The organism is Algoriphagus winogradskyi, assembly GCF_900182815.1.
Taxonomy (GTDB): Bacteria; Bacteroidota; Bacteroidia; order Cytophagales; family Cyclobacteriaceae; genus Algoriphagus; species Algoriphagus winogradskyi.
On sequence record NZ_FXUA01000002.1, the window covers coordinates 807,400 to 865,070 of the forward strand.

Genomic DNA, 57,671 nt, shown 5'->3' on the forward strand with positions numbered 1-57,671 from the left:
GGTAAACAGATCCATGTTTTCCCTTTGTTAGTTGTTAATGAGAAGGTTTTTCAAACAGCATTATTTGCAGATGTTTTTAGTGATCGATTTGAAGAATTAACTAAGGGCTTGATTAACAAAAAGGTATGTGTTAAAAGGATGTTGTTAACTCATGTTTCGGATTGGGAAAATTCAGAAGCCTATCTAACTGAATCACCAAGAAGGATCTGGGGAATGTTTGATAGTCATTTCCGGGATAAAAAATTTGTCCCTGCATTCTCAAACACGATAAACAAACTTATTCCTGTTCAGAAGCGTATTCCCAACGGTTTTGCGGAACGATTCTTAAAGTTTCTTCGATGATATGCTAGAATATGGGAGATAAAGTAGATCCTTTATTAGAATTAGCTGTCTGGGGCAATTTGGACAGATTTTCCGACTATTCCTTAATACTATTAAATGGTCATATTTTTCTTGAAAAGATAATTGAGATAGCCTTAAAGAGAATGGGAGACCCTGATCCAGAGAAGTTGTCCTTTTACTCAAAAGTAATAAGATTGAAACACCTGTTGGGGCAATCACCACATTCAGATTCTATAATTTATTCTTTGACAGAGCTAAATAGACTGAGAAACAAATTAGCTCATGAATTTAAATACGATGCAAAAAATGGCGAGTTCCACAGCTGGTCAGAGCAAGTCCATCTTAATTTTGAAGGTGAAAAATACACCAAGTTTACTCCAAGAACTAAAATTGTCCATGCATTCTCTTTTTTGGCTATAAATATTTTGGAGGCATCAAATCAAGAATAATAGTGACAATTTAAACTAGCAAGTTCCTCCCTATATGAGGGCAGTTCCCGAAAATTTTATTGCTGACCAGATAATTAGATAATTTGATTGATTTTCAGAGTTGTTTTTAAAAAAAAGTAAAAGAGTAAAGATGTACTTATATAATTAATACTCTCAGATTGTTGCCCTTTTTAATTCTCCAAAATTCATCTAGCTATATCAAAAGTATAGGCTATCTAATATACTGTTTCAAGATAGCGGTAAATAAAGGTAGTCTGATATAGAAGCTCTAATAAGCCATATTCCTTTTTCAGAAAAGTAGTAAATTTGAGTTGCTCCTAAAAAGGGAAATATGGAGTTTGATGCAATGAAAAATGATTATTTTCATGCTGAAAACAATCTGGAAACTATTTATTAAGACTTTAATTTGAAGCCATAACCCTGATTAAAATGAAAATATTTACACAAAAGGTCAAAAAATTGATTGAGAGAAAAGATTTTCAGGTGCTGGCTAAATTACTTTCAGAAAATCCTAATCTGGCAAACGAAGGAATTACGATTCCTTTCGAATTTTTTTGTAGACAAAAAGAACACCCACTTCATAGGATTTGCGATGCTATTTTTGCGAGAAAAATTTCGGATGATGATGGAATCATATTTGCAAAGATTTTCTTGGAAAATGGAGCAAAAATAGATGGCAACAAAATTAATGGTGGTGGAACTCCCATTCTTGCTGCAGCCAGTCTTCACGCTTAAAAACTCGGAATATTTTATATTGAAAGAGGTGCTGACATTCATTATACGTATCAGAACAATGGTGAAACTGCATTGCACTGGGCAGCATTTTGTGGTAGGGATAAATTAGTCGACCGGCTAATAAGGTCTGGGACCAAAATTGATGGACAAGACAAGACTTATAACAGCACCCCACTTGGCTGGGCAATCCATTCATTACAATCAAACGATACAGTAAATAAATTCCACCAAGTCGATTGCATAAAACTGCTCTTACAACACGGTGCAGAGGCAAAAAAGCTGGATAAAGGGAAAAATGACTACTTGCAATTGTTGGCTAAAAATGATTTAGAATTGCAAACCCTAATGAATTGAAAAATTTGTAACGCCAGATATTACTCTATGAAGATAAATAGGGGCTATCAATATTTATATTTTTTCAATGTTTAAGAACAACAAGGCTTGTTATCTTGAATAGGAGGACAAGGCACTGTTCCATAGGAGCAATAAACACAGCAATCTCCCTTCTTAGGTTTTAATATCACTTTACAATTCTCACATTCATAAAAGAATTGACAGGCGTCTGTCGGCATGGTTTCTTCTTTTTGATTTCCGCACTCAGGGCAGGTGATTATTGATTTAAGTAGGGCATTCATGCTAATTACTTTTCCTTTCTTTCTGTTACTTTGTATCCTGTGCTATTTATTGCTGTTTCAATTTCAGAAACATTCGTTTTTAAGCTGTCAAACTGTATAACAGCATTGCCGTTATCATATGATGTGGTCGAGCTGATTATTCCAGAAAGTTTATTCACTTCATGGTTTACATGTTCTTCACAACTTGTGCATGTCATCCCATTGATAGAAAACTCTACGGTCTGAAGATTTTCATTGTCAACCAGTTCCGTCTGGCTTCCTGTCTTGGGGTAGAAGATGTGCGAGTAACTTGGAAAGGCAAGCATGAGCATAGCAAATGCAGTCAAAATACCCAAAAATGTTTTAGTTTCAATCAACTTCGGTTTAGCCGGCGTTTCGCAATGGCAATCCGCTTCTCTTTTAGGTTTCAAAATCTGATACCAAGCAAAACCAAGAGTCAAAATTGTAAAAGCAATAAAGTAAGGTCTTGCTGATTCAAGCCAGGAAAAAGTGGATGCGATCCCGCTTGTTCCCGCGACAAGAGCAAAAACAGGAGTAATGCAACATATGGAAGCCGTAAAGGATGATAGAACTCCTGCGCCGATTAGTGTATTATCTTTCTTCATACAGTTTCGAAAACTTTATTTTCCTCAATTAATGTGAATATCGGTTTAAGCAGGATTTTATACTCTTCAGCTAAGGAGTAGAAAATAGTTTGCGCTTGTCTTTCAGCTTCGATGACCTTCTGATTTTTGAGTTTCCTGAGATGTTGAGAAATTGCCGATATGGTCATTCCTAGAATATCACTCAAATCACATACACATAGTTGTTTCTCTTCATAAAGCAGGAAAAGAATTTTCAACCTGACCTTATTCCCAGCCAGCTCAAGTCCCTTTGATAAATAGTCGAAGGATTCGTGAAGCTCAAAAACTCGGCTTTTGCAGCGGTTTAGTTGTTCAACGTCCGCTTGTTGCCTAATACAAGAAATGATATCCATGAATACAAAAATAAGAAAACTTCTTATTTAAGCAAATGCTTAAATACATTTTTACTTTTGTTTTAAAAATCCAATACTCTGCAACGTCAATATCCTAAAATCAAATATTTTTACTTAGTCTGAAATTATCCTTACCTACCGTTATTTCGAATAAAATCACTTCATGTTTTTCTATTTGCTCACTTTTAAAATTCTAAATGCCCCTTGAACAACCAAGACAAAAACAATTGTTCCTATAACCAGATCTGGCGTACTGGATTCTAGCCAATGAACTAATAGGCCTGCGGCAATTACACCTAAATTAATAATCACATCATTTGAAGTAAAAATCATACTTGCTTTCATATGAGCCTCTTCTTTGCTTTTCGATTTTTGCAACAGATAAAGACAAATTCCATTCGCCATGAGGGCAAGAATTGAGACAATAATCATTGTTGAAAAATCCGGAAGCTTCTCGACTCCAAAAAATCTTCTTAATACCTCTACAAATCCGATGATCGCAAGTATGATCTGAAAATATCCAGCCCATTTAGCAATCCGCTTTTTCCTATATATTGTTCCCCCCACTGCAAATAAACTTATCCCATACACAAAGCTATCCGCAAGCATATCCAAGCTGTCGGCAACCAGCCCCATAGATTTGGAAATAATTCCTGTGGTCATTTCGATTAGAAAAAACGCAAAATTTATTGCAAGGACAGACCATAGTAACTTTTTTTGGTGAGTGTGTTCTTTAAAGACCGATTGGTCAGTCTTCTCGGTGGAAATTTTCCTCCCTCCTAAATTTAAGTCCACAACAGACTTTTCGATGGCTTCAATTTCCCCTTGATGAAAAACTGTCAGTTTCCGGTTTGGGATATCAAATTCCAAATTTTCAATACTGGAAATACCGTCCAAATTCATCCTGATAAGGTTCTCCTCCGAAGGGCAGTCCATTTTGGTTATCTCAAAGATTGTTTTTTGCATGTTGACTAGCTTATCTTTTGACAGCAAGATTTTTAAGATTTAAATATATATTATCAATCAGAACTCTTCAGATCAATGTTGATATGTTCGGTATCTATATCGCTTAAAATTGCATGAATCTTCTCTTTTATAGCACTTGAATCCGATAATAATCGAATGTCTGAAACTATAACATGTGCAGTGACCACAGCTTTTTCCTCTGTTAGCGACCATATATGTAAATGCTCAACCTCTTTAACTTTGTCCAAGCAAAGTATTTTTTGACGAAGTTCAGGGAGATTGATGTTCTTCGGAACTTTTTGAAGCAGTATTTTTAGTGCCTGTACCAGTTTATGCATAGCAAATACAAGAACAGTAAGGTTAATAACAATGGCCAGAATAGGATCCAATATTGGAACATCAAATAGCAACATGACAATGCTCCCAACAAGAACAGCAACCCATCCAAGAGCATCCTCTAAAAGATGAATCATCATAACCTGTTTGTTCATCGATTTACCGGATTTCAACTTCCAAACACCGATTCCATTTAAGGCTATACCCAAAAATGAAATGCCAAGCATCCAATATGCATCAGGGTTCTGTGGATTTATTATTCGCTCAACAGATGCATAAACTATATAGATTGATCCGAGTAATAATGTCACCGCGTTTATCATCGCACCCAATAAAGAAAACCGGGCATATCCATAAGAATATTTATCCGTACTTCCTTTCCTGGATTTCTTTTCGAAGTACCAGCCTGCACCCAGTGAAAGGCTGTCAGCAAAATCATGGAGTGAGTCTGCTAAAATAGCGATACTGCCTGAAATCAAACCACCTGTGACTTCTAACACGGTAAAGGCTAAATTCAGGAAAAAGGCTGTCCTGATATTGTTATCTTTTTTTGCCACTGACTAGCTGTTATTTTTTAATCCACTTGAATGCAGTTTCTTTTTCTGAAATATCAAAGTATTTAACTTCACCTGAACTGAAAAAACCCATTAGGTCAGACATTTTTTCTTCCCACTTTTTTTCGCCTACCATGGCCACTTTATCAAAGTCATTGGCATGTTTTGTATCAAATTTCACATCTTCCCAAAAGGCTTTCAGTTCCCATCCCTCAAAATCAACCATTTCAAAATACCATCGAATCTTAGAATGTTTGCCGAGCGCGTTCTTCAATAATGGTAATAGCTTTTTGTAATCAACTTCAGTTAATTTTCCTGAGGCTTTTGTTGCTATGATATTGTTTTCCGTTTGCTCTAGTATCTGTAGCATACTATTGTTTTTAAGTTAAAATATCCTCTCTGTATAAGTATTTATTCTATTTCATTACTGTGGCTTATTCATTTTCGCTGGTATGCCAACAGCCTTAAAGCATTTACTACAACGACTATTGTTGAACCTTCATGAATTAGCACTGCAATGCCTATAGAGGCGAATCCAAAGATCGTAGCAGGAATCAATACGCCGACTACACCTAAACTGATCCATAGGTTTTGCTTGATAATCCCCTTGGCTTTTCTACTTAGCCCAATTGCAAAAGGCAATACTTCAAGTTTATCAGCCATCAACGCAATATCGGCAGTTTCCAAAGCGACATCAGACCCTGCTGCTCCCATGGCAATACCTACGGTACTTGCAGCCATAGCCGGAGCATCATTTACCCCGTCACCCACCATGGCGATTTTGGATTCTGACTGCTTTAATTGTTTGATAGCTTCCACTTTTTCTTCAGGCAGTAAGCTTCCTCTTGCACCAGTCAGTCCGACTTCATTGGCAATTGCATCGGCGACTTTCTGGTTATCTCCGCTGAGCATGATCATTTTTTCAATCCCAATCGCCTTCAGTTCACTTAAGGTAGCTTTGGCTGATTCCCTAGGAGTGTCCATCAGCCCAATGATTCCAAGATAGTTCTCATTTTTTCTGATAAGGATAGTAGTGTTGCCGTTGGACTCCAACTCTTCAATTTTTTTGACTATCTCATCAGAAGGTTTTTTATCATCCAGAGCTTCATACAAATCCAGGTTTCCGATATAGATTTTATCCGAACCCACATTGGCCTTAATTCCTTTACCCAACACTGCTTCCAATGAATCCGCTTTGGGAATTTCTTTGCCATCCATTCGCTCTTTGCCGTCTCTAACTACCGCTTTGGCAAGTGGGTGATCGCTCAGCTCTTCCACCGCTATAGCATCTGCAAGTAATTCTTCGTTGGAAATTCCTTCCAGGGCAATCACCTCTGTGATTTTGGGTTTTCCTTCAGTGAGTGTTCCTGTTTTATCAAAAGCGATTGCAGTCAAAACGCCTAAATCTTCCAAGGGTCTCCCCCCTTTGATCAACACTCCTTTTTTGGCAGCACGGGCTATACCGCTTAATACAGCACTGGGTGTAGCAATGGCCAATGCACATGGACTCGCAGCTACCAAAACTGCCATCGCTCTATAAAAGCTTTGGCTAAAAGACTCATCAATGACCAAAAAGGCAAAGCATAGTATCACCACCAAAACCAACACTGAAGGGACAAAATACTTTTCGAACTTATCAGTGAGTAACTGAGTAGGAGACTTTTGTGCCTTTGCTTCGTTGACTAAAGTGATCAATCTTGATACGGTGGAGTCCGTGGCTAATTTTAACACCTTTATTTCCAAGGTTCCATTTCCATTTATAGTCCCTGAAAATGCACGGCTTTCCTCAGGAACATCTTTAAGAGATAATTCATTTGAATCAGCATTTTGCATAGCAACTTTGTCCACCGGAATACTCTCACCTGTGATGGGTGCCTGATTAACGGCGCTACTACCTTTGATTACTACTCCATCGGCTGCAATGCGGGTGTTGGGCTTGACTAAAATAATATCCCCAATTTTCAATTCTTCAATACCAACTTCTGTGGTAGTATTCTCATCTTTTTTCAAGGCGGTTTTGGGAGCCAGAGTAGCTAGGGACTCAATCGATTTATGTGCTTTTCCCATAGCGTAGTGCTCCAATGAATGCCCTAGGCTAAATAAAAACAACAGCAACGCACCTTCTGCCCATTCCCCAAGGATCGCAGCACCAATGGCTGCGACCAACATGAGGAAATCAATTTCAAACCCTCCTTTAAGAATAGTCTCAATTGCTTCCTTGGCAGTATAGAAGCCTCCAAAAAAATAGGCTCCTATATAAAACCCAAGACTAACCCACTGAGGAACGGACTCCATAAAACTGAGACCAAACCCGATTCCCAACAAAACACCGCAGCAAATAGAGAAAATCAATTCACTGTTTTTTCCGAATATCCCTGAATGTTCTACTTTTTCCTTTTCCATGATTTCATATACCAGTTAGCGTATTTTTCCTTTGTTTTTCAATGATGCCCACCTTCTTCTTCGCTGTTTTTAGCTTTTGAAAGCAGCGTAAAAGCTCCTTCAGTCACCAGCTTGATATCTTCATAGTTTCTAGCGGAATCCAATAATGTTACCTGAGTGAACCCATCTTCTTTATTTCCCATCATTACCTCTATCATCTCATAATCATAAGCTGGCTGTCCATTTTCATCCCGCTCCCCCAAGTAGGAAAAAATAAAATGCTTCTCACCAAAACGTACTACAGCATCATCTGGTGCTACCAACGCTTTTTCCGTAGCGATTTCTATTTTGGCAGTCACATACATTCCTGGGAGCAAATCAGTATTCTTGCTGTCAAAATGACCATGAACCGTCACTGATCTATCTTTTCTCACTCCCTTACCTACCAAAAACACATGCGCCTCTCTCCATTCTTCATCCGTATTGGCAATGTTGAATTTGATGCGTTGATCCTTCTTAATTTTAGGAATATCATTTTCATAGACAGAAAGCTCCACATGCAAATCATCTGAATTGGTTAAATCCATGATTACATCCTGCGGACTAACGTATTTGCCAATATTGGTAAAAACATCCAATACCGATCCGGATACAGGGGAATAGATGTTTACCACGGATTTAATCTCTCCTGTTTCCACTTTCTCGGGATCAAATCCGATCATTTTTAATTTTGCCCTGGATGTCTTTATCCTGGCTTCATTGGCCAGAAAATTACTTCTTGATTCTTCAAAGGTTTTTCCGGAAGCCACTTGTTCACCATACAATTTCTCCTGACGCTCGTACTCAGACTTTAAATAGGAGCTGTTAGCCAGGCTCTCTAAATAGTCCTGCTGAAACTGAATGAATTCAGGGTTTTCAATGGATACAAGCAGTTGCCCTTTTTTGACAGCATCGCCCGGAAGAAGTGTGGTGTTTTTCACAAAACCTCCATAAGGCATGGTAATGGAAATGTTATTTTGCGGTGGGACATCAATCACCCCATTCACCATAAGTTCACTTCCAATTTCCTTGAATTCCAATTTACCCAGCTCGATCCCTGTCACCTCATATTGCGTTTGAGACAGTTCTACCCTGGATTCATTTTCTTCGTGCTCTCCCTGAATTTCAACACTTTCAACTTTTGAATTACAGGAAGCTATAAAGCCTGCTATTGTTAAGGCAAATAGGCTGTTTATGATATATTTTTTCATTTTATAAGATTTTTAGAAATGGTATTATGGAATCGTGAAAGGTTAAACTCATTCTTCTATGTGACTTTTTAGTCATGCTCGATTTCATATTTTTCATTTTAATTGATACCAGATATGAATTCAATCTGAATAAGTGTCTGATTGGATTTGTCGAGCAAATCCAGATAATCAAAACTTACTGATAAACTTCTGTTTAACCCTTGAGTATATTCCACATAACCGATTGCACCGCTTTGGAAGCCTCTTTGAGATTGATTTAGAATGAGTTCGGCCTGGGGCAGAGCATTGGCTTCATAAAAAGCCAAACTTGTCTGGTATTTTTCGTAATCCAGAAGTAAAGAGGCCAAGTGATTTTCAAGCTCGTTGGTAAATGCCGCTTCCTCCTGTTCAGCTTCAGCTATCCTTATGGATTTGGATTTAATGGTTGCGGACTGCGATTTCAGGCTGAAAATCGGAATTGCCAACCCAACCTGAAAACCATCGAATCGATCTTTAGAGGTGAAAAATTCCGGATTACCGGCCATAGTTTCACCCGGGCCATTAAAGGATTGATTGAAATACCCCAGTTTAATATCAGGCATCAACCGTGATTTTTCCACTGACTTTTCCTTTTCTGCAATTGCAATCTGTTGCTGAACCCAGGTTAGTGTTGGATTACCATCCACGCTTAATGAAGTTAAGGACACCTCAGAAAGCTTTTGCTCAAGCTTACCCAAATTAGGTTCGATAGCAGCATCTGAGTTTAAAAGCATTTTCAGCCTTCTCAAGTTGATCTCAACATCTGCCTGATTCTGTGCCAATAATGCTTCAATTTCAGCCACCTGTGCTTCAGCAGTTGCCTTTTCAAGCAGGTTGGTTTCCCCTGCCTCAAAGCGTAAGGTGGCAGCTGATGCAAACCGGGAATAAATACTATCCTGTCTAAGGAGCAGAATTCCCTTTTCCTTTGCTGCCCATAACGCATACCAAGTTGACTTTACAGCTCTGATGAGTTCATTTTTACTCATTTCAACGGCCAATTCACCTGAAGTTACTTTGGCCTCAGCCAGTCCATTTTGTCTGCTATAAGTAGTCGGAAATTCAAAGGTTTGTGAAACTGAAAAGCGGGAATCGTTGGTAAATGCACTGTTAGTCTGACCATACTCTATATCCACAGCAGTTTTGCCAATATTCCAGCTAGCGCCCTTTAAAGCCCGCTTCTGCTCCAGCCTTAGTGCTTCTGCTTTTACGTTGGGATTATTTTCAAGCGCCAGATCTATTGCCTGATCCAGGGAAGAAACCTGTTGGATTTCCTGTGCTAAAGTTGGGATACTTATAAAAGCTAGCAAGGTGATAGTGAGCAATCCTATCTTTCGGGTGGATTTCCTGAATCCTTTTTCAAAATAGTAATACAAAACAGGCAGAACCACCAAAGTCAGAATCGTGGCAGTGATCAGTCCTCCGATAACTACTGTAGCCAATGGTTTCTGAACCTCTGCCCCACTTGAAGAAGAGAGCGCCATAGGCAAAAAGCCTAAGGATGCTACAGAAGCAGTCATAATCACGGGTCTCAGTCTGGTGCGTGTACCTGAATAGATCCGCTCAAATACGTCCGTGATGCCTTCTTTTTTCAGATGGTTAAACTCAGCTATCAGCACAATACCATTGAGTACCGCTACACCGAAAAGTGCGATAAATCCTATTCCTGCTGAAATACTAAAAGGCATCCCTCGCAACGTCAAAGCAAAAATTCCCCCAATGGCAGAAAGCGGTATCGCAGTAAAAATCAGAATACTTTGCTTTATTGACCCGAAGGTGAAAAATAACAATACAAAGATCAGCAATAGTGCCAGTGGAACCGCAACCCCCAACCGCTCTTTCGCTTCAATCAGATTCTCAAACTGCCCACCGAACGTCACAAAATAACCAGATTCAAAAGTAACAGCATTTGCTATTTTGCTTTCAATTTCGTCGACGATACTTTCCACATCCCTATTTCTCACATTGAATGCCACCACAATTCTCCGCTGGGTATCGTCCCGCTGAATCTGGTAAGGTCCTTCTTTCACGGAGACTTCTGCAACTTGATATAACGGGATCTGATCCCCATTTGCCCGGGCTATAAATAGGTTCCGGACATCCTCCAGTTCATTTCTTTTGTTCTGGTCAAGTCTGATCACTAAATCAAATCTCTTTTCGCCTTCGTAAACTTTCCCAGCGGAAGCCCCGGCAAAAGCTGCCTGGATCGAGCGGTTTACTTCTTTGATGCTTAAGCCATATTTTGCCAATTGTGCCCGTTTATAGTCGATGACAATCTGGGGCACACCTGTCACTTCCTCTATGTAAATATCTTCTGCTCCTTCCACTCCTCTGGCTATCTGACCTATCTGATTGGCATATTGAGAAAGCTGGTCTAATTCCTCCCCATAAATTTTTATGGCAACATCTTGCCGGACACCGGACATCAATTCATTGAACCGCATTTGTATTGGCTGTTGAAACCCAAAGTTCACTCCCGGCAAAACAGCTAATGCTTCAGACATTTTATTCGCCAGATCTTCCCGGTTCGTGGCAGATGTCCATTCGCCTTTATCTTTTAGGATAATCATCATATCAGCTGCCTCTACAGGCATTGGATCTGTTGGAATTTCACCAGCTCCTATTTTGGAGACTACCTCTACTACTTCAGGAAACTGATCCAAAAGTATCTTTTCAGCCTGGGTGGTTGCCTTAATGGTATTCTGAAGGGAGGAACCGGTAACCACACGGGTTTCCACTGCAAAATCCCCTTCTTCCAGGGTAGGAATAAACTCACCTCCCAATCTTGAAAAAACCCAACCTGATACCACCAATAATACCAGTGCCACACTTAGTACAACCCCTCTATGATGCATAGCCCAACGGATAGAAGGATCATAAAAACCATGGAAAAAACTCATGATTTTGTCAGAAATATTCGGCTTGTTACTCAGCTTTTTACTCAGAAAAAGAGCTGAGATCATCGGTACATAGGTAAGAGACAGAATAAAAGCACCCAATATAGCAAAGGCTACTGTCTGCGCCATAGGCCTGAACATTTTTCCTTCTGTGCCAACTAATGCCAAGATGGGCAAGTAAACAATGAGGATGATGATCTCCCCAAAAGCGGCAGAATTTCGGATCTTGCTGGCCGAAAGAAATACCTCATCGTCCATCTCTAACTGTGTCAGTTTTCTTTCCTTTTTGACTAACCCAAGATGATGCATCGTCGCCTCAACAATGATAACAGCCCCATCCACAATCAGCCCGAAATCTATAGCACCCAGACTCATTAAGTTTCCTGAAACCCCAAACAAATTCATCAGGGTGAAAGCAAATAATAAGGCTAAAGGAATTACTGAAGCCACAATCAAACCCGCCCTCAGATTGCCCAGTAACAGCAAAAGGACAAAAATAACGATCAGTGCCCCTTCGATGAGGTTCTTGCTCACAGTACCTATTGCGTTAATAACCAGCTTGGAACGGTCTAGGAAAGGCTCAATGGTAACCCCCTCAGGAAGTGTTTTTCTGATCTCATCAATTTTAGCTTTAACATTATCAATGACTTCTGCAGAATTTTCACCTTTCAGCATCATTACTATGGCACTGACTACTTCACCTTCACCATTTCTGGTAGTCGCTCCATAGCGGACAGCATTCCCTAGCTGTACTTTAGCTACATCTTTTATCAGGACGGGAATACCGTTTTCGTTCACTCGCACTGGGATATTATTGATATCTTCAAAAGATCCAACAAGGCCTTCACTTCGTATGAATAGGGCTGTTAGGTTTTTCTCAATGTATGCACCTCCGGTATTTTCATTGTTATCTTCAAGCGCCTTAAAAATATCAGCTATCGAGACATTCAAAGATTTCAATCTATCAGGTTCAATCGCTATTTCGTATTGCTTGAGGTATCCCCCGAAACTGCTCACATCTGCAACACCAGGTGTCCCAAGCAGCTGTCTTCTTACTATCCAATCCTGAATAGTCCGGAGCTCTCTTGCATCGTACTTATCCTCATAGCCAGGTTCTACACCGACTACGTATTGATAAATCTCACCAAGACCTGTAGTGATAGGAGCCATCCCGGGAGCTCCAATATCCGGAGGAATCTGCTCTTTGACTTCGGACATTCGTTCATTGACCTGTTGTCTTGCCCAATAGACATCCACATTTTCCTCAAATACGATAGTAACTACAGAAAGCCCGAAACGGGAAAAGCTTCGGATCTCTTCGATATCAGGAATTGTGGCCATCGTGATTTCAATGGGGAAGGTAATTAAACGCTCTACCTCCTCAGCAGCCAGTGAGGGAGAGGTGGTGATTACCTGTACTTGATTATTGGTAATATCAGGAACTGCATCGATGGGAAGCTTGGTGAGTGAATACACTCCCACAATGACCAATCCTATGGTAAGTAGCCCGATAATCAGTTTATTTTTAACTGAAAACCGGATTATATTATCCAGCATAAGGAATTAATTTTTATGTAATAAAATGGAAATGGGCTCAGGGGCCCTTAGAAAAAACCGCGCACAACAGACCTAATCAGTTTAGTGAAAAGAGCTGAACGAAAAGGGTAAATATGGTGTAAAGCGGGAAATTTAGCTCCGAGGAGGTTGAAAGAGTTCACCTAAAACTGGTGAAGTAAAAAGAAAGGTATAGTAAGTTTCTGGCTCTACTTTCTCATTAAAAGTCCGGACTACAGAAAAATCATTTATTGAAGAGAAATAGATGGGAGCGTGTGAACAGGTATGATTGCCATGAAAAGGTAAATTTTCATGACTTTCTTCATCATGGCTGGTATTGTTTGATCCATGATCAATATAATCTTCTACTACGAATTCAAATACGGAGTCGTCATGCAAAACTTTATGCTCTCCAAAATGTGAAAGCAAAAACGGGATTTTCTGAATCTGACAACATAGATCGAAATTCATCGATAGCATCCCCAAAAGGAGCAAAGCAATAAAAGATCTGTTTCTTATCAGTTTCATATTCTGCAAATCTATGAAATAAAGTAGTGCAAGGCTATTGCACAAAATCGCTAATCCCAGATTCAAGTGATGAGGTATAGCTACGACCCAATCTGAGCAAGGGAGGAATTTTTTTTGTCTTTTTTTATAAGCGGTAACCTTATCTGGATTATTACGTGTCCTAGAATTCAATTGGATTTATTTTCATTCTCATGTGAAAAGCCTATAATTGTAATAGTGAAGAAATCATTTTCCATAGTTTTAGCATTCTTACTTCTTTTCGCAAACATCGGTTTGGCGAAGAGCAGCCATATATGCATGGGATCTGAGATGTTAAATGCAATTGGCCTTTCAGCAAAAAATTTGGATTGCGGAATGAAACATCAATCGGAATCTCCTTCGAGTGATCAAGGAGATTTAAGCAATGCTGATGAATGCTGCCAAAATAGTTTTGAACTCATTCACAATGACAGTGATCAGAATCTTAAAGTAATAAACCTCGACGCTGCCCAACTTATTTTTGTAGCAGCTTTCACACAAACATTCATTTTTGGAATAGATCCAGTTCCTACAACTGAATATTCCAACGTATTTATTTCTCCCCCTGCGATTGATAAGGACTATACTGTTTTTTTTCAATCTTTCTTGATTTAATCCGGATAGGTAAACTTAGGTCTTACAGACCGCCTTTTTCTATGAGCTCAATTGCTTGTAGCAAAGTTTATCCAGTATTCCATTTTCTTAGGATTATTTCATGCTTAACTCAATTATCAAGTATTTTCTTGAAAACAAATTAGTTACAGTTCTTTTGCTTATCGCTTTGATAGCTTGGGGAATTGTGACAGCTCCCTTCGGTTGGAAAGTAGGTTCTCTTCCATCAGATCCTGTCCCCGTTGATGCCATTCCTGACATTGGCGAAAACCAACAAATTGTTTTCACCCAATGGCCAGGTAGATCTCCACAGGATATTGAGGATCAAATCTCCTACCCACTTACTACCTATCTATTAGGAATTCCTGGAGTAAAGTCCATCCGTAGCTCTTCTATTTTCGGCTTTTCCAGCATATACATCATCTTCAATGAAGACACAGAATTCTATTGGTCTAGATCAAGAATCCTGGAAAAACTCAGTTCATTACCTGCAGGATTGCTTCCAGAGGCAGTTCAGCCGGGACTGGGTCCTGACGCCACTGCTTTAGGCCAGGTATATTGGTACACACTGGAAGGAAGAGATGAGCAAGGCAATCCGACCGGAGGATGGGATCTTCACGAGATAAGGACTGTTCAGGACTTCTTTGTTAAGTATGGCTTAAACGCCGTGGAAGGCGTTTCGGAAGTGGCTTCAATCGGTGGATTTGTACAGGAATATCAGGTAGATGTAAATCCCGACGCGCTTAAAGCCTATAATATTCCCTTGATGAAAGTCATGGAGGCAGTTAAGCAATCCAATAGGGACGTAGGTGCCAAAACCATAGAAATCAACCAAGCAGAATATTTAGTGCGCGGTTTGGGCTATATCAAAAAGGTAGAGGACTTAGAAGAGGCGGTGGTTGCCGTGGAACAAAACGTTCCGATCCGGATAAAAGACATTGGCGTGGTAAGCCTAGGACCAGCCAACAGAAGAGGACTTTTAGATAAAGACGGAGCTGAGGTAGTCGGCGGTGTAGTAGTCGCGCGATACGGATCTAATCCTCTTCAGGTCATCAACAATCTGAAAGAGAAAATCACAGAAATAGCTCCTGGCCTCCCAAAAAAGACCTTAGCCGATGGTCGTATTAGCCAGCTGACCATTGTTCCATTTTACGATAGATCTACACTGATTCAGGAAACCCTAGGCACCTTGGAGGAGGCGCTTTCTTTGGAGATTCTGATTACTATTCTGGTTGTGATTGTGATGGTCTATAACCTGCGAGCATCTATTCTGATTTCAAGCTTATTACCAATTGCAATTCTGATGGTTTTTATAGCGATGCGCTATTTTGGGGTAGATGCAAATATTGTAGCTCTTTCTGGAATAGCTATCGCCATCGGTACGATGGTGGATTTGGGGATAATCCTTTCAGAAAACATTATCAAGCACATCGATGAAGCTCCTCCAGAGCAGAAGTTGGTCACGACCATTTACAAAGGATCATCAGAAGTAGCCACTGCAATCCTTACCGCTGTGTCCACCACTATTGTGAGTTTTATTCCGGTTTTCACAATGGAGGCTGCCGAGGGGAAATTATTTGGACCTTTAGCCTATACCAAGACTTTTGCACTTATAGCAGCATTGATCGTATCCTTGTTTATTCTGCCCATGTTGGCTCATGTGTTCTTTGGTTTCAAAATCAAAAATCAGCGATATAAGCTTCTAGGAAATGGATTATTACTAATTCTAGGAGTAGGCGCACTGATTTACGGCTACACTTGGGCAGGAATTATTTTGTTACTATTTGGCATTATTTCCTTCGCCAAATTCTATGTAGAGAAAGAGTCTATAGAAATCCCAAAGCGCATACGCCCTATTTATAACCAACTTGAAATTATTCTGGCAATAGGTGGTGTGGTTTGGTTATTAGCGACGTATTGGTTGCCACTTGGTGCTTCACGTTCTCTATTCTCCAATGTCTTGTTCGTCGCCATTCTAGTGAGTTTGATATTGGGGGCATTCACCCTTTTGGAAAACAATTACAAACGTGTATTAACCTGGTGCCTGGATCACAAAGCAATCTTCCTGCCTATACCGGCAGTCTTGATTCTCTTTGGAGCTACGGTTTGGCTTGGGTTTAATACCACTTTTGGATTAATCCCAAAGACCACCAATCTGGTTGGCTGGGATATTCAATCCAGTAAGCCTTGGTCTAGTCTAACGCATACTTTCCCAGGTATGCAAAAGGAATTTATGCCTTCCCTGAATGAAGGTAGCTTCCTGCTGATGCCAACCGCCATGCCGCATTCCGGCATTGCTTATAACAGAAAAATCATCGGCCAACTGGATATGCTGCTGACCAATATTCCTGAAGTAGATCTCACGGTCGGAAAACTTGGTAGAGCTGAATCAGCTTTGGATCCGGCACCGATCTCTATGTATGAGAATATCATTAATTATAAACCAGAATATCTTCTCAATGCAAAGGGCCATAAACAGCGGTTTAAAACTGACAAGGAAGACCGATTCATTTTTTCCACGGGAGATACCCTTTCCAACCAAGATGCAATCGCACAAAATAAGCCTGCCAAAAACTTAATTCCTGACGAGGAAGGCATGTATTTCCGAAACTGGCGGGAACACATCAAATCTCCAGATGATATATGGAAAGAAATCATCGCAGTTACCAAAATACCGGGAATCACTTCCGCTCCTAAATTACAACCGATAGAAACCAGATTGGTCATGCTCCAAACAGGTATGCGAGCACCAATGGGTATTAAAGTATATGGGCCTGATTTGCAGACTATCGAGAACTTTGGAATACAACTGGAAAACATCCTGAAGCAAGTTCCATCAGTCAAAGAGGAAGCAGTTTTCGCAGATAGAATCGTGGGAAAACCTTATCTGCATCTAAATATCAACCGAGAAAAAATCGCGCGATTTGGACTGACGATAGAAAATGTGCAGCAAACTATAGAAACGGCTATTGGTGGCATGAACATAACCACTACAGTAGAAGGCAGAGAGCGTTTTCCTGTGCGTGTTCGCTATCCAAGAGAATTGCGCGATGACCCTGAAAGTTTGGCTAAGATCTTTGTTCCAACTCCTACCGGAGCTCAAATCCCTTTAGGGCAACTCGTGGATTTTGAGTACAAACGTGGCCCTCAAGCCATCAAAAGCGAGGAGACTTTCTTGGTCGGTTATGTGCTTTTTGACAAAAGAGACGGGGATTCTGAGGTGACTGTGGTTGAAGATGCACGACAGTTGATCCAAAGCAAAATTGATTCAGGGGAGCTGGATGTGCCCGCAGGAATCACCTACAAGTTTTCTGGTAGCTATGAAAATCAGGTTCGTGCTGAGAAACGGCTGAGTATCATCGTTCCGGCAGTATTGGCTATTATCTTTTTGATTCTGTATTTCCAATTCAAATCAGTCACTACTTCCCTGATGGTATTCACTGGAATAGCCATGGCATTCAGTGGTGCATTTATCACACTTTGGTTTTATGGACAAGGATGGTTTGCTGATTTTGATCTCTTCGGTACCAATATGCGAGACCTGTTCCAAGTTCACCAGATCAATCTAAGTGTAGCAGTCTGGGTGGGATTCATTGCACTATTTGGTATTGCCACTGATGATGGAGTGTTAATGGCCACATATCTGGATCAAAGTTTTGAACGAAATAAAACTGATACTCCACAAGGAATACGAATGGCTATTGTGGAAGCTGGTCAGCGAAGAATCAAGCCCGCCGTGATGACTTCAGCTACCACAATCATTGCATTGCTTCCGATTTTAACCTCTTCTGGAAGGGGATCGGACATCATGATTCCTATGGCTATTCCAGCCTTTGGAGGAATGATCGTAGCGGCTATCACCTACTTTATTGTACCAGTTCTTTACTCCATTCGGGAAGAACGAAAACTTAAAAAAAGCTGAAAATGAGAACTTTCACACTTTCCTTTCTTTTGCTCCTGGGGATGAGTTTCTCAGCTGCTTCGCAAAGCTTAGAAGACTATTTTCTAGTGGCCGCCGAAAACAATCCGGGGCTTCAAGCCAAATACAAGGCATTCGAAGCTGCCATGGAAAAAATATCACAAGTTGGCTCATTACAAGATCCTAATCTGTCATTTGGATATTTTGTATCACCAGTGGAAACCCGTGTGGGGCCGCAACAAGCCCGTTTTTCCTTAACTCAGATGTTCCCTTGGTTTGGCACCTTACGTGCACAAGAAGATGTAGCATCCTTAATGGCTGAAGCGAAGTATCAGGAATTCTTGGATGCTAAAAACCAGCTATACAATCAATTGGCGGCAGTCTATTATCCTCTGCTTGAGACCCACGAGTTAATAGCTATTGAGGAAGAAAATCTGAGAATTTTAGAAACCTACTATTCACTTGCTACTTCCAAATTAGAAAATGGACAAGGTTCGCTAGCCGATGCACTACGAGTAGATATCATGATTCAGGCATCCAAGACGAACGTAGAGGTGCTTAAGATGAAAATAAAAGGAAGCAATTCCTGGTTCAATTCCCTCCTTGCCAAGTCTCATGATTCTCCAGTAGAGATCTCAGAAAAGCTGGAAATATCGGCTGCTGACAGGATGATTTCTCCTGATTCTATTCACACAAATCCATTGCTGGAGAGCGTTGATCTGAAAATTCAAGCCAGTGAAGCCTCTGTGCTGGTTGCCCAAAAACAAGGAATGCCAAAGCTGGGAGCTGGAGTGGATTATGTCCTGGTCGGAGAAAGAACAGATGTCGTTATGGCGGACAATGGCAAGAATGTCTTGATGCCTATGATCACGATGAGTCTTCCGATTTTCAGAGCAAAATACAAGGGAGCTCAGAAGGAGGCAGAACTAATGCAGGAATCTTACAAACTGGAAAAGGAAGAGCTGAGCAACAAGCTCTATGGCTCCTATTACCGCTATTCTTCCGATATGCAAATCCAGGAAGATTTGATCAGCCTCTATGACAAGCAAGTGGTGACTTCGGAACAAACGTTAGAGTTGCTTTACAATGGCTACAGCAATTCTGGAAGAGACTTCGAAGAGGTATTGAGAGTACAACAACAATTACTTGAATTCCAAAAAATGAAATTAAAAGCCATGGTGACTTACAAGACTTCCCTGGCACAAATCAATTATCTAACCGCTAAAACCTACTAATTATGAAAAGCAAAAGCTATGTAAAATTCGCAGCAATGATGGCAGTTTCATTCGTCATTATGTATGCAGTCATGTTTTTGAATGCAGATCTTTTCGAGCATGTGATGCTCAGCACCACCAGAACCTACATGACTATTTTGATGGTGGCGCCCATGGCCATCTCTATGATGTTATTTATGTGGGGAATGTACGAAAACAAAAAAGCCAATTACCTGATCCTAGGCTCCGCGCTGATCATCTTCATAGGCACATTGACTATGCTAAGAAATCAGACTTTGATCGCAGATGTGCAGTGGATGAAAGCAATGATCCCACATCACTCTTCAGCAATCATGGTAAGCCAAAAAGCGAATCTTCAAGATCCAGAGGCTCAGAAACTGGCGCAAGATATCATTGAGGCCCAAAAGCGGGAAATAGCCCAGATGCAGGATATGATCAAAAGACTGGAGGCTAAAAAGTAATAAGATATGATAAAGCTAAACCAATTACCTCATCTAATCACATTGCTTTCCCTTATGGTTGTAACCATTGCGACTGGTTATTCCCAAGAGATACCGACGGATACTTCGACCTATACACTTACTTTAAAGCAAGCAATGGTCTCGAAGGCAGGAAAGCCTGTCGCTGCAATGACGGTAAATGATGGAATTCCCGGGCCAACTCTGCGATTTAAAGAAGGAGGCTATGCTGTAATCTATGTCAAGAATGAAATGGACGAAGAGACTTCTGTGCATTGGCATGGCATCTTATTGCCAAATTTCTTCGATGGAGTACCCTATTTGACAACACCCCCCATCAAGCCGGGTGAAACTCAGAAATATGAGTTCCCACTGAAACAAGCTGGCACCTATTGGTATCATTCCCATACCATGCTCCAGGAACAAAGTGGAGTGTATGGTTCTATTGTGATTGAACCTAAGGAGGAAACATTATCCTATGATTCAGAATTAGTGATTGTTCTTTCTGATTGGACTAATCAAAAACCCCAAAACGTATTACGGAATCTCAAGCGCGGTAACGAATGGTACAATATCAAAAAAGGAACTGCAACTCCTTTGAATCAGGTGATTAGTCGAGGCGGATTTGGTGCCCAGCTTAATTTTTGGAAACAACGAATGGAAAGTGCGGATATCGCAGATATCTATTACAATGCATTCTTGAATAATGGGGAAACCACTACTGAATATCCAGATTTTAGCCCTGGAGAAAAAGTGCGTGTGCGTTTCATCAATGGTTCAGCTTCCTCTCAGTTCTGGCTGACTTTCGGAGGTAAGGATCCATTACTTGTCTCAGCCGATGGCCTGGACGTGGTGCCTATCGCTCACAATAAAACTTTTATCGCTATAGCAGAAACCTATGATTTTATAGTTACGATCCCACAGCAGGGCAAATTGGAAATCCGTGCTACTGTGCAAGATGGTTCTGGACAAACTTCCACCTTCTTAGGAAAGGGAGATATTATTTCTGCTCCTGATGTTCCCCGACCCGATAAAATAGATATGATGATGAAAATGGCGAAAATGGACATGAAAATGGGTGCTCCTGCTATGAAATTTAAGCCATCTGAGGAGGATCCCAAAGAAATGATGGACAAGTGGGGAATGCAGATGGGTGATGAAATGAATATGGGTGAAATGGATCATTCAAAAATGAATTCCACAGACATGGGCACGGATCATTCCCAAATGATGGACAAGAAAAATCGCACTGATTCTACTAGTAAACCTTCTACGAAAAGCATGGACCATTCCAACATGAACCATAATGATCCCATGGATAATTCGATGCAGATGAATGACAAGATAGAAATGGGGACATCAATGGATAAAACACCGGGCATGGACATGTTTGCTGAGTACAATTATGACTACCTCAAGTCCCCTGAGAAGACCAGCTTTCCCACCGGCCGACCTGTTAATGAAGTACTACTGAATCTTACAGGAAATATGTGGAGATATATATGGAGTATGAATGGAGTCCCTCTTTCAGAAGCTGATAAGATCAAAATTGAAAGTGGAAAAGTAACTCGAATTACTTTAAACAATCTTACGATGATGCATCATCCCATGCACCTACACGGGCATTTCTTCCGGGTGATCAATGATAAAGGAGAATATTCACCGCTAAAGCATACCGTAAATGTACCTCCAATGCAAAAGATCACTATAGAATTTGAAGGGACTGAGGAAGGTGATTGGTTTTTCCATTGTCATGTTCTCTATCACATGATGGGTGGTATGGCACGCGTGTTCTCTTACGACACCCCACGTGATCCAAGATTGAAAGGCTTTCCTTTAAAAAAACTCCTCCATGAAACAGACGACCTATTTAATTGGGGGACGGCAGAAGTTTCTTCTCAAATGCTCGGACTGAACCTGATGTCATCCAATATCAGAAATCAACTGAACCTGAACTTAGAATATGGATACAACCAGAATTTTGAGGCAGAAGTAAGTTACGAGCGATACCTCTATGATTATTTCAGAGTCTTTGCCGGGGTAAACATGGAAAATGAAATCGAAAAAAGCCTGGATGAAATCAGCACAACGGCCGTGATCGGTATTCGATTCCTAACTCCATACCTATTCAATCTCGATGTAAGAATGGACAGTAAGCTGAGACCAGAATTCCGGATAAGCAGAGAGATTATGGTCTTCCCTCGCACCACCATCTTCGCAAATTATGAATATCAAATGGATTTTGGGTGGACTGATACCCTTCCTGAATCCGGAGAAAACTCAAATTATAAGGGAGAAACTACTTGGTCTGCCGGAGCTAGCTATATCCTTTCCAGAAATTTCTCATTGATGGGACTTTATGATAACCGTTTCGGTGCTGGTGGGGGCTTAACTGTCAGATTTTAAGCATTCAATTAAAACTAAAAGAGCTACACTATGGATCATTCACATCACAGCAGTACGCAACATGCCTCTCCTCATAAGGAAAAGCATGAAATGAAAGGAATGGAAGGACATGATCACAGCATGCATCATATGCATATGATCGAAGATTTCAAAAAACGATTTTGGATTTCATTAGTGATCACCTTACCAATAGTAGTCCTTGCACCGATGATTCAGAGCCTTGTAGGGTATGAATTCAGATTTGACGGTGATAGATACCTACAGTTTGCACTTTCATCAATAGTCTTTTTTTACGGTGGCTGGCCTTTCTTAATCGGCATGGTCGATGAATTGAAAAAGAGGAAACCAGGTATGATGACCCTGATAGCATTGGCTATTTCGGTAGCCTACTTCTATAGCTCCGCAGTGGTATTTGGCTTATCAGGAAAAATGTTCTTTTGGGAGCTCGTCAGTTTAATCGACATCATGTTGCTGGGGCATTGGATAGAAATGAAATCTGTTATGGGCGCATCAAATGCCTTGCAAGAACTTGCAAAGATGATGCCCTCCGAAGCAAGGAGAATTAAGGACAATGGAGAATCCGAAGATGTACCCATTGCAGAGCTAAAGTCTGGAGACACCATTCTGGTGAGGCCAGGTGAGAAAATCCCAGCTGACGGACAGGTTCTCGAAGGAAGCAGTCATGTAAATGAATCCATGCTTACCGGGGAGTCCAAGCCTGTAGCCAAGCAAAAAGACGATGAAGTAATAGGTGGGTCAGTAAATGACAACGGTGCGCTGAAAATAATGGTGAAGCACACCGGTGAAGATTCGTATCTGTCCAAAGTAATCGGGTTGGTGACAGAAGCGCAAAAGACAAAGTCAAACACCCAAAATTTAGCAGATAAAGCAGCGGGATGGTTATTTTACATCGCTTTGGCAGCTGGGATTATCACGCTGGTAGTATGGTTAAGTTTAGAAAAAGACTTCAATTATGCGCTGGAGCGAATGGTAACTGTTATGATAATCTCCTGTCCCCACGCATTGGGACTGGCAGTACCATTGGTCGTTGCGATTTCCACCTCTGTATCGGCCAAGCATGGCTTATTGATTCGCAACAGGACAGCTTTTGAAAACTCTAGAAAACTGACCACCATCATATTTGATAAGACTGGAACCTTGACAAAGGGGGAATTTGGAGTGACTCGATTCAAAAGTGTAAATGCAGAAACTGACGATCAAGAATTACTTGCCATCGCAGCTGCTCTTGAAAATAATTCTGAGCATCCTATAGCTGCTGGAATAGTTAGGAAATCCAAAGAACTAGATCTGAAACTTGACAAGGCAGAAAACTTCCAGAATATCACTGGAATGGGTATAGAAGCTAATCTCAATGAAAAAGAAATCAGCATTTTAAGCCCTGGAGGATTAAAACAAAAAGGAATCGAACAACCAGAAGGAGCTTTTAAAACAGAAGACGAAACTGTGGTTTTTGTTCTTTCGGATGAAAAACTAATCGGCTTCATCGCATTGGCAGATGAAATTCGAGAGGAATCCAAAGAGGCAATAGATACCCTCAAAAAGCAAGGGATAAAAGTTCTTATGGCAACAGGGGACAATGAAATAGTTGCAAAGGCTGTAAGTGAAACGCTGGGTTTGGATGGCTACTATGCCGAGGTAATGCCAGAAGACAAGCAAAAGATTATTAAAAACCTTCAGGGGAAAGGTGAATTCGTCGCAATGACCGGAGATGGAGTGAATGATGCACCTGCTTTGGCTCAGGCAGATGTGGGAATCGCAGTGGGCTCAGGAACTGACGTTGCTGCTGAAACTGCCGATATCATTTTGGTCAATAGTAATCCAAAAGACATTGCCAATTTAATCCTTTTCGGGACGGCCACTTACAGAAAAATGATGCAGAATATCTGGTGGGCGGCAGGCTACAATATCGTGGCAGTACCTCTGGCTGCAGGAGTATTAGCAGGTGTAGGAATTATTCTTAGCCCTGCAATCGGTGCAGCTTTGATGAGCCTCAGTACTGTGATCGTAGCACTTAACGCACAATTATTAAAAAGACAAATTAAATCCTAAATAAACGTGCTTTACTTATAATTCCCTGTGAGCAACTAAATCAATTAAGTAACCAATTTAAAATTCAAAATTATGAAAACTCAAAAATCAATTTTATCGCTGGCACTCATTGCCGGACTGGCAATTTCCCTTATCGCCTGTGGAGAGAAAAAACTAGATGACCACGCTGAAGGATCAGAAGAACATAACCATAAGGCTATGTCTGAAACTATGGAAAATATGGATCAAGAAATGACCATGGCCGGAACTGCTTCTAAAACAGAACTTATTAACGAATACTTGGAAATTAAGAAAGCTCTAAGTGCCAACAACAAAGAGGATGCTGCCAAAGCAGCATCCAAACTTGCTGAAAATGCCAAAACGATCTCTTTCGATCAGGTATCTACTGATAATAAAACAACTGTAAATGAAATTCTTGAAGTTATTCAAAAACACAGCGAACACATTGCCAAAAGTGAAATGGATCATCAGATTGAACATTTTCAGGCCATGGGTAAGGATTTTGAAGATCTACTGGCCATTGTAGGTTCGGACAGAAAACTTTATGAGCAATACTGCCCAATGTACAATAATAATGAGGGGGGTATGTGGCTGAGTGATTCAGAAGAAATTGTTAATCCTTTGTTTGCTGGAAAGATGCAAACCTGTGGTTCTGTTAAAAAAGTAATTGACGTCGGGTGAAAAAGGCAACCTTGGTTTACTTGTTTATACTCATAATTGTATTGGTGGGAATTCAATTCATTCCCACCAACCACAATCCAAACATACCTGCAGGTCCAGATGACTTTCTGATTCTCAATAATACCCCAGTCCAGATAGGAAAGATGCTTAAAACATCGTGCTACAACTGTCATAGTGAACAGATCAACTACCCTTGGTACAGTAATTTTCAGCCAGCAGGCTGGCTATTAGATAAGCATATCCGAGAGGGAATGGCAGAGTTAAATTTCTCAGAATTTGGTAATCTATCTGGGCGGATGAAAAAGATGAAATTGGAAAGTATGATCAAACAAATTGAGCAAGAAAAAATGCCTATCCCTTCTTATACACTGATTCACAGAGAGGCAATATTGTCTGATTCTGAACGGAATGAGCTTACAACTTATTTAAAAACTCTGAATTAACCCTAAAATCTACATATGGAGAGGCCTCTTGGGTAGATTAAAAATAGATCGCAAAAATGAAAAATATACTCAACAACAAGCTTGTAATGCTTGTCACCGTATTGGTGGTAGGAATAGCTGTAGGCTGGCTGACTAAACCAGATACAGCTCCGAACATGGAAGCGGATGAACATGATCATGTAGAATCGATTGCAGGAATCCCTATTACGTACACATGCTCCATGCATCCTCAGATAAGACAGAATGAACCAGGTGATTGCCCTATCTGTGGAATGGATTTGATCCCTCTGGAAAATGAAAATGCAGAAGCTGACCCAATGGCTATCACAATGTCTCCTACTGCTATGCAATTGGCAGGAATCCAATCATTGGTCGTTGGAAATTCTTCAAGTGACAAGTCAATAAGGCTCAATGGAAAGATCCAAACTGATGAACGCCAAAACTATACCCAGTCAGCCCATATTTCTGGGAGAATAGAAAATCTGACAGTCAACTTTACAGGAGAGTATGTTAAAAAAGGTCAGACTTTAGGACAACTCTATTCTCCGGAATTGGCTACAGCTCAGGAGGAATTGTTTCAGGCTCAGAAAATTAAGGATTCTCAGCCTGCACTTTTCGCTGCTGCAAAATCAAAACTGAAAAACTGGAAATTAACAGATGGTCAAATTGATCAAATTCTGGCAACAGGAAAAGTAACTGAACAGGTACCAATTTTAGCTAATGTTTCTGGATACGTAACTGAGAAAATGGTGAATCTGGGTGATTATGTAAACCGTGGAGAGCCTATCTATCAGATCGCTGATCTCAGCAAAGTTTGGGTGCTATTTGATGTCTATGAGTCAGAATTACAATGGATTAATAAAGGTGATGAGATTGAATTTACTGTGCAGTCACTTCCAGGAGAGACTTTTACAGGAAAGGTTAGCTACATAGACCCCATAGTCGATCCTCAGACTAGAGTTGCGAAAGCAAGGCTGGAACTGAGCAATTCTAACCTGAAGTTCAAGCCGGAGATGTTTGTTTCAGGAAAAGTTGAGAGTGAAGGTTCCTCAAAGGATAATAGCATTGTGGTGCCAAAAACTGCGGTAATGTGGACTGGAACCCGTTCAGTAGTATACGTTAAGACAGCTACAAATCAGTCCGTAACCTTCCAACTTAGAGAAGTAACTCTAGGCCCGGCTCTGGGGGATCATTATCAAATAGAATCCGGGTTATTGCCAGGAGAAGAAATAGCAGTGAATGGCACATTCAGTATAGATGCCGCTGCCCAATTGGCAGGAAAACCAAGCATGATGAGTCCTGATGGAGGTGCAGCAATGTCTGGGCATAATCATGGCGGTATGGCAATGCCTGTTTCAAATACCTCAGCTACTGCAAATCCAGAATTCATATCTCAAGATGCTAAAAATGAGTTAAAGCCTCTTTTTGATAGCTATTTTGAGTTAAAAGATGCCTTGACCCAAGATAAGTTAACAACCTCTTTGAACTCCGCAAGGAAAATGAAATCGATCATTTCAAAAGTAAACATGAGCAAATTTAAAGGTGAATCCCATATGAGTTGGATGAAATATGAAAACAACCTTAAAACCCATCTTGATAAGTTTGTTGAGCAAAAATCCCTTGAAGAGGTGAGAAAATTCTTCCTTAATATTTCTGATGAAATGGTAGGAATGGCAGAGAAATTCCATCCCTATCCTTCAAAAATATATGTTCAACATTGTCCTATGGCAGATAGTAATAGAGGCGCAGATTGGTTAAGTCTCCAGGATAAAGTAGTCAACCCATATTTCGGCCCTTCCATGCTCAGCTGTGGGGAAGTAATTAAAATAATCGACTAATTGCACGAATCCAACTTGTTAAAAATCAATTTTTATTCGTACGCCTCGTACACCTCGTACCCCTCGTACCGTACGAATTCTACGAGGCTAAATTGAGATTCTAAACCATTCAAAATATTTCAATCCTGAGACAACACAAATACCTTCAAATATGCAGAAATTTCAAAGGTTCATTTTCTAATTTGACATATAGAAAATAGGTTCGTTTTCTGCTTTTCACATCAAAAAGAAAAAAGATCATTCAAAAACCAAAAACACAAAATGGGGTTATACGGCGATTAGGGCTACATTTGAAGGGGTTCAAAATGATACGATTCAAATAAATTTAAAACTGTAAAAGCAAAATGAACCTGTCCCAGTTTTTGTCCCAGTTTTTCTATAACTGACTGAAAAACAGACTAAGTTTGTAGCGCTGTTCCCGCTACTTGGTAACTCCGGACAATGTTAAAATTGTTCGGGGTTTTTGTTTTTCAGGGGTTTAACATTATTTCGAATTTATTTGATTCTGTTAAATTAGGATGATTTTGTCCCAGTTTTTTATACTCTTTTTGCTCCGCTCTTTAATGTGTCTATTTTGGGGCTTGATCGACATTCAAATTTCTACTGTATTGAACCCTAAAGGAATTCTATTTGCAGTATCTCAACGGGAAGTTTCAGATCGGCTATAGTATCAGAAAAAATGATGAGGAATTTGTCTATAACAATGGTTTTTTATATTCCTATTCAGATGATCCTGAAGGAATAAACGAGTGGCATAATTACAAAGGAAAAAAAGTTTCTTCTTTAGTGGATCCTTATGAAATATTTTTTTATGAACCAGCTGATGTGGTTCCTGGTAAAGTGAAAATTACTGCTTCTCCTTTTTGGACAGTAACCAAGCGCGGTGATATTCACTTTATGATGAATAATGTGGAGGGTTCAGATAAAGCAAAAAATGTCCATAGTTACAAAAAAGCATCAGATTCAGAGTTTACGCATACCACTGAGTTTCCAGGTGGTGAGCTCAGGAGCGTTGGGAATGATCTTTATTTGATTAGTCTAGAAAATGACAGACCTGTCATAAGAAAAGCGGAAGGCGGTACCAATGATTGGACAGTCATGTAAAAAGAAACGGTTGGGAAAAAATTCAGATTTGGGAATTTGTTGATAGTTGATGGTTTCCTTTATTTCTATCTAATGGAGATGGGTTCGGGCGGTGGGCAGCCACTTTGGCTTCAGACATACGATTTAGGTATTGCACGATAATTCGACCATTCAGTAGCTGTTGATCAAAATTCTGTCGAGGGTTGAATTGTAACTCTAGCAGCGGAATGGATTTTTGATTCAGTAGAATATCCGATTAAACCTGAAAATTAGTATATGAAGTGTTTTCCTAGGAGCATGACTTGTTTTTTCTTCATTGCTTATCCTTTCTGAATTAAGATCAGTTTTTATCAGAAAATTTATGCTTAAGCTAGTTTTTTGTAAAATTTTACTTTTTAAGGGCAATTAAAATATGGTTTGAGGAATTGATAAAGAGAATTATTTTTTATAATCTCGTCCCCTATAGTACAGGATGGAAATGGATTCTACACAGCTGATATTAAGTGGTGATTAGCTAGTGAGTTTATGATTTAGAAATGATATATACTTTCTAATTCTATAAGTAGTTAGTTTCAAATTGAAAATGCTTAATAGATAAACCCAGATCCCCATGGCCTCTCAGTCCTCCAATAAGCTATTACTACATAGGATTTCGGTGGATTCAGACAAGGCTGCTTTTACCGAGCTTTTTAAAAGATATCATTCAAAACTGATCACATTTGCTACCTGTTTTTTGCCAAATTATGAAGAGGCTGAAGATATGGTTTCAGAAGTCTTTATAAGACTTTTGCAGAATCAATCACAACTAATGGAAATAGATAATTTTGAAGGATACCTATATTATTCTGTAAAAAATCAATGCCTTAATCAGCTAAAAAAGAATAAAAGAAAGAGTAGTTTGTTTTCTCCAATTGATCTACAGGATTTTAAAACCAATGAATATACCCAGCCTCTGGAGCAGCTAGTCGCTTCAGAATTGCGCGATAAAATAGCAGGCTGTGTTGATAGATTGCCTCATAAAAGAAGGTTAGTCTACAAAATGATCAAGGATGATGGGCTAAAAATCAAGGAGGTTTCCAAATTGCTTGATATTGCCGAAAAAACTGTGAAGAAACACTTGGAATTAGCAGTAAGGGATTTAAGAGCAGAAATTTCGGTTTATATCGAAACTCAAAATAGTGCCCCGAAAATCATCCCGATTTCTTTAAAAGTAGGCAGTTTAGTAACATTGGTCGTGTTGATTTCCGATTTTTTTAAGTTCTAACCTAACTTTTTTAAAATATAGCAATTCAGTCCAGCCCAAAAGCTTTTATTAATCCTATAGCTGATTCATTGTTTGGGAAATGAATTTCATTTGTATCATTTGTTCTGCTTATTTGATCAGGTTTGAAATAAAATTTCAAAAAATATTCGAAGTGCATTACGCCTTTTGATTCTTAAAGTTGTCTTGGTAAGGTGAATGTACCTGAAGATCAAATCGACCTTATTCTTTCAAAGTGGCTGACAAACACTGCTAGCCAGGAGGAACTTTTAATCCTGGAAAATTGGGCAAACCTGTGTGATGAAAATCTGGAGGTATTTGAAACATTTAAAAAAGTAACTAACCAAAGTACTCCTGAGCCGATTTTAGTCAATTTGGAAGAAAAGGCCAATGATATTTGGGAGAAAGCTCATCAAAAAAAGTCCACTAGTCAGAGAAAGTGGCGGATTGTATTCAATTATGCGGCGAGCATTTTCTTAATGGCAGCATTGGCGATGAGTATTTTTTACTACCAGCAGCTAGAAAAAGGAAAAGACAATGAGGTAGCGGCTGAAGTTCCAACTTTCATTTTTAGAGAGAATAAGCCCGGTCAAAAAACTAAAATTTTTCTACCTGATGGTTCAGTTGTTTACCTGAATAGCAGTTCTAGTATCAAATATTTAAGCGGATTTGTCGGAGATGAGAGAAGGGTTTACCTAAAAGGAGAAGGCTTCTTTGAAGTTGCTAAGGATAAATCCAAGCCATTTATAGTTGAGAGCAGATCGGTTGAAACCATCGCCTTAGGTACCGCTTTTAATGTGAAAGCATTTGAGGAGGAGGATTTACGGATTTCATTGGTGGAAGGAGTAGTGAGTATAAATCAACTTTCAAATGCAGACAATTCTTTAATTCTAAAGCCTGGAAAGGAATTGTTGCTTTCATCAGATTCCAAAACTTTTTTAGAGCAAGACTTTGATTTAGAAGAGGTTGTTGGCTGGAAAGAAGGGAGGTTGGTTTTCACGCAGGCTAATCTTCCTGAAGTAAAACTCAGTCTCGAGAGATGGTATGGAGTTCAAATTGAATTAAGAGGAAAAGTGCCTTCCAACTGGAAAGTGACTACAGTATATGAGAACCAAAGCTTGAAAAACGTATTAACTGATTTACAATACTCTAGAAAATTTGCCTATGAAATAAAGCATTCGAATGTGACGATCACATTTTAAAAAAACAGAACCAATGGGTTCGTACCCCATTGATTCTGAAGCAGCATAACTAATTTGTTTGGACGCACATTAGCTATGCCTAATTAAATACTTGTCAGTACTCAATAACCCAAAATTATGATAAATAAACCTTTACTGCTATTACTGCGGATGACAAAATACACCCTGTATGGTTTTTTGTTTCAAATGCTCGTATTGAACGTGGTACTTGCCCACTCAATCAAAGCCCAAAAAATCGATGAAGTTTATGTGAAAGTTTCTTTTAATGAAGAGAAACTGCTGAACGTGCTACATGAAGTGGAGAGGCAAACTGAGTTTCAGTTTACAATTCATGAAAATGAAACCTATCTCAATCAACAAGTATCTGTAAGATCTAATAAGGTTTCTGTAGAAGATTTACTTAAGGAAATTGGTAGCCAAACTGGCCTGAATTTTCAACAGGTAAATAGAAATATTTCCATGTGGCTTGCCCAGGACAAGAGCGCGGCAACGGAAGATCTTACTCAAATCAGCGCTATAAGTATTTCAGGTCTTGTCAGTGACAATACCGGAGCGCCCTTACCAGGAGTGACAATAATCGTCGAAGGCACCACCAGCGGAACTGTATCTGATATTGATGGGAGATATTCTATTGAAGCTGAAGCAGGTGATGTCTTGGTGTTTTCATTTATAGGTTTCAGTCAGCAAAAAGTAGCTGTAGCAAACCAAACAGAAATCAATGTGACTATGCGTGAAGATGAGCAGGCATTGGATGAAGTTGTAGTGGTCGGATACGGTACTCAGAAGAAGGAAGATGTCACTGGGTCTGTGGCCACTGTCAATGAAAAAACGATCAAGGATCTTCCCGTTTCTTCGGTCGATCAAAAAATGATTGGCCAAGTTGCAGGTGTTCAGATTCAGCAGGTATCAGGCGCTCCAGGCGCAGGTACCTCTATTAAGATTCGGGGCAGTGGATCCCTTGGTGCTGGAAATGAGCCTCTTTATGTAGTGGATGGTATGCCTTATTCCTCTGGGATGAACCAGTCTTTGAATCCTTTGGCATTCATTGACCCAAATAATATAGAGTCTATCACAATCTTAAAAGATGCTTCTTCCACAGCTATTTATGGTTCAAGGGGTGCAAATGGTGTGATCATGATCACTACCAAAAAGGGCACTTATAACCAGACTAATATTACTTTTTCCGCTATGGCCGGAGTTCAGCAGGTTCCAAAAAAAGGTAGACCAAATATGCTGAATCAGAGAGAGTTTGCCCAGCTGCAACGAGACAGAATAGATCTTGAAGTGGATTTAAGGGAGAACCGGGAGGCAACATTGGAAGACTATCCTGAAGAATATAGAGATCTAGATGCGCTTACTGGGCGAGGAACTGATTGGTACGATCTCATTTTGAGAGATGCGCCCATTCAGGATTACAATTTCAATCTTCAAAAGGGAACAGAAGATTCTCGTATCAATTTTAGTCTAGGTTACTTTAATCAGCAAGGTGTTCTTAAGGAAACTGGAATCGAACGCTTTAGTACAAAGCTCGGAGTAGAAACAGACCTTTTCACCAACCTGAAATTGGGAGTTTCTATTCAGCCAACCTATATAAATCAGCAAAGAGCCAACACAAACCTGAATAGAGAAGACGTTTTAGGTGTTAGTATTTGGGCAAACCCAATTTCTACTCCTTATGATGAAAATGGAAATCTTAAACCATACATAGTAGCTCCTCAAAGCAAATTTCACTCAGCATGGAGCTTCGCTAATCCATTGTATGTACTGCAGGAAATGACTACCGAGCAGAAGTCCTTTCAAAACCTGGGCTTAGCATTTTTGGAATGGAGCATATTACCAAACCTTCGTTTCAGGTCTTCCTTGAATACAATTTTGGAAGCATCTAAGTATTTTCAATTTGTTCCTAGCACCGTGGGGGGATCTAATAGACCGCCTACTGCAGGTACAGGTAACTCTACAAATACCCGATACAATAGCTTCAATTGGTTGGTTGAGAATACAGTTAATTACGATTTGAGTTTTGGAGAACATTCATTCAACTCCTTACTGGGGTATACCATCCAACGCTTTAATTCCAATAATATAAATTTGAATGCCAGCCCTTATCCGAATGATTTGATAACAACGATCAACGCGGCCCAAGCTATTAATTCATGGGGTGAGGCAGTAAATGAGTGGAGTATGATTTCATATTTGGGAAGAATCAACTATTCATTCAAAGAGCGTTATTTATTCACCGCAACTTTTAGAGCGGATGGTTCTTCACGATTTGGGAGTGATAACCGTTTTGCAATCTTTCCCTCATTAGCGGGTGCATGGAGAGTGTCAGAAGAGGAGTTTTTCAATGACATATCCTGGATAGATAATTTGAAGTTAAGAGTCAGCTATGGCAAAAGTGGAAATAATAACATCGGGAATTATGCTCATTTGGCTAATATCAGCGCTGGGTCCTATGTCTTTGGAAATACTCAGGTGACTGGCTCCAGTGTTGGGATATCCAATCCTAGTCTGACTTGGGAAGAATCAAATCAAATCGATGTGGGATTGGATTTTGATTTTTTCAATAGCCGCGCCTTTTTCATGATTGATTATTTCAAGAGAAGAAGCAATAACATGTTGCTGGAAGATGTGATACCTGCCATCACTGGATTTAATTCTCAAACAATTAATCAAGGAAGTGTTCAAAACACAGGGATAGAAATCGCTTTGGGAGGAACACCTATCGCTGGTGAATTTAGTTGGAATATCAGTGGGAATGTCGCATTCAACAGAAACGAAGTACTTTCTTTAAATGATAATACGGTGAGAATTTTGTCGGGCAACAATGATGGGAATCCTACACATATTTCAGTAGTGGGGAAGCCTATTGGTCAATTTTTCGGTTTTGTACTTGAAGGAGTATATACGCCAGAATACTTAAGCCAGCCTGGGGTAGTTAATTCTCCGCAGGTCTATGAAGGAAACGTAAAATATAAAGATGTAAATGGTGATGGATTTATCAATGATGTGCTTGATTACACAATTATTGGTAATCCCCATCCAGATTTCATCTTCGGACTTACCAATAATTTCTCTTACAAGAACTTTGACTTAGGGGTAATTATAAACGGTCAAGTTGGTGGTCAGGTCATGAATGGCTTGAGACAAACCACGGATAATTTACAGGGATTTTTCAATGTAGATAGAGATTGGGAGCAAAGATGGAGGAGTACTGAGAACCCTGGTGATGGTATTCATTCCGGAGTGCCAAAATTGAAGCCAAGCTGGGGACATAGAGTATCAACGCTGTGGGTGGAGGATGCTTCTTATTTGCGTATTGCAAATTTGACTTTGGGATATACCATTCCATCGAGCTTGTCTGAGAAAATGAAAGTATTAAAGAGTTCAAGACTGTATTTTACAGTGCAAAACTTAGCCATGTTTACCAATTACAAAGGAGCAAATCCTGAAGGCCAGGCAGCGAACCAGAATAATACTTTGGTTCCTGGTTTTGATATGACATCGTATCCGCTGTCTAGGACTATGTCATTGGGAATTAATCTTTCTTTTTAATCTGGAATGAAAACGATGTTCCATCACAAGCTAAATTATTGCATTATGAAAAAGTTACTATATATAGTTCTCTTATTTACTATTACTTCCTGCGCGGATGATTTCTTGGAAATTTACCCTGATACCACATTGAGTGAAGGGAATTTCTATCAATCTCAGGAAGAGTTTATTCTCTTAGCTAACGGCTGTTATATACCATTAAGAGACATTGAGAAAAATACGCACTGGGTTATTGCAGAGTTAATCTCTGACAATACCAGTTTTCAATATAATATCTTGACTGGTGAGGCTGTGCGAGGCGTTATTGATCAGTTTATCATTACCGCTGACAATAGGGCTTATTCAGAGTTTTGGAATTTGTCTTACAATGGAATAAATAGAACCAACAAACTGCTGATAGAGATAGATAGGCCTGAAGTAGAATGGTCGGATTTAGCGTATAAAAGCAGATCTTCTGGAGAGGCTTACTTCCTACGCGCTTTGTATTATTTTAATCTGGTAAGGCAATTTGGAGGTGTTCCATTAGTGCTGACTCCAATTAGCGCTCAGGAAGCACTCCAAATGGGTAGGGTAAGCGAGGAAGAGATATACGCCAGTATTATCAGTGATTTGAATTCAGCGATAGAGCAGTTTGCTTTGGCTACCCAATTGGAGGAAAATGGTAGAGCCAATTTGAATTCTGCCTATGGCTTATTGGGTAAGGTTTATCTGACAGTGAAAGAATATGACAATGCGGAAAAGGCGCTTAAAAAAGTGATTGATTCGAATAAATATTCTCTGTTGCCAGATTATGCGGATTTATATGATCCAAGTAACAAGGATTATACAGAAACCATTTTTAGTGTGCAGTATTCCGAAAACAGCCGAGAGCTTTCTAATCGATTTATCTTCATGTTCGCGCCTTGGAGTTCAAAAGGAAGTATTACACAACGTCCTAATATTAATATTATCTCTGCTGGCTGGAATCAGCCAACAATGGATTTGTTGAATGCTTTTGAAGATGGGGATAAAAGAAAAGATGTCTCTATAAAATTCTGGAATGGTCCTGATTGGGATGGTGCGGTGAGAGATATACCGTACACCGGCAAGTTTAAGCCTCCAATCTCTGCGCCTGATGATCGCACGGGAGACAATTTCCCGGTATTAAGATATTCCGATGTGCTATTGATGTATGCTGAGGCTTTGAACGAGCAAGGAAAAACTGGAGATGCCTTGCCTTACGTTCAGCAAGTGCGTGATCGAGCAGGGTTGGATGCTTCTCTGTCTGGCTATGGAAAAGCAGAACTGGAAGAGTTGATAGCCAAGGAGCGCCAAGTTGAGTTTTGCTTTGAGAATCAGCGTTGGTATGATCTAAAAAGAACAGACAAAGCTATAGAAGTAATGACTGCTCATGGACAGCGGGAGTTGGCTCAAAAAGATTTTCTATACAACAGCGCCTACCAAATTGATCCTCATAAGCTATTAGCTCCCTTACCAGCCGAGCAAATACTTATTAATAGTTTAACCCAAAATCCAGGATATTAATATGACTGACATTGTTAATTTATTTATAGTTAACCTTCGAGGTTACAAATTCCTAGTGGGGTTGAATCTTTTGCTCCTTTTCAATTATGTAGTTCCATTTAAGTCCTTAGCCCAAAGCGAAAAACCGAACGTAATATTCATCCTCGCCGACCAATGGCGGGCAGACGCTGTGGGATATGCTGGAAATACCGATGTGATCACACCAAATCTCGACAGGTTAGCCAAAGAAAGTCTGGTTTTTGATAATGCCGTTACTGTAATGGCTGTATGTGCTCCTTGGAGAGCTAGTTTTCTGACTGGACAATACCCTCTAACTAATGGTGTTTTTTACAATGATAAACCTCTTCCTTCAGAAGCTTTGACAATGGCTGAAATCTATAAAGAGCAGGGCTATCAAACAGGCTACATAGGGAAGTGGCATCTAAATGGTCATAAGAGGGGAGAAGACGCATTTAGCGCTAGGGACAAACCAGTAACTAAAGACCGTCGTCAAGGATTTGATTATTGGAAGGTAAGAGAAGTGACACATGATTATAATAACTCTTTCTACTTTGATGAAAATGATCAAAGACAAGTATGGGAAGGATATGACGCTTTTTCCCAGACGGACAGTGCAATCAGTTACATCAAAAAGAACAAGGACAATCCATTCTTGTTGATGATGTCTTGGGGACCTCCGCATAATCCTTACCATACTGCGCCTGCAGAATATAGGGCGATGTACGACCCCGCAAAAATAAATTTGAGAGAAAATGTACCTGTGCATTTGCAGGACAGCGCAAGGAAGGTGATTGCAGATTATTATGCGCATATCACGGCATTGGATAAAGCGGTTGGCGATCTTTTAAATGCGATCGATAAGCAAGGAATAGCCGATAATACCATATTCGTATTTACCTCAGAGCATGGGGATATGTTATTTTCCAAAGGTGTACTGCGCAAGCAAAGACCTTGGGATGAATCTATCAAAGTTCCTATGTTGATCAGGTATCCAGATAAACTTCGTAAAGCCAGGGAAATCAAAGGACCAATTAATACTCCTGATTTGCTTCCTACGTTGCTGGGTTTAAGTGGAATCAGTGTGCCGAAGAGCATAGAAGGTACAGATTTTTCTTCCTCCTTGTTAAGTGGAAAGGATATTGAAAATGAAGGTGCATTAATCATGTTGCCAGTTCCTTTTCACGAATGGAATTTCTCCAATGGAGGAAGGGAATTCAGAGGGATTCGAACTGAACGGTACACGTATGTAAAGGATTTGGCCGGTCCTTGGTTATTATATGACAATGAAAAAGATCCCTACCAGCAGAAAAACCTAGTTGGTTCGCCTGACTATTCAAACCTTCAATCAACCTTAGAAAAGGTTCTTCAGTCTAAGTTGGATTATACAAATGATTCCTTTTTACCAGCAGATGATTACATGACCCAATGGAATTATTTGTATGATAAGCAGGATAGTATTAGGACGAAGGACTATTTAAAGATTAATAGGTAGCAAAATCTCTTTAAAAGGGATTTTAGCTACCTAGTTTGTGGAATTACTTTTAGTTTGTGTTTTTTGTTGAAAACCGGTGGGTCTTTGAGCTATCGGTTTTCTTTATTTAGTAATTCTTGAATAGAACACCGTGGGTCGAATTATTTAAAGGTGAGAATTTAGAAGGCTGACATACATTAGGTGGAGAAGCGAGCTACATAGTGGTGGAAGGAGCAAAAGAAGGAACTACAGTGGGAAATACACCCAATTCATTTTTAAGAACTGATGAAGTATATGGTGATTTTGTCTTGGAATTAGGTTATTGGGTCGACCCTTCTATGAATTCCGGCATCCAGATCAGAAGCAAAAGTTTTGATCATTATCGAAATGGCAGAGTCCATGGGTACCAAATAGAAATTGATCCTTCACAAAGAGCTTGGAGCGCAGGAATCTTTGATGAAGGTAGAAGAGGTTGGTTGGTCCCCTTGACAGATAACGCTGAGGGCCAAAACGCATTTAAACAAAATGATTGGAATCATTACAGAATTGAAGCTATTGCAGATATCATCAAAACATGGATCAATGGTGTGCCGGCAGCTTATCTAATGCACCAAGTAAATTAATTAAATAGAATTTCGGCAGTAACACTTGACCTACAATTGGTTGAAATGAATAGTCTTACGAGTTCTTTTAAGGGTGTGTCCCAGTTTTTTATCTAGTGAAAACCGTTAGTATTTCTGTCAAATTTTAAAACGATAGAGTTGCTCGTACCCCTCGTGACCTACGGATAATACGAGACTGTAGAGGGCTTCGAAAGCAAAGGTTTATTTCTAATTTTAACTCTCTTTTACTGATTTTTCATTGAATTTGGAGCTTTCATCCCATAATGCTTTCAAAGAAGTTCTGTTTCTTTTGTTTTAAAGAACTTCCTGTCACTCAGATTTACAGAAATGATAAGAAGAGCTAAAAGAAAAAATCTAGCCGGATCCCCAGCTAGATTTAAATCTTTTTACTTTATTAATGCGCTTATTTTTACTGCGCATCCCAAAATACTCTGGATAGTAAATTATCCCCTCCGATTGCCGTTGCAGCAGCGGTATAATTCTTGGTATTTGTGGAGCCTTCTTCGTCAGGATAGGAAAATCTTCGTACAAAGCCACCATTCAAATTATTGTTGGCTAGATTTGGACTTAAGCTTGGATAGCCACTCCTTCTAAAATTCGCAAAAGCTTCTGTACCATTTCTGATATTTACCACCCAATATTGAGTGTTTATCAGTTCCAAGGCATTAGTCGAATTGAAGGCGATATCAGGGTGCTCCAAATATGCCGCAATTTGCTCAGCAGTTATTGGATCTGTTTGTGGATAACGATCATAATTCTTCAAATCTGCTCTAATTCCATTTTCATAATACGTCTGGGCAGAACCAGTTACCCATCCTCTGTGGGCTGCTTCTGCGAGTAGCAAAGAAGTTTGCGCATAAGTCACCCAAAAGTCAGGAGCATCAGGGGCTGCAACCGAATAGATATTCATTTGTGAATAGTTAAGACCACCACCCCTTGATCCTCTGTAATCACCATTCGGATCAGCTAGAACGGTACTAATCACTCCTATAGGCACGCCAAATTGATTTTCTAAATCTGTATCAGGATTTAAATCGTTGGCTACTGCGGCGGGGTCCTCAAAAGTAGCTATGATATATGGAGCACGAGGATCATTAGTTGATTTGAGTTGATTCACGAAAGGCTCAGCAGCATAGTTGAAATAGGAAAAATTTCGCAAGTTATTATTGTCTCCCTGTGCATATAAGGTTCCATCGTACTTCACATAGGCGTTGTCTTCATTTGAAGTCATAACACCTGCATTGAAAGCCTGGGAGACGATCGATTGAGCTTTGGAGGGGTCAATCTTGCTGTATCGCATTCCCAGTCTTAAGAGAAGAGAGTTTCCTAGCTTTTTCCATTGCTCTACTTGCGCCGGCGCACTACCCGCGGGGCTTTCACTATTATTGCCAAAGAAAAGATCTTCGGGTACATAGTCAGCTCCGGAATTCAATCCTGCAATGGCTTCTGACAGTTCTTTCTGAAGATCAATGTATATGGCTTCATCGTCATCGTATGCAGGGAAAAACACCCCGTCTATTACTGCATTTCCTGCTTCGAAATAGGGTACATCTCCATAGGAATCCACCAGTCCCATAAATGCTTGAGCTTTCCAAATTCTAATCATATTTAGCAGGTTGGTGCGATCGGTGTCCTTTCCTAAAAGAGCAATCGCTTGGTTCATGTTTTTGATAGGTCCAGGATAGGACAAATTCCATTTACCATTACTTAACCCGTCAATGTCTTCATTAAAGTTGAAGCCTAATGTTGCTCCTTGATTATATGGATTGACGAATTGTTGTACAATCGTGTGTTCAGCTGCATAACCTCCCAAGGGAGTTCGTTGAGCCCCAGCGAAGAGCAAGGCCGGATCAATGTCCGTTACTGCGTACGGATTTGTATTTATATCTATAAAATCCTTATCGCATCCACTAAGGGAAATAATGGCAGAAATAGCGAGGATATAGTATCTTATCGATTTCATAATATTAGAATTTAACATTTAAGCTCAAATTGAAATTTCTGGTGGTAGGCAATGAGGAGTTTTCATAACCTGCTCTAAAGTCACCGGATGACTGCACTGCCTCAGGGTCTAATCCTGGGAAGTCTTTATAAAGGATAGCTAAATTCCTTGCAGCCGCAGAGACAGAAAGACCTTTTACAAACTTCATGAATGGCACATTACTAACAGCCTCTGTGAGGTTATAGGAAATGGAAACGTTTCTAAGTTTCACGAAGTCCGATTTAAAAATAAATGGATCTCCAATCTGCTGGTTTCTATAATCAGCATAGAAGCTTTGTAAATTGGTAACCACAGTGGTATTAGGCTCTCCATTATCATATACGCCAGGGAAAATCAATCCATTTTCACCCTCTCTACGTCCTTGTAAGGAAAGCTGAGAATGACCTTGTCTAAGCATGTTTAGGTGTGTCGACGACATGACCATACCGCCGAGTTTGTAGTCAATATGTACTCCTAGACTCAATTTTTTATAGGTAAACGTATTCGTCCACCCTCCTGTATGCTTTGGTATTGAGCTTCCGATTGGCAAAAAACCATTCGTGTCTTCTCCCCCTGGTGTAGTGCTATTAGTGGATCTTAATCTGCCTTGATTGGTTACTAGAATGTCACCATTTGCATTCCTAAGATAGGTTCTGGTATACAGTTGGTTCATTGGGAGGCCTTCTGTGTATCTTAATTGCCCTAGGAACTCATTTCCTGTGTCGTTAAAAGATACTACTAGCATAGTTCCGCTCTCATTGCCCACGTCTAATACTTCAGTAGTCAAGTATGCGCTATTCCAAGAACTCGTCCATCTGAAATTGGAGGTTTCTATAGGAGAATATTCAATCAAGAATTCTAATCCGCTATTTTTTAAAGAAGCTGTGTTTTGTTTTGAATCCGTATAGCCGGAGGCATTGGAAAGTTGCACATCCAAGATTTGGTCGGTCGTTATCTTTTCAAACGCTCCTATGTCCAATAATAGGCGATTGTTAAACAGCCTCATTTCCAGTCCGATTTCCTTTTCAGTAACAGTAAATGGTTGCAGATTAGAATTCGGAGCGAAACTTCCGTTTACTCCAGCTAGTGTCTGCCCATTAAATTGGTTTTGATTTATACTATAGGTTAGCAAACCCTCATAGGTCCCTACTCCATTTGCACTTCCTACTTCTGCCCATGAGCCTCTCAATTTGGCATAGGAAAGCCAATTGGCACTTGTCATGAGTTCGGAGAAAATAAAACTACCTGAAATGGATGGGTAGAACTTGGAATTGTTTTGGGGGTTGAGGACAGAAAACCAGTCGTTTCTACCTGTGAAATTCAGATAAAGGATGCCGTTATAACCAAATTCAGCTAAGCCATAAAGTGAGTTTACACGACTCTCGGAGAAACCATAGCTCTGATTTTTTATTGTCCCGTTTGCAATCGAATATAGATCAGCTACTACAAAATTACTCGCATCCTGACTCATGTTCTGATATTTTGTGCGCCAGGTATTGCCACCAAAACTAACGTCCACCGAAAACTTTTCCCATTGCTTATTTCCTCCTACCAAGAAGTCAGCATTGATATCAGAAGTAGTAGTTTGAGAAAGATTATATGATCCACGATAAGTGCCATCACCTTGGAATAAAGTAGTGGAACCGGTGCCATTTAATCTGTTCCATTCCGCGAAAGCATTGCCATCATCGTAATTCAACCTGCCTTGAGCATATAGCCAATCGGTGATTTGATACCTCAATGTCGCTGTACCGAGTAATCTACTTCTTTTCTCGTCAAAATATTGCTTCCCTTGCAATGGGTAGAAAGGGTTATTTATAGTGCCCAGAAAGCCATTTGTACGAAACTCCGCGCCCGTTTCAGGATTTACAGCACTTTCTCTGTATGCTTCATAAGGAGTGGAAATTCCCATACGGTTAAAAAAGTTAATTGCCCCATCTCCCTGCGTACCTATTTGAGGCGGGTTAAGGTTATGTTCATTCGCATAGTTTATATTCAATTGAAATGATAGCTTATCGGATAAACTATGATTAATCCCCACATTAAATATACGCTTGACGTATTCATTCATTGGCTGTATGCCGGTCGCATCCACATTTGAAAATGAAACACGGAAACTCCCTTTACTCGTACCACCAGAGATCCCAATGGTGTTTGTCCAGTTTGATCCAGTTTGTAAAAAATCATATAACTGGTATGGATTGGCAGAATAAGGTCTCATTTGTCCATCAAAATTGATCGTTGGTGCCCCGTCTAACCTTTCTCCGAATCCAAATTGCCCGTAAGATTGGGCTTCGCCTTGCGTTTTAGGTCTCACACCTCCAGTACCAATTCCATACTCAGTTTGGATTAATTCATCCAGAAAATTTAGTGGAGTAGAAGAAGTATAGCTAGTGGTGAAATCTACGCCGATTCCTTGACCTTTCTCCCCTGATTTGGTTGTAATAATAATGGCGCCATTTGCAGCTCTAGCTCCATAGATTGCTGCTGCTGTAGCTCCTTTGAGTACAGTCATGCTCTCAATATCGTCCGGGTTGATATTCTGTAGATTATCACCTCTGTCGCGTTGTTGCCCATTTCCATTTACTCCACGCGCACCTTGATCCATAGGTAGGCCATTGATTACGATGAGGGGAGCATTATTAGCTCCTGCAAAGGCAGATTGTCCTCGAAGTCTGATTTGTGTACTAGACCCTGCACCTGCTGCAGGAGGAGTGATATTTAGTCCTGCTACCTTGCCTTCCAGTGATTCCATCACGTTGGTAGTTCTGTTTTTAACCAATTCATCTGTGTTAACAGAGGTCGCAGAATAGCCTAATTTCTTGGATTCCTTTTTGATACCAAGAGCTGTGACTACAACCTCTTCCAACGATTTTTCATCTACTTCTAGATTTACATTGATTTCAGCTCTGTTTCCGACGATGACTTCTGTGGTAGAATAGCCTATAAATGAGAAAGTAAGTATACTGTTTTCATCTTCAACCTCTACAGAATATTTTCCATCTGAATTAGTTACCGTTCCTGAAGACGAACCTTTTACAATAACTGAAACTCCAGGAAGAGGCATGCCTGTTTCATCAAATACAATACCCGTGACTATTATAGAAGTGGGAGTTTCTGAGTATAATTCAATGCTATTTAAGGCAGTTCCTGTAGGTGTTTCGAGTGAGGTATACATCTCATGTGCATGAGTTATACCTCCGGTATGCAAAAATATCGCAATACCGAATATCAGGTAATTTTTTTTCATTATTATGGGTTTTGGTTAGTGATAGTGAACTTCTCCCATTGACCAAATAGTTACAGAAGTATATTTTATTGTATTTAATAAAATAACTTCTGTAACTAGGTTTAATAGGTTGAGTTATTCTTATTGATAACAAGTTAAAAATTACTATTTATCGATACTTCCAAAAATAACCTCCGTAGGATTTTGAACAAAAAAATAGCTTCATCCACAATAGGTGAATGAAGCTATTTAAATATAAATTATAAATACTTTGGGGGGATAAAAACTAGGTAATACAGTTGATTGGAATTATGAATTCAAAACATAGTTTTTTTATTTAAAGTAAATTATATAGTGCGTTGGAATAATATGCCGGCTAAAGTTCACTTTGTAATCTTGCGATATCTGCGAACTCCTCATGTAATTTGGAACTTAAGCGCTCAAAAATTGAAAAATATTTCATGTAAGCCGTATTGTTTTGGTAGTTTGGTTCAAAAGTAGTGGACATTACTACTGACTTGGCTGCGTCCTCCAAGTCGCTGAAAATTCCTAGGTCTGTAGCGCTAAGTAAAAATGCACCTTGGGCAATGCTGTCTGGATTTTTGCCTACACTTACAGGCTTGTTGAAAAGATCTGCCAGTATTTGTGTACAAAATGGTATAGAGGCAAAGCTGCCATTGGTAGTCAAAGAATTGAAGTTTTTATGGTCTTCTAGGGTTTTTCCTATACTGTAAATCTCATACAAAATACCTTCGAGAGTAGCTCGAATAAAGTGCTGCCGCTCATGTTTGATGTTAATTCCGAAGTAGGAGCCTCTAGCGTTTGCATTCCAAATCGGAGCTCGCTCACCTAAAAGATAGGGAAGGAAAAGCAACCCCTCGGAACCAGGCTTTATTGTGGATGCTTCCGTGATCAGTCCTTTCATGGCATATTCTATATCATAGGCTTCCTTGAAATCTCCAAAATGTTTGGTGAACCATTCGAAAGCAATACCTCCATTATTAGTAGGTCCACCCGAAACGTAGTATTTGTCAGTCAGCAAGTAGCTAAAAATTCGTTGTTGAGGATCATTTAAAGGCTTTTTTCCGACAACTCGCACTGCACCGCTATCTTCAATCGTAATGGTTGCTTTCTCTTCTTCCCATATGCCACCTCCCAAAGTTGCGAGGCACCCATCGCTCGAACCAATGATGATTTTAACTCCTTTGGGCAACCCGAGTGATTTTTGATATTCACTTCGTAGTCTGTTGAGTGGATGGAAAACAGGGACCAAATCTGGTAACTGCCCTGCCTTTATCCCAGCAAAATCCAGCGCGTTATTTTCCCATTTTCGCGTGTGGATGTTCAATAAGCCAGTTGCAGATGCTAAGCTATAATCAAGCAGATAGTCTTGAGTAAGTTGCTGAATTATGTAGCTTTTGATGGTGATGAATTTGTCGGTTTTTTCGAATCGCTTGGAGTCGTATCGCTTCATCCAGGCTATTTTTATCATAGGTGACATAGGATGAATAGGAGTTCCTGTGGCTTCGTATATTTTCTGCCCTATGCCGGAATTTTTTAACTCAAGCGCCTCATTTTTACCTCTATTGTCAGCCCAGGTAATTGCATATCCTATTGGAACTCCATGTCTATCTACCGGCAATACACTATGCATGGAGGCGCTGAAACAGATAGAAATCACAGTATGATTTTTAGGGTGAATCTGCTCGCTTAGGAGGTTTTTCAACACATATAGCATGGTGATGAACATCTGGTCCGGGTCCTGCTCGCTGTAGTCTGGCTCCCGGTGAAAAGTAGGGTAAGAGCCCTTAGATTTAGCAATGACATTGCCTTTCAGATCTATTGCCAGGATCCGAACTGCGTTTGTTCCGATTTCTATCGTAATAATACATTCCATAGTCGTGGGATAATGTGGTTAGTTGGATGTATATCTCTTCCGGTATTCATTGGGTGTATGGCCGGTAAGCTTCTTAAATGTGGTAGAAAAATGCTGAGATGAATAAAAGCCCGTCTCCAATGCTATATCTGTAATGTTTATATCCTTCAGTTTCAACAAGCGAATGGCTTCTGAAATTCGAATATTGATTAAATAGTTTAAGGGAGGGAATCCGGTGTAATTTTTAACCTTTTCTGTAAAGGTAGTCGTGCCTAATCCCATCAAAGTCGCCATCTCCTCAACGGTCCATTTATGAGAAAGATCTTTTCTCAAACTTTCTTCTAAGTTGGTGAAGGATTTTGGGAAATCACGTCTAGATACTGCCTGTCTAGTGACCTGTCTGCATAGCAGGATTAGGATAGAATCTAAGATGTAATTCACCCGTGTAAAACTACCTATTTCACTGTTTTCAATCTCTGACTGCATTACCTGAAACATAGAGGAAAATTCACCTGCTCGCATCACAGGTTTTTGATTTGATTCGAGAATTTTACCAATAATTTGCCATTCACTTTTTTTTATTCTGCTCCATTTTCCTAGAACCAAATACCCCTCCGAATCAATTTTTTCTACCTTAAGGTAGATCCAATAAAGTGTGCCAATGCCAAAATACCCATGTGCTCCGCCTATTTCTTGACCTGGTAAAATTAGTGCAGAATCACCTGGGTATAGTGTCTCATTTTTGCCATTAATAATCCAATCAAATTTTCCGTCTACTATATAATAGAGTTGTAAATAGTTAGCCTTTCTCACCTCAAAGGAATCTAAGGTGACAGAATTATTATTTCTCAATCCAAATTCTACTATATGTGGAAATCGATTGACTTCCGCTAGCGTTTCATGTTGATATTTAAATGGACAATGAGGCATCTGTTGGCTGCTGATAAGTGCAAAATTAAATCACTTTTTCTAGTGCTATACTATTATTAAATAGACATATAAAATGATTCATGTCTTCCTTTTTTTTTTACTTATTCTATTATCTAACAACTAATTCTTATGGTATTCTTGGGTTGATTTGATTGTTTTAAATTTATTTATGTTTAAATGTAAATAGTGATAGGTGGACTGATCGGTTTTATTTTATGTTATTCATTCAGTCGCTATTAATTTTTTATAAGTTGATGTTAATGATCGTTGTGTTGAACTAGGAGATTTTTGAGCTGTATATTTTTAATTTTGATGTCTGTCTTATGTATATATATGCTATTCCATTATAAAGAGATTAAATAATCTTAAGATAAGCTAAACTCTAGTTTTTAGGTACTTCGGTCACCTGTTTTTGGTCTTCCGGTCAGGTGAACAAAGAACTAATGGATGCTGGAATCATTGCGGATAATAATATCTCTTCTATATCTATCATTTTTGCGGTAAAATTACCCTATGCAAAACCTGTTGTTTTGAACAGGGTCAGTGGGTTTTTCCCCAGGCTTTGGCCATTTGTGCGGTGAATTTCCCAGGCTCACCGTCAAACTGAATTATATTGCAATCTTGGACATTCCAGCTGCTCATCGTAGCCGAGTTATATCCTGAGATTAAATAGCCTGCATTGTCGTAGTAGGTTACCTTGGGGTTTTTCGCCCATTCATTTTTACCTCTTTTCTCTATAAAAATGGTTTTCCCTTCTGTCAAATTGTGATCTTCAACGTACTTGAGGGTTACATTTTCCTGATCAAAAAGTGCCCAGCTTGCCACTAGACCTCCACCTATATGGCCTTGCAACCAGTACTTGTGATCAATCATTTTAGCATTGGCATATTGAGTAGGGATATATTCATAGAGCCACTGTCTGAATGGTAGATTTGGTATATCTGCGACCTTTTTTGCCCGCCAAGCCTCTGCCATCTTTTTAGTGAAATCATCAGATTTTCCACCACTGTATTGAATCACAACTACTAGGCCCACCTCAAAGTGTCCCATCGTGGCTTCATCATAACTGGGTATACTGTATCCCACTCCGCTAATAAAGTTAACATTGGGAATGGACTCCCAGCCTTGGCTTTTAGGTTGTTCTATGAATATAGATTTGCCTTTAAAAAGTCCGTGAAGTTCTTTCAACTCCATTTGAGAATTGGACATAGAGCCCCAGGTTACCGTCAGTTCATCATTAGGAAAGACGCTTTGATACCAAGCTCCATGATAGGTGATAGGATTGTTTGGGTGTTTTGCCTTCACATAGTCCACTAGCCAAAGAGCGAAGTTCAACTCTGATTTGTCAGCCGTTTTTGCGTAGACTTCTTGCATTTTCTCTACAAAAGGACGCGTGTTAGCTCCGTTAAAATGGATAACTGCCAGTCGTCCTACATCAAATTTGCCCATGGTCGCAGACTTGTAATTAGGAACATAGTAACCAACGCCCTTGTAATATTGAATGGAAGTATTCTTTACCCAATCAGTTTTATCCTCCTTGGCTATAAAGATGGTTTGGTCCTCATTCAAGCCTTCACTTACACCTAAATCCATGTGATCCTGAAGCATTTGTCCCCAACTTAATTTGATATCATATTCTGGTATTTCTACATGATACCAACCATGGTGCTGCAGGAAATCATTTTGAGGAAATTCTGATTGTGTGTAGTCTTTTAACCATCTAGTCATGGATGATTCGTATTCTGGAGTATTTTCAAACAACCAATCTTTCTGCATCCTTTCCACAAATTTTCTGGCACCTGTACCTCTAAACTGCAGAACTGAAAGCTTGGCCACTTCGAGATCTCCCATGGTAGCTTCAGTATAGCCTGGGATGAAATAGCCTGCGCCTTCGGTCAATTCCATGGTCGGGATTGTAGTCCAATTGTCATTGATTGGCTCTGAAATGTAAAGCGCTTTTCCTTCGTAGTGGCCTGTCACTCCTTTCAGATTCAATTGTTCCTGCGGTAAAAACGCCCAACTAATAGTAACATCTACTGCTGGGATCACTGCCTGGTACCAATCTTTGTTGTCTATTATTTCTACTCCAGGGTATTGAGAAGGAATGTAGTCTCGTAACCAATCAGCCAGAATTAATTTATCTTTCTGTTGAATTTCTGCCTGTGAGTGCTTGAGCGGGGCAATCACGATCAATGATGTGAGAAGGATAACAAAGAAGTTAGCCTTCATAGTCTGGGTTGATTTCATAGGTTTGTTGGGTTTGTTGTTAATATTAAAGGTTATTGGGATGGTTAAAATTTGTATTCATTCATGTTTGATCTATTTCCAAGATGGATTTATGGTCTTTAATTGAAAGGAGATTTAATTTTTGACTCGATAAAACTGCTGATTTCCTTGTGTTCCGTTTTTTCAGTAAAACCAAAAACACATATAGCTTCTGTGCCCGTGTATGCACGCTTGTCCTCATCTCTTCCAAAACTGAAAATCACCATATTTTCTCCCTGTCTCCATCCTTCATCACCTGCCGTAATTGGTCCTACGTCACGAACACCGGAATAGAATACTTGCTTGTCCTTTGGGTCGCTGTCTGCTAAGTAGAAAAATGGAGAGGGGAATTTATTTCCAAATTCAGGTTCTAAGTAGCCTAGACCTCCTGATTTGATTTCTCGGTGTACGCCATCTTTTAACACGTAATAGTCTTTCTCCACAGAAGCTTCTTGCTCTCCCCCAACTGGCCCTTCAAATAAAAATGCATACTTATCATCAGCTCTGATGATTTTGATTGCTGCATGAGAAGGGAAAAAATGATACTCCAGTTCATAGGAAGGATTGGAGCTTCTCATAATCAGGTGATCACCAGAAAGGCTGTCTTCAAAAGCTATTTTCTTTCCATTTTTATCCACCCACCAAGAGGTGGAGTTGCTTTTACGCTGTGGATGATTAAAGTTTCCCTCGCCGAAATTTGGCCAGCCTCGGTATTCATGTTTACCGCCTGCATTGGAGGACTTGTTGTATCCTCGATCGGCATCATTGCCTATCCAGTCGTTTCCTGCCTGATCAAAAGCACTACTAAAACCTGTTTTTCCTTCGGTCTCACCATTCTCAAAATACCAAGTGCCACCTGCAGCGGCGATTTTCCAACACATGTTGTCGAAATGGCGAACTTTAGTCACCAGCACCGTATGTGGGAATGGAGAATAAGGACTACCTGCATCTGGTTCTAGGTTTTCAGAAGTAGGCGAACCTGCCACCTCGATAATCATCCTTCTGTAGGCGTATAAATTAGGCTCACCATCGTCATAGACTTCCAAGATTACATGAATAGATCTTCCGGAGGCATTCGCAGGAATATGGACAGTAGCTTTGGAAGAAGTGCTATTCTGAATTTCCACTGACTCTTTATACGTACTTGGCTCAGCATAGAAAGACCATTTGTAGTTCAAAGCATCTCCGTCAGGATCACTCGAGCCTTCAGCACTCAATGTGATTTTTTCTCCTGAAGAAGCGGACATCCTCAGCACCTTTCGAGATTTATCTTCATTGAGTATGGCTGTGGGATGGTGGTTAGCATCTTCATATTTGCTGCTAATACTCCAGTCCATCCGTGCCGCAAAATCATTGTTATATCCTTTGTTCCATTTTTTGATGGCCTCAGCTTTTTCATCTGTATTTCCAAACATCAAGTAAGGGTCATATTGTGTTTCTCCGTCTTCCTGAATTTTAGGAACCTCTGACATACTTCGTATCCCAGCTTTTTTGGTGAAACTGAAACGACCTCCCCAGCCACCTTGATCAATCTGCTCAGGATCATTGAGTCCATTGGGATAGACATGCATGAATGCAGGTGTGTCTCCTTCCATTGCCCATTGTGTATCTGGATATACCCGTCCAAGCGGTCCATGTCCTTGGATGTGTTCAGCGGCGTATTCTTTTGGAGGTTGCCAGCCATATACTCCAGTTGCTCGGATATAGAAAACATCCGGGAAGTTTTTGGCAATCCAAGCACCAGCATCGTCTTGCCCTAAGACATCATACAATCTGAGCTTTGACAAAAACTTCTTCAATTCTGCTGGGCTACGGGTTTCTCTTACTTTCCAAATCGCTTGAGCAATGGTATTCATTCCGCCCCATCCCATTACCCAAAGAGGCCGTGGATCATTCTTGTCTGCTGCTGCTATGATGAGTTCAGATCCTGGGCTGTCCTTTCCTGTACCTACGTCGCTCATACCATAGCCATCTTGTCCCATTACAGCGATGGATTTAAGGTATTCAGGTGTTGGGAAACCAGCAGCATGGACTGTAAGGTTTGGATAAGCTTCTTCATAAGCATCCAAAATCACATCTAACATAGCTGTGTTGTCCTGCGTTTTTTTCCAGCATCCTGTAGCTACAATTAATCCTTCAATGTCAAATTCATTTGAAGCGACCAGCTGACGAACTAAAGATTGCTCGTCATCTGGATCAGCTCCTAGGTCGGTGGTATTGATTATTCTAGGTTTGTATGAATTACTTTCTTTTTCCTGTTGTTCGGCCCTAGTTTTATGGGGAGAATAAAAAAGTAGTGCAACTATTGCCACACAGAAAATCAATTGGTTAGGCTTCATGTAAAATAGGTTTGGGTTAATTGTTAATTGACTTCAGATCGATAGTGGTTTTTTACTGTGTCCAGCTCTCACTGCTTTTAAATTTCAATAGGTTTAATAGTTAGGCATTTTGATGTGTGACACATCTAAGGATTCACTTTGACAATTATCCTTTTATAGCGCGTTAGGGCAGGGGCCCCTTGGTCAGTCACTGCCAGAATAATGTGCAATTCTCCAAATTTTCCAGGCTTAGGAACTATGAAGAATGCATTAGCTGTATCTGCATTTTCTATCTTCAATGGAGTAGCAGTTCGCCCACTCGCTAGTGTATAGTCTCCAGGTTCACCATAGTGAAACCAGTGGTAGTTTAAACCGTCCCCATCTGGATCGCTGCTCTCATCGGCACTGAGTTCAATTCTATCTCCAACTTTGGCTAAAATGAATTCTGGAGTTTTCAATTTGACTACTGGTGGATGATTGGCATCCTTGTAATCTTTGATTGTCCAGTCCATTCTAGCTTCGAAATCATTTTGGTAGGCCACTCTCCAGCGCCAGATTGTTGCTTTATTCGTCGTATGCCAATTTCCATCTGCACCGTACACTTCATCCATGGCATCTGTCCAAAGTGGACGTGTTTCCGGCTCAGAAAACCAACTTTCTGTTCTAGGTTGGTAAAATTCATATCGACCTCCCCAGTTTCCGTAATCTGGTCGCTCCGGATTTTCCATGCCGGTATGAATCAAATGCATAAAACTCGGGGAATCTCCCTCCATGAGGAATTCCATGTGGGGGTATTCGGCTCCCAAGGGACCTTTGCTGCGGATATGCTCGTCCAGCCAAGGATTGTCCACGATCTCAAAGTTTCCCCCGGCAAACCTGCCGTGGAATTTGTCTCCGCTTATGCCTGACCAAGTTGCGAAATGATAAGCTCCCAGTGCGTGGATCCCAGGACTTGCTATATAAAAAAGGTTCGGGAAAGTCTTTCTCAGCCAAGGGCCGCTATTGTCTTGGTCGGATATCGTGTAGACACGGAGTTTCGCTACAAATTTTGCGAGGTCTTCAGAACTTCTGGTTTCTTTGATTTTCCATAGTGCTTGGGCAAGACAATTCGGTCCTCCCCAAACAAGAACCCAAACAGGTCGGTCATCCTCCTTATCCACAGTCCTGATGATTAGTTCAGACCCATCGGAGTCCATTCCTTTCCCAACAGCTTCCATCCCATATTTTGGGATGCCTTCTTTCACGATTGTTCTTAGGTAGTCAGCGGTGGGATAGCCTTGCTCATGCTTTTCTAAGTTGTCTCGCACTTTGCTGTAAGCATCCAAGATTTCAAGTATTCTCCAGGTTGCAATCTCATTTTGCTGATGTATGGAAGTGGTGGCCACAAGTCCTTCTACATCCCATTGATTGGAGTATGTAAGAAAGCGAACCAAGGACATCGCATCGTCAGGTTCATTTTCTATATCTGTCAGGACGATGATTCGTTCTTTTTCTGTGCTGCTTTGGGCAAATAGATCGACCTGTCCGTGGAGTAGAATTCCGACTAAAATCGTCCAATATCTAAAATACTTCTTCATTATTTGATGGGTTTGATGCTTTGATGAGGCTTAGTTTGATGTTAGAATGAGGATTGCGTCCTCCCAACCAGTTGGTGGCGTGATTATTCGAGATTCACCAGTTTGGAATGATTCAGCCGTACTTTCACGCCCTTCCATCGGATCAAACCAATTTGCTTCAGCGTCTTTATCTAGGATGTTTTTAACAGTTGCCTCTGAATTGTCAGAGAAATAGACCAGAATTTTCTTGCCGGAAGAGAGTCTGACCGCTGCTTTTAGGCTTTCGTTGTCACTTTCAGTTCCTTGGAGGATGCTTTGGTCAGGAATCCATTCAGACCACTTATTTTCGATAAGTAAGTTTTTTGCCAGCTGCGCAAACTGAACTGCTCCAGGGAAATTCAAAGCTCGTTCCCAGGTAAAGCCACAATTGTAGTTCCCTTCAGTACCGCGCATTGCCCAAATAGGGCCTGCTCCATAAGTGTGGCCAGCTCCTCCAGCAAAAAATGTATGGTATACTTGTCGACGCAAACGGAGAGGAGTAATATATCCGCACTCTTGACCGTAAGCTCCAAATTCGTAGGAACCCTCCAGGAATAGACTTGGCTTCTTAGGATTGTCCAGATTGTATTCCCTTGCCATAGTTGGATATACTTCATTGACCTGTGTCCATACTTCCACCCCATTGGCTGTGATCCACGCATCTTCATGAAACCAAGTAGATGAGTTGTCACTTGGGTCTCCATCAGGGTGATAAGTGAAAAAAACATCCTTCCATGCTTGATCAGCTTTGTTCCATTGAACTGTTTTGCCAGTGACCCCATTGGCTATCCCTTCTGCCATTGCCCGGAAAATGGAACGTCTGTCCACATTTTTTTCTGAGATCGTATCTGAAACTGCAAAATATTTTCCTTTCGCATCTCCACCCAGAACCCACAGTATGTGAGGTTCTGTCTTATATCTTTTTCCTAAAAAAACACCGTATTCTTTAGCCTCCTGCGCTGTAAACTCTTGATGAGCACCGCTAAATTGATCTGTGATATAGGCACGTCCCCAGTTTGGGAGGAGGGCTACATACATATTTCTTTTTTTGATCCCCTCGATGATATAGTCTACATGATCCCAATAATCGTTTGGTGAGTCAGGAGATCCCCCAGACACAACTAGCGGTTTCGCAGTGTTGGGGTTGTCTTCTCCACCGGTGAATGGACGGTGACCATAAGCATTTGCAGCATTATGCGGACCATTTTTTAATCCACCTCCGTGAGGATACCAGAACGCCACAGATTGGATGACATTGAAGCCGAGTTGCTGTCGGTTATCAAGGTATCGATCTACTTCTTCGCGAGTTAATTGCTGAAACATACCCCATCCAGTATCAGCCATCCAAAGAAATGGCGTGCCGTCTTTGTGTTCTATATAGTGACCGTTTCCTGCAACCTGGAGTTTGCCATGGCTATCCCATGGTGCTTGGGCAAAAATATTTACCGAAAATAGAAGTAGGACTAGCGTAAAAATCAACTGTCTTTTCATGGTTATTTAGGTTTGGGTTATTAGTTAAAAAGGAAAATATCTCTGAGCCGAATTGGCTTTTAATTGGATCTCTAGGGTCTCTTCTTTCTTCATTTTACTTTAATAATCACTCGTCTATACCTAGTTAAAGCTGGGCTACCATTGTCCGTGACTTCACAGATCACATGGATCGTTTGTCCCGGTTTTGCATCTTTTGGTACTGTTAGTTTTGCGTCTTGCTCATTTGACTGATTGATTGACACCTCTCCTTTGTAAGTTCCTGGATCTTGATACTGCCACCAGCTGTAGTTAAGTTTATCTCCGTCTGGATCGTATGATCCCGCTGCACTAAGTTTTACACTTGATCCTGCTTTTAGAAGCAAGTCTTCACTGTGAGCCAGCTTAACTATAGGCTCATGATTGGCTTCATCATAGGACTTGATAGTCCAGTCTGCACGTGCTGCAAAATCATTTTGCATCGCAGCAGTCCATCGCCAGAGTGGTTCCAGATAGTCTGTGAGTTGTTGATCGTTGGGGATTTCTTCTTTGAGTCGTTCTCTTCCCCATGCTGAGTTTCCATACCATCTGCCTTCAGGGTAAGTATAAGAGGAATCCAACACGGGGTCTAGCCAAGTATTTTCTCGGACTTTCACATATCTACCACCCCATCCGCCATAGTCTGGAGATTCCATGCTGCGCAAGCCTGTAGGTATGGTGTGTAAAAAAGCTGGAGAATCTCCCTCAGATCTAAAATCTCCCTTGTAAAATCCCTTGTCACCTTCTTCATGGGCAGGGTACATTGACAAAAGTGGGCCGTGTGCTTCCAGGATATTTTCATTCATCCAATCTGCAGCAAGGTATTTCTGCTCTGCCTCTGGCAAATACTTTTTCCAATGATAGAAAATGGCAATAAACTGATCTGAGATAATCGTGGGAATATTGTATTTACCCCAGACAGGGCGAATGTATTTCTGAAAAGTATCGTCTTGTTCCCAGATAAAATAAAATCGGATTTTACTGGCTACGGCATCCATTTTTTCTGGATGATCTTCCTCTATAGTTTTCAATGCTCGAGCAATAGTATTTGTCCCACCCCAAGCCTGTATCCAGATTGGTCTTGCGTCAGATTCATCCAACAATTCTTTTACAATATGCTGAGAGCCGTCTGTGATTTTTTCCATTTCGCCTTCTGTCTCTACATTGCCTAGAAAGGTCTTAGATCTGAGAAATTCTGCTGTGGGATAATCTTTATCATGCTTGAGTAAATTGGGTTGTACTTTGGCGTAAGCATCCAAGTAGCGTACAGCCCAGTCATCTCCAGCCCATTTGTGTCCATGCCAGTGGTATTGGGAACTTGAAGTTATGATCCCCTCAATATCCCATTCGTTGGCATAAAGGAGAAAGCGAACCAAAGAGCACTCATCATCTATTTCCCCATCACTTGTTACGATGACACGTGGTTTTTCTGTCTTTTCCTGAGCAATAAGATCAGAACCTAAACTGCTGATTAGAATAGCTAGGAGTATGGATTTAGGAAAATGGATAAGTAGGTTCATGGCTGTTATGTTTCACATTTAAGCTGCTGGTACATTAGCTTTTAAGGTTTCACAGTTACTATTACACGGGTATATCGCGTCAGTGCTGGACTACCGTTATCAGTCACTGCACAGATTAAATGGATGGTTCCAGTTCCTTGCGGTACTTTAAAAGAAGATTGCGCTTGATCAGCGTCTGTCAGTCTTACCTGCTCGCCTGCATTTGCAAGAGTGCTTGGCTCGGTATGAACATACCAATGGTAGCTAAGTTTATCTCCGTCTGGATCTTTGCTGCCAGCTACACTTAGTTTGATGGTGTCACCAGGTTTGGCACTCTGATTCAGCTTGCTTTTAGTGTGGACGATTGGAGGATGATTTGCTTCAGCATAGGACTTTACGCTCCAGTCTGCCCGAGAGGCAAAGTCATTCTGCATCGCATCAGACCAGCGCCACATAGGTTTGAAATAAGTGCTGCGCTGTGCTGCAGTAGACTTGGAATCTTCACGTAAACTTGCTCTTCCCCAGCCATTGCTTCCATACCACCTACCTCCTGGATACTCATAGCCAGAGACTGGTACTGAATCCAACCAAGTATTGTCACGGACTTTTACAAATCTCCCTCCCCAACCTCCAAAGTTTGGTGATTCCAAACTTCTCAGGCCTGTTGGAATGGTATGTAAAAACGCTGGGGAATCACCTTCAGAGCGGAAGTCACCGTTTTCCATAGCGGGATAAAGTGCAGCTAAAGCACCGTGGTTTTCAAGAATATTGGCTTTCATCCATGGACCCTCAAAATATGGAATCATTTCTGAAGGTTGCACCTGAGCCCATCGATAGGCAATCGCCTCAAACTGATCCGCGATGATGGTCGGAATATTATATTTACCCCATTTCGGACGAATATATTCCTGATAAGTCACATCCTGCTCCCAGATCAGATACAGACGCATCTTGTTGGCTACATATTCCATTTTGTCAGGATGGTTTTCTTCGATGCTTTTCAAAGCTCTGGCTAGTGTATTCGTCCCGCCCCAAGCTTGAATCCAAATAGGACGATCATCTGTTTCATCCAACAAAACTTTCACTATAAGCTCTGACCCGGGTGTGATTTCAGTCATTTCACCTTCGGTTTTCACGTTGCCTAGGAGCGTTCTTTCGCGTAAAAATTCAGGGGTCGGAAAATCTGGATCATGCTTTACCAGGTTTGGATAATCCTTGGCGTAGGCATCCAAATAAGGATCAATCCAATTATCTCCGGGCCAATTGTGGTCATGCGCATGATATTGTGAACTGGAGGTAATTATGCCTTCTACATCCCATTCATTCACATAAAACAGGAAACGGACGATAGAACATTGATCATCTATTTCTCCATCACTGGTAACCAAAACACGAGTTTTCTCAAATTTCTTTTTTTGAGCCATTCCTTCAGAAAAACCAAGTAGGAGTAAGGCAATAAGTAGAAAAGGTATTTTGGCTAGGTATTTCATGGGGATTTCAGGTTTGGGAGTTTTTTTTGCCAATTATTTTTTTCCATCCCTCATAATAGCCAGCTACTTTCTCAGAGTTTTTTCCAGGTAAAGTGCTAGTAGAGCTTTGATTAAAGGATTTAAGCTGGTCTATACTATCATAGACTTTGGAGTTTAGGCCTGCCAAATAAGCGGCACCCAAAGCTGAGACATCGGCAATCGCGATATTGGTTACTTTGCGCTGAAGTATGTCAGCTAGGAACTGCACCACAAACTTGTTTGAAGTAATCCCTCCATCTATTTTTAGCTCTGTTAGTGGTGTCCCGGAATCGGCTTCCATGGCGACGATCACATCTTTGATCTGGTAAGGAACAGATTCCACAGCTGCGCGGATTACATGGTTTTTGGATGTTTCGAAAGACAATCCTTCAATGGTTGCTTTGCGATTCATGTCCCAATGAGGTGCTCCCAATCCCGAGAAGGCCGGAACGATATAGACGCCTCCATTGTCGGAAAGGGAAAGGCATATTTGCTCCAGATCTGATGCGTTTTCAAAGAGACCCAGTTGATTTTTGATCCATTCTATCGTGGCACCGGCAGAGACTATTATTCCCTCCAGCGCATAATCCACTCGATTTTCTGTGCTCCAGCATATCGTAGTGACCATTCCATTCTGAGAAGTTTTTGGTTCCTTTCCAATATTCATCAGAATTGAACTGCCCGTTCCCAGCGTGGCTTTGGCACTGCCTGGTTCAAAACATCCTTCCCCAAATGCAGCGGCATGAGAGTCCCCAATCATCGACGAAATGCTGATTTGATGATCCAATAGACCTTCCAAATTGGTGGTGCCAAAGTGAAAAGAAGAGGGCTTTAATTCTGGTAAATTCAGTTTGGATAAACCGAAATCAGACAATAGCTCCTGATGCCAACAAAGCTCCTTCAGATTGAAAAATAATGTTCTGGATGCATTGGTATAATCAGTCAGGTA

41 protein-coding genes (2 of these 41 only partly in view) are annotated in these 57,671 nt (G+C 40.4%); 20 read left to right on the forward strand and 21 right to left on the reverse strand.

From position 1 onward, the window contains the following. From QOL76_RS08050 to QOL76_RS21265, 4 genes are all read left to right on the forward strand, one after another. Window positions 1–342 carry the 3' end of a hypothetical protein gene (locus tag QOL76_RS08050; protein WP_283412444.1) on the forward strand. It extends 1,311 nt beyond the left edge of the window, so the window shows 342 of its 1,653 coding nt (coding positions 1,312–1,653); the start codon falls outside the window, past its left edge; the stop codon is at window positions 340–342. Between the two features lie 11 nt (window positions 343–353). Next, window positions 354–791 (forward strand): hypothetical protein, encoded by a 438-nt coding sequence (locus tag QOL76_RS08055; RefSeq protein WP_283412445.1) that lies wholly within the window; start codon window positions 354–356, stop codon window positions 789–791. 429 nt (window positions 792–1,220) lie between these two features. Beyond that, the gene (locus QOL76_RS08060) at window positions 1,221–1,526 is read left to right on the forward strand and encodes a hypothetical protein (RefSeq protein ID WP_091692280.1); all 306 of its coding nucleotides are present in this window, start codon (window positions 1,221–1,223) and stop codon (window positions 1,524–1,526) included. Window positions 1,527–1,544: 18 nt separating this feature from the next. Then, window positions 1,545–1,880: an ankyrin repeat domain-containing protein gene (locus tag QOL76_RS21265; protein WP_430383839.1), complete on the forward strand. Its 336-nt coding sequence runs from the start codon at window positions 1,545–1,547 to the stop codon at window positions 1,878–1,880. Window positions 1,881–1,951: 71 nt separating this feature from the next. On the opposite strand, the gene QOL76_RS08065 is transcribed toward QOL76_RS21265, so the two are convergent. The 10 genes from QOL76_RS08065 to QOL76_RS08110 form a co-directional block, all read right to left on the reverse strand. Further along, on the reverse strand, window positions 1,952–2,161 hold the full coding sequence (locus QOL76_RS08065) for a GDCCVxC domain-containing (seleno)protein (protein ID WP_091692277.1): 210 nt from the start codon (window positions 2,159–2,161) through the stop codon (window positions 1,952–1,954). Window positions 2,162–2,166: 5 nt separating this feature from the next. Next, window positions 2,167–2,766, reverse strand: a complete 600-nt coding sequence (merTP, locus tag QOL76_RS08070) for a mercuric transport protein MerTP (protein WP_091692276.1) — start codon at window positions 2,764–2,766, stop codon at window positions 2,167–2,169. Next, window positions 2,763–3,137 (reverse strand): ArsR/SmtB family transcription factor, encoded by a 375-nt coding sequence (locus tag QOL76_RS08075; protein ID WP_057938480.1) that lies wholly within the window; start codon window positions 3,135–3,137, stop codon window positions 2,763–2,765. Before QOL76_RS08075 ends, merTP begins: the two co-directional genes overlap by 4 nt. Before the next feature lie 171 nt (window positions 3,138–3,308). Next, the gene (locus tag QOL76_RS08080) at window positions 3,309–4,103 is read right to left on the reverse strand and encodes a cation efflux transmembrane domain-containing protein (RefSeq protein WP_091692275.1); all 795 of its coding nucleotides are present in this window, start codon (window positions 4,101–4,103) and stop codon (window positions 3,309–3,311) included. 53 nt (window positions 4,104–4,156) lie between these two features. Beyond that, window positions 4,157–4,996, reverse strand: a complete 840-nt coding sequence (locus QOL76_RS08085) for a cation diffusion facilitator family transporter (RefSeq protein WP_283412446.1) — start codon at window positions 4,994–4,996, stop codon at window positions 4,157–4,159. A 10-nt stretch (window positions 4,997–5,006) separates the two neighbouring features. Further along, window positions 5,007–5,363 carry a SpoIIAA family protein gene (locus QOL76_RS08090; protein WP_283412447.1) on the reverse strand — a complete coding sequence of 119 codons (357 nt, stop codon included), beginning with the start codon at window positions 5,361–5,363 and terminating at the stop codon, window positions 5,007–5,009. Window positions 5,364–5,431: 68 nt separating this feature from the next. Beyond that, window positions 5,432–7,396, reverse strand: coding sequence for a heavy metal translocating P-type ATPase (locus QOL76_RS08095; protein ID WP_283412448.1), 1,965 nt, complete (start codon window positions 7,394–7,396; stop codon window positions 5,432–5,434). Between the two features lie 38 nt (window positions 7,397–7,434). Next, window positions 7,435–8,625, reverse strand: coding sequence for an efflux RND transporter periplasmic adaptor subunit (locus QOL76_RS08100; RefSeq protein WP_283412449.1), 1,191 nt, complete (start codon window positions 8,623–8,625; stop codon window positions 7,435–7,437). 98 nt (window positions 8,626–8,723) lie between these two features. Next, entirely contained in the window at window positions 8,724–13,094 is a 4,371-nt protein-coding gene (locus tag QOL76_RS08105; RefSeq protein ID WP_283412450.1) for a CusA/CzcA family heavy metal efflux RND transporter, read from the reverse strand. 132 nt (window positions 13,095–13,226) lie between these two features. Then, window positions 13,227–13,619 carry a hypothetical protein gene (locus tag QOL76_RS08110; RefSeq protein ID WP_139235858.1) on the reverse strand — a complete coding sequence of 131 codons (393 nt, stop codon included), beginning with the start codon at window positions 13,617–13,619 and terminating at the stop codon, window positions 13,227–13,229. A gap of 216 nt (window positions 13,620–13,835) precedes the next feature. On the opposite strand from QOL76_RS08110, the gene QOL76_RS08115 reads away from it, so the two are divergent. From QOL76_RS08115 to QOL76_RS08190, 16 genes are all read left to right on the forward strand, one after another. Then, entirely contained in the window at window positions 13,836–14,252 is a 417-nt protein-coding gene (locus tag QOL76_RS08115; protein WP_139235857.1) for an HYC_CC_PP family protein, read from the forward strand. Between the two features lie 100 nt (window positions 14,253–14,352). After that, the gene (locus QOL76_RS08120; RefSeq protein WP_283412452.1) at window positions 14,353–18,171 is read left to right on the forward strand and encodes an efflux RND transporter permease subunit; all 3,819 of its coding nucleotides are present in this window, start codon (window positions 14,353–14,355) and stop codon (window positions 18,169–18,171) included. A 2-nt stretch (window positions 18,172–18,173) separates the two neighbouring features. Then, complete coding sequence (locus QOL76_RS08125) at window positions 18,174–19,403, forward strand: TolC family protein (protein ID WP_283412453.1); 1,230 nt, start codon at window positions 18,174–18,176, stop codon at window positions 19,401–19,403. Between the two features lie 2 nt (window positions 19,404–19,405). Continuing rightward, window positions 19,406–19,864, forward strand: coding sequence for a DUF305 domain-containing protein (locus tag QOL76_RS08130; RefSeq protein WP_283412454.1), 459 nt, complete (start codon window positions 19,406–19,408; stop codon window positions 19,862–19,864). 54 nt (window positions 19,865–19,918) lie between these two features. Beyond that, window positions 19,919–22,267 carry a multicopper oxidase domain-containing protein gene (locus QOL76_RS08135; protein ID WP_244545486.1) on the forward strand — a complete coding sequence of 783 codons (2,349 nt, stop codon included), beginning with the start codon at window positions 19,919–19,921 and terminating at the stop codon, window positions 22,265–22,267. Between the two features lie 30 nt (window positions 22,268–22,297). Further along, window positions 22,298–24,337, forward strand: coding sequence for a copper-translocating P-type ATPase (locus tag QOL76_RS08140; protein WP_184495546.1), 2,040 nt, complete (start codon window positions 22,298–22,300; stop codon window positions 24,335–24,337). Between the two features lie 72 nt (window positions 24,338–24,409). Then, entirely contained in the window at window positions 24,410–25,018 is a 609-nt protein-coding gene (locus tag QOL76_RS08145) for a DUF3347 domain-containing protein (RefSeq protein WP_283412455.1), read from the forward strand. 20 nt (window positions 25,019–25,038) lie between these two features. Continuing rightward, a complete protein-coding gene (locus QOL76_RS08150; RefSeq protein ID WP_283412456.1) occupies window positions 25,039–25,461 on the forward strand; it encodes a heme-binding domain-containing protein in 423 nt (140 codons plus the stop codon). A 56-nt stretch (window positions 25,462–25,517) separates the two neighbouring features. Then, window positions 25,518–27,299: an efflux RND transporter periplasmic adaptor subunit gene (locus tag QOL76_RS08155; protein WP_283412457.1), complete on the forward strand. Its 1,782-nt coding sequence runs from the start codon at window positions 25,518–25,520 to the stop codon at window positions 27,297–27,299. Between the two features lie 630 nt (window positions 27,300–27,929). Continuing rightward, window positions 27,930–28,403: a hypothetical protein gene (locus tag QOL76_RS08160; protein WP_283412458.1), complete on the forward strand. Its 474-nt coding sequence runs from the start codon at window positions 27,930–27,932 to the stop codon at window positions 28,401–28,403. A 589-nt stretch (window positions 28,404–28,992) separates the two neighbouring features. After that, a complete protein-coding gene (locus QOL76_RS08165) occupies window positions 28,993–29,646 on the forward strand; it encodes an RNA polymerase sigma factor (RefSeq protein WP_111316797.1) in 654 nt (217 codons plus the stop codon). Window positions 29,647–29,837: 191 nt separating this feature from the next. Continuing rightward, complete coding sequence (locus QOL76_RS08170) at window positions 29,838–30,845, forward strand: FecR family protein (RefSeq protein ID WP_283412459.1); 1,008 nt, start codon at window positions 29,838–29,840, stop codon at window positions 30,843–30,845. A 117-nt stretch (window positions 30,846–30,962) separates the two neighbouring features. Beyond that, the gene (locus QOL76_RS08175; protein WP_283412460.1) at window positions 30,963–34,397 is read left to right on the forward strand and encodes a SusC/RagA family TonB-linked outer membrane protein; all 3,435 of its coding nucleotides are present in this window, start codon (window positions 30,963–30,965) and stop codon (window positions 34,395–34,397) included. Between the two features lie 45 nt (window positions 34,398–34,442). Further along, window positions 34,443–35,921, forward strand: a complete 1,479-nt coding sequence (locus tag QOL76_RS08180; RefSeq protein WP_283412461.1) for a RagB/SusD family nutrient uptake outer membrane protein — start codon at window positions 34,443–34,445, stop codon at window positions 35,919–35,921. 1 nt (window position 35,922) lies between these two features. Continuing rightward, entirely contained in the window at window positions 35,923–37,413 is a 1,491-nt protein-coding gene (locus QOL76_RS08185) for a sulfatase family protein (RefSeq protein WP_283412462.1), read from the forward strand. 203 nt (window positions 37,414–37,616) lie between these two features. Further along, window positions 37,617–38,015 carry a 3-keto-disaccharide hydrolase gene (locus QOL76_RS08190; protein ID WP_283412463.1) on the forward strand — a complete coding sequence of 133 codons (399 nt, stop codon included), beginning with the start codon at window positions 37,617–37,619 and terminating at the stop codon, window positions 38,013–38,015. A gap of 409 nt (window positions 38,016–38,424) precedes the next feature. On the opposite strand, the gene QOL76_RS08195 is transcribed toward QOL76_RS08190, so the two are convergent. The 11 genes from QOL76_RS08195 to QOL76_RS08245 form a co-directional block, all read right to left on the reverse strand. Beyond that, entirely contained in the window at window positions 38,425–39,978 is a 1,554-nt protein-coding gene (locus tag QOL76_RS08195) for a SusD/RagB family nutrient-binding outer membrane lipoprotein (RefSeq protein WP_283412464.1), read from the reverse strand. A 4-nt stretch (window positions 39,979–39,982) separates the two neighbouring features. Beyond that, a complete protein-coding gene (locus QOL76_RS08200) occupies window positions 39,983–43,246 on the reverse strand; it encodes a SusC/RagA family TonB-linked outer membrane protein (RefSeq protein WP_283412465.1) in 3,264 nt (1,087 codons plus the stop codon). 355 nt (window positions 43,247–43,601) lie between these two features. Continuing rightward, window positions 43,602–45,122, reverse strand: coding sequence for a gluconokinase (locus QOL76_RS08205; protein ID WP_283412466.1), 1,521 nt, complete (start codon window positions 45,120–45,122; stop codon window positions 43,602–43,604). A gap of 18 nt (window positions 45,123–45,140) precedes the next feature. Next, window positions 45,141–46,031: an AraC family transcriptional regulator gene (locus QOL76_RS08210; RefSeq protein WP_283412467.1), complete on the reverse strand. Its 891-nt coding sequence runs from the start codon at window positions 46,029–46,031 to the stop codon at window positions 45,141–45,143. Between the two features lie 540 nt (window positions 46,032–46,571). Beyond that, the gene (locus QOL76_RS08215) at window positions 46,572–48,278 is read right to left on the reverse strand and encodes a hypothetical protein (protein WP_283412468.1); all 1,707 of its coding nucleotides are present in this window, start codon (window positions 48,276–48,278) and stop codon (window positions 46,572–46,574) included. Between the two features lie 98 nt (window positions 48,279–48,376). Next, window positions 48,377–50,635: a DUF1593 domain-containing protein gene (locus QOL76_RS08220; RefSeq protein WP_283412469.1), complete on the reverse strand. Its 2,259-nt coding sequence runs from the start codon at window positions 50,633–50,635 to the stop codon at window positions 48,377–48,379. Window positions 50,636–50,760: 125 nt separating this feature from the next. Then, the gene (locus QOL76_RS08225; protein ID WP_283412470.1) at window positions 50,761–52,191 is read right to left on the reverse strand and encodes a DUF1593 domain-containing protein; all 1,431 of its coding nucleotides are present in this window, start codon (window positions 52,189–52,191) and stop codon (window positions 50,761–50,763) included. Between the two features lie 30 nt (window positions 52,192–52,221). Then, window positions 52,222–53,700: a glycoside hydrolase family 140 protein gene (locus QOL76_RS08230; protein WP_283412471.1), complete on the reverse strand. Its 1,479-nt coding sequence runs from the start codon at window positions 53,698–53,700 to the stop codon at window positions 52,222–52,224. 89 nt (window positions 53,701–53,789) lie between these two features. Then, on the reverse strand, window positions 53,790–55,235 hold the full coding sequence (locus QOL76_RS08235; RefSeq protein ID WP_283412472.1) for a nucleoside hydrolase-like domain-containing protein: 1,446 nt from the start codon (window positions 55,233–55,235) through the stop codon (window positions 53,790–53,792). 41 nt (window positions 55,236–55,276) lie between these two features. Further along, window positions 55,277–56,704, reverse strand: a complete 1,428-nt coding sequence (locus QOL76_RS08240) for a DUF1593 domain-containing protein (protein WP_283412473.1) — start codon at window positions 56,702–56,704, stop codon at window positions 55,277–55,279. A 7-nt stretch (window positions 56,705–56,711) separates the two neighbouring features. Continuing rightward, a protein-coding gene (locus tag QOL76_RS08245; protein ID WP_283412474.1) for an FGGY family carbohydrate kinase crosses the window boundary here: on the reverse strand, window positions 56,712–57,671 show its 3' portion. It continues 534 nt past the right edge of the window; 960 of the gene's 1,494 nt are visible here — the last part of the coding sequence; its start codon lies beyond the right edge, outside the window; its stop codon occupies window positions 56,712–56,714.

Excerpts from the sequence above, each read along its gene's own strand:
- QOL76_RS08055 (WP_283412445.1), top strand. The coding sequence starts at position 354 with ATGGGAGATAAAGTAGATCCTTTATTAGAATTAGCTGTCTGGGGCAAT.
- QOL76_RS08060 (WP_091692280.1), top strand. The coding sequence starts at position 1,221 with ATGAAAATATTTACACAAAAGGTCAAAAAATTGATTGAGAGAAAAGAT.
- QOL76_RS08065 (WP_091692277.1), bottom strand. The coding sequence starts at position 2,161 with ATGAATGCCCTACTTAAATCAATAATCACCTGCCCTGAGTGCGGAAAT.
- merTP (WP_091692276.1), bottom strand. The coding sequence starts at position 2,766 with ATGAAGAAAGATAATACACTAATCGGCGCAGGAGTTCTATCATCCTTT.
- QOL76_RS08075 (WP_057938480.1), bottom strand. The coding sequence starts at position 3,137 with ATGGATATCATTTCTTGTATTAGGCAACAAGCGGACGTTGAACAACTA.
- QOL76_RS08080 (WP_091692275.1), bottom strand. The coding sequence starts at position 4,103 with ATGCAAAAAACAATCTTTGAGATAACCAAAATGGACTGCCCTTCGGAG.
- QOL76_RS08090 (WP_283412447.1), bottom strand. The coding sequence starts at position 5,363 with ATGCTACAGATACTAGAGCAAACGGAAAACAATATCATAGCAACAAAA.
- QOL76_RS08095 (WP_283412448.1), bottom strand. The coding sequence starts at position 7,396 with ATGGAAAAGGAAAAAGTAGAACATTCAGGGATATTCGGAAAAAACAGT.
- QOL76_RS08100 (WP_283412449.1), bottom strand. The coding sequence starts at position 8,625 with ATGAAAAAATATATCATAAACAGCCTATTTGCCTTAACAATAGCAGGC.
- QOL76_RS08105 (WP_283412450.1), bottom strand. The coding sequence starts at position 13,094 with ATGCTGGATAATATAATCCGGTTTTCAGTTAAAAATAAACTGATTATC.
- QOL76_RS08110 (WP_139235858.1), bottom strand. The coding sequence starts at position 13,619 with ATGAAACTGATAAGAAACAGATCTTTTATTGCTTTGCTCCTTTTGGGG.
- QOL76_RS08120 (WP_283412452.1), top strand. The coding sequence starts at position 14,353 with ATGCTTAACTCAATTATCAAGTATTTTCTTGAAAACAAATTAGTTACA.
- QOL76_RS08125 (WP_283412453.1), top strand. The coding sequence starts at position 18,174 with ATGAGAACTTTCACACTTTCCTTTCTTTTGCTCCTGGGGATGAGTTTC.
- QOL76_RS08130 (WP_283412454.1), top strand. The coding sequence starts at position 19,406 with ATGAAAAGCAAAAGCTATGTAAAATTCGCAGCAATGATGGCAGTTTCA.
- QOL76_RS08135 (WP_244545486.1), top strand. The coding sequence starts at position 19,919 with ATGGTTGTAACCATTGCGACTGGTTATTCCCAAGAGATACCGACGGAT.
- QOL76_RS08140 (WP_184495546.1), top strand. The coding sequence starts at position 22,298 with ATGGATCATTCACATCACAGCAGTACGCAACATGCCTCTCCTCATAAG.
- QOL76_RS08145 (WP_283412455.1), top strand. The coding sequence starts at position 24,410 with ATGAAAACTCAAAAATCAATTTTATCGCTGGCACTCATTGCCGGACTG.
- QOL76_RS08155 (WP_283412457.1), top strand. The coding sequence starts at position 25,518 with ATGAAAAATATACTCAACAACAAGCTTGTAATGCTTGTCACCGTATTG.
- QOL76_RS08165 (WP_111316797.1), top strand. The coding sequence starts at position 28,993 with ATGGCCTCTCAGTCCTCCAATAAGCTATTACTACATAGGATTTCGGTG.
- QOL76_RS08175 (WP_283412460.1), top strand. The coding sequence starts at position 30,963 with ATGATAAATAAACCTTTACTGCTATTACTGCGGATGACAAAATACACC.
- QOL76_RS08180 (WP_283412461.1), top strand. The coding sequence starts at position 34,443 with ATGAAAAAGTTACTATATATAGTTCTCTTATTTACTATTACTTCCTGC.
- QOL76_RS08185 (WP_283412462.1), top strand. The coding sequence starts at position 35,923 with ATGACTGACATTGTTAATTTATTTATAGTTAACCTTCGAGGTTACAAA.
- QOL76_RS08195 (WP_283412464.1), bottom strand. The coding sequence starts at position 39,978 with ATGAAATCGATAAGATACTATATCCTCGCTATTTCTGCCATTATTTCC.
- QOL76_RS08200 (WP_283412465.1), bottom strand. The coding sequence starts at position 43,246 with ATGAAAAAAAATTACCTGATATTCGGTATTGCGATATTTTTGCATACC.
- QOL76_RS08205 (WP_283412466.1), bottom strand. The coding sequence starts at position 45,122 with ATGGAATGTATTATTACGATAGAAATCGGAACAAACGCAGTTCGGATC.
- QOL76_RS08210 (WP_283412467.1), bottom strand. The coding sequence starts at position 46,031 with ATGCCTCATTGTCCATTTAAATATCAACATGAAACGCTAGCGGAAGTC.
- QOL76_RS08215 (WP_283412468.1), bottom strand. The coding sequence starts at position 48,278 with ATGAAATCAACCCAGACTATGAAGGCTAACTTCTTTGTTATCCTTCTC.
- QOL76_RS08220 (WP_283412469.1), bottom strand. The coding sequence starts at position 50,635 with ATGAAGCCTAACCAATTGATTTTCTGTGTGGCAATAGTTGCACTACTT.
- QOL76_RS08225 (WP_283412470.1), bottom strand. The coding sequence starts at position 52,191 with ATGAAGAAGTATTTTAGATATTGGACGATTTTAGTCGGAATTCTACTC.
- QOL76_RS08230 (WP_283412471.1), bottom strand. The coding sequence starts at position 53,700 with ATGAAAAGACAGTTGATTTTTACGCTAGTCCTACTTCTATTTTCGGTA.
- QOL76_RS08235 (WP_283412472.1), bottom strand. The coding sequence starts at position 55,235 with ATGAACCTACTTATCCATTTTCCTAAATCCATACTCCTAGCTATTCTA.
- QOL76_RS08240 (WP_283412473.1), bottom strand. The coding sequence starts at position 56,704 with ATGAAATACCTAGCCAAAATACCTTTTCTACTTATTGCCTTACTCCTA.